Origin of the sequence: Aquirufa lenticrescens (assembly GCF_019916085.1) — a bacterium.
Classification (GTDB): domain Bacteria; phylum Bacteroidota; class Bacteroidia; order Cytophagales; family Spirosomataceae; genus Aquirufa; species Aquirufa lenticrescens.
On sequence record NZ_CP049834.1, the window covers coordinates 1733186 to 1790856 of the forward strand.

The window sequence follows — 57671 nt, forward strand, 5'->3', positions numbered from 1 at the left end:
CTTGCTACTGCAAATACCATCGCCGGTATTCAAGCAGGTGCTCGTCAAGTCGAAGTAACGATAAATGGAATTGGAGAACGCGCCGGAAATACCTCTTTGGAAGAAATTGCGATGATTCTAAACGTGCACAAAGATTTAGGATTTACAACAGGCATCAAGCCAAAATATCTTTACCCTACCAGCACATTAGTTTCTAACTTAATGGGCATGCACGTACAGCCAAACAAGGCCATCGTAGGTGCAAACGCTTTCGCTCACTCATCCGGTATTCACCAAGATGGTTTCTTGAAGCACGCTCAAAACTATGAGATTATGAATCCGGAAGACGTGGGAGTTTCCTCGTCTGCGATTTTATTGACCTCTCGTTCAGGCCGTGCCGCCTTACGCCATCGCTTGACTTTACTAGGATTCGATTTCGAAAAACCAGAATTAGATAAGATCTACACACGCTTCTTGTTGATGGCGGATGAGAGAAAGATGATTCATGATGAGGATCTACGTGAATTAGTAGGTTGATTATTTGTTATTTAAAACAGAAATCGTGCTGCGCAATGATTTCTAGTTTTAAACACCAATATAATCACTACTAGATTCCTTCGGACTCTATCGCTAAAAAAGGGAACTACTGTTCCCTTTTTTTTATGCCACCTTTATGCTTTATTCTTTGTGCTTTCCTACGGACTCATTCCCTCCGGACTCATTTCCTCCCGCCGCTACGACCTCGCCATCACGATCTTCTCTTTCTCTAACACCTTTAATATACCTAAATTAATGGCCTGTTTTGTTGCCTGAAACTTAGCGAAGTCTTTGGTTTGGACGAAATATGTCACGGAAATATCAATGGAATAGGCTCCAAAACCTTCGAAAATAACCTTAGGTGCTTTTTTCTTACATAAAGGTTCTTCTTGGATGAATACTTCAATCGCTGCGATAGCTGCTTCGATTTGTGTTGGCTTAGTATTCAATTCGCATTGGATGGTATATTTTGCACGTCTATAATCGCGTTCGCTCATGTTTTCGAGCGATTGTGATGTTAATAGGCGATTAGGGACTAAAATTAAATTGCCATCTGCTCCTCGGATTCGGGTGCTTCTAAATCCAATTTTTTCTATATCTCCGCTGATGGATCCTATTTGGATATTATCACCTACGACAAATGGGAGGTCAAGGAAAATGGTGAAAGAGGCAAATAAGTTTTCCAATGTTTCGCGAGCAGCTAAAGCTAAGGCTAAACCTCCAATTCCTAGTCCAGTAATTAGGGCTACCACATCCACTTCGAAAACGCGACCTAGGAAAACAAATCCAGCGGCCGTGATAATAAAGACCATTGACAAATCGTTCAGGAAGGGAATGAATTGTTGTTTCGATTTTTGATCTGCGCCATTCCACTTTTCTTGAGCAACTAAAATAATGACTTTCATTAGGCGCACAATAACCCAAGTGATGGTGAAAATTACGGCTGATTCAAAGGCTTTTTCAATGAGGTAGAGTAAGCCGAAATTCTCCATTGGTTGAATATTCCAGGCAGATGGGACGTGGAGGTTTTGGACCGCAAAATACAAGAAGATCCAAAAGATCAGTAATTCAAATGGTTTGCGAATGAGTTGCACGCAATCTTGAATCGAAATAGATTCATCTGGCAGAAATCGGTATACAATCTTTGAAAAGGAATTAGAGAAAAAACGTCTTAAGATAAAACTGATTAAAATAATCCCTCCGAAAAGGAGTAAATCCCATGCTGAATTATCTAAATAGATTCCGTTTTTTAATTCCTCCATCGTTCACTTTATTAATTTTGAGTTCAAATATAGCTAATAACTTAGTCGAATGTGAAATAAAATTACGACCTTTACACACTAGTATTCCCAAAAGGGAGGATTTTAATTTTATGAATTTTATTTCTTTGAATCAGCCTACAGCCCTTCCGAAAACACTTCGTTCTCTATTAATCGTATTGTTTTTGTCGGTTAGCCCCGCACTTTGGGCGCAGACGATCTTGAATTCGCCTTATTCCTATTTAGGTATGGGTGAAATTCAAACAGGAGACAATGTGACCCAAATGATGATGGGTGGAATCGGCGTTTCTAATTCAAATGGAATCTATACGAATGTGGTTAATCCAGCCTTATTAGCGAGAAATCGTTGGACTAATTTAGAAGTAGGTATTAATACAGAATACAAAACTTTGCAGGATTATCGTCAACAGCAAAAGGTTTTTGGAGGTAATTACCAATCTTTGAATTTGACTTTACCTGTGACTAGTCGTTGGACTATGTCTGTTGGTATTCGCCCGCATTCGGCTGTAGAATATGAAACCAGATCTTATCGTCGCCTTAATTTACTAGGAGTGGATAGTTTGATTTATAGTTATAAAGGTAGTGGAGGTGTTAGCAAAGTATCTATTTCAAACGGTGTACGCCTGTTTAAAGAGTTTTATGTAGGACTACAAATGGATTATTTATTTGGTCAAGTAAACCGTAATGTGGCAACCCAAAACATGTCTGATGGCCAATATTATAAAGTTCAATTAGAGGATCTAACTTCTTACTCTGACGTTCAATTTAAGGCGGGATTTGCCTATCGTCTGAAATTGAAGAATGATATGTTTATCAACGCAGGGGCCACGTTGGATCTAAATTCAACTCTGAATGCAAATCAGGTGAAGCGATTTGCGACCATGGATCTTTCGGGTCTTACAGTGATCAATGCAGACACACTTGAAAAGTCTTCGAAATTTGTTCAGCAGATACCAGTGGCGAAACGTTTTGGCTTAAGCATCGAAAAAGCAGCTAAATGGATGGCTGGGATCGATTATAGCTATACTGATTGGAGTAAGGTAAATAATAATTTAGGCCGCACAGCTGCGTTACCAGCTTCGCACAAGGTGTCTGTGGGTGGTGAATATACACCAGATATTGAATCTGTTTCTAGTTATATCAAACGTACAACCTACAGATTAGGAGCTTCCTATGAAAAAACGGCCTATGACTTTTTGGGGAATGGAAAGTATGCAGTAGATAAGAACCTAAGTTTTGGTGTTGCTTTACCGCTTCGCAATCTTTCCTTCTTGAATATCGCCTACCAAGTGGGGCGCCGTGGTTTGATCACTGATAACGGGATGGAAGAACAATACCACCGATTGACTTTAGGTTTGACCTTCAGTGATTTATGGTTCCAAAAGCAGAAAATCAACTAATTTTCTCCAATGCGCAATTCGAGCTTCCTCTTTTTGCTCTTCATAATTAGCACTATTTTTTCTTGTCGCGAAAAAGCGGACGATTCGAAAGCAGTTTATTTAGGCCCTAAGTCAGAATTGTTTGGTATTGATATGGTGTATTCTGATTCGGCCAGAAAAGTAGTTCGAATGGTTACGGAGGAACAATTGACTTTGGCTTCGGAAGATCGGGTTTACCCGAAAGAGATGAAGCTTTGGTTCTATGATAAAACAGGAAAAATCACCTCGGAAGTGCGTGGTGATTCAGCTCATTTCTATCGCCAAAAAAACACCTACAAACTCATCGGCCACGTGGTTATCCACAACATAGAAAAGGAAGAAACTTTAAAGACAGATGAATTCAATTGGTTGCCTGTCGAAAAACGAATCTTCACAGACAAGGCGATTCAATTAAGAACACGCACAGAATTAGTGAATGGGGTAGGGCTTGATGCTGCACAAGATTTCTCTTCTTATTCCTTACGCAAAGTCCGAAATTCAGTCGTAGCAGTAGAAGGGATGCCTACAAACTAGCGGCAGTTTTGCAAGGCTAACTTTACGCTGTCAGCAGGATAAATTTGTTTTTTACCTCCCCATTTTTCGCGCATGTAGGTCACGAGCTCTGCGATATCTAATGCTTGTAGTTTCGGATTAGCCGGCATAAAACCATTTCCCTTTTTGCCATTCTTTAATAAGCAGGCCAAAGCCTCAGGACTCAATTTCGTTTGTTGAATAGACGGATACAAATCACGCAATCCTGATCCATCTGCTTGGTGGCAATTCTCGCAATTCGCCTTGTAAAGTGCCATCCCCTCAACGGAATACTGTTGTTGGGTGATTTCTTCTTTGCTTTGGCAAGAGAAAACAAATGGGGTGATTAGAAGAAGTAAGTATTTCATATTTTTTTAAGATTATAGAGAGGAGAGTATAGAGCAGAGATAAAAAATACTCTCTACTCTATACTCTCTAATCTATTTTAAAAGAGCAGTAAAATCCTCAAGGGATTTTACTGCTCTTTTAAAAGCACTTCCATATCCTCCAACAAATGATTAACCTCCGTTTCCACGGTCCCATCATAAATACCTCGGACGTGTCTGTTTTTATCAACTAATATAAAAGCACCGCTGTGGACAAATCCACCAGCCTCGTTTGGGTCTTCTTGCGCAGATACCATGTAGCTTTTTTGGCCTAATTTATAAATTGCAGCCTTATCTCCCGTCAACAAATTCCATTTAGGGGCTTGCACTTTTAATCGCGTCGCATAATCTTTGAGAACGGAGGTGTTATCAAAATCCGGATCTATGCTGTGTGAAATGATTCGTACCTCGTCACGTTCTTTATAACGCTCATAAATGCGCAACATTTGCGTTTTCATTTTAGGGCAAATGGTGGGGCAAGTGGTGAAGAAAAAATCGGCCACATATACTTTGCCTTCCACGTCTTTCTCTGTAACAAAAACAGAATCTTGGTTTAAAAACTGAAAAGCAGGTATTTGGTGATATACCGTGTCGCCTTTTGCATTTACCTTTTTAGGGCCCATAAAAGGCAATTTTTTCTCTTGTGAACAGGAGAAAACCACAACAGCTAAAGCAATACTAAGGACGATATTTTTGTGCCGCATCTAGAGTCGAATCTGTTAATTTTTGAAGTTCAGTTAATTGCGTGTATTGGTTCTTCAGGTAAATCACCTTGGTATTTACATCCATTTTTCCCAAACTATCAATCGAGAACTGGTGCATCCAATCCATCATCGATTGGTCTGCCTTGTCTAATGAACGAATCAGCGTGCGCACATGCGTGGAGTCTGCGCCTGTTGAAAGGCTGTCTAATTTTGATTTCAGGGAAACGATTTGTTCCGTTTTGGGCATTAATACATCGTGTAATCCGAGGACTTTCGCTTGTAATTCTTCGCTAAGTTTTTCTTCTGCCTGAGAGCATCCTACAAAAAGTAGGCTGAGTGCGATCCATTTTTTCATTCGTGGGATTGGATTAAATTCCGAACATTATCGAGTAAATCTTTATAACCTTGTTGTCCACCGATCATTTTGGCGATTTCTTCTACGCGTTCGTCTTCTTTTAACTCACGAAGGTTAGAAACAGTTTTCGATCCCGCGTGATCTTTGTAGACAAACCAGTGTTTGGATCCTGCCGCTGCGATTTGCGGAAGGTGAGTAATGGCGATGATTTGGTGTCCTTGACTCATTTGGCTGAGCATTTGGCCCATTTTGATGGCGATTTCTCCGGAAACACCCGTGTCAATCTCATCTAAAATTAAAGTAGGTAAGGCTCTTTTCTTCGCTAATAAATGCTTAATCGATAGCATCAAGCGACTCATCTCACCGCCAGAAGCGATTTGCTTGAACGGTTTAGGGGCTAAACCTTTGTTGGCAGAGAAAAGTAGCTGAATTTTATCTGAGCCATTGGCAGCTAAATCTTTGGCCGTCATCTCCCAAGCTAAATTCGCATTCGGAATACCTAAGGACTGCAAAGAAATGACAAGAGCCGTGGATATCGCATCTAAAACGGCAGAGCGAGACGAAGATAAGTCCGCAGCTGCAGAAGTGGCAAGTTTAAAATCGGCTTCTACTCGTTCCCGAGCTTCGACTAACAAGGTATCCATCGATGAATATTGAGAAAGTCTTACATCAAGCGATTCGACCAGCGACATTAATTCTGAAACGTTAGACGCTTGGTATTTTTGCAATAAGCGATTCAATAAGTCTAATCGCTTTTGTTTTTGTTCTAATTCTAAAGGATCGTAAACGAAATCTTCCGCCTCACCTTCGACTTCTGCACCTAAGTCTTTTAATTCAATCCAAATCGATTCGATGCGTGTTTTCCAGTCTGAAAAATTTTCACCCCATTTACTTAATGCAGTGGCTTGTTGCAGGGCGATGCGACTTTGGTGTAATGCAGAAACCTCGGAAACACTTAGCGCTTGCGCTAAAATGGCCAATTTCTCCTGAATTTGTTCGGCGTTTTGCAGTTTTTGTACCGCTGTATCTAAAGCTTCGTACTCGCCCTCTTTTAACTGGGCTTTGCTTAATTCATCAAATTGAAATTGAATGAAATCTAGTTCCTGGGTTCCTTTAGTGGATTCTTGTTCTAATATACGTAGCGCGGAAACACTAGATGACCAGGCGGAAAATGCTGAAATATACTTTTTTCTTAAGGCTTCGTTCTGCGCATAAGCATCCACCATATCCAGCGTAAAATCGGGATGAGACATCCACCACGTATCTTGTTGGGAGTGAATATCCACTAATTCGTTTCCGATTCGTTTTAATGTTTCGAGGGTAACTGGGGTGTCATTCACGAAACTGCGCGATTTTCCTTGTGGGTTGATTTCTCTGCGAATGAGGCAGGGCTCTTCGAAATCGATTTCCTCTTCTTCGAAAACCGATTGTAAATTCGGAAAATTCACGAGTGAAAATTGGCCCTCAATGATGCATTTTTTGGAGGTATCAAAGAGGCTTTTGCTGTCTGCTCTTTGGCCTAATAGTAAGGAGATTGCCCCTAATAAGATGGATTTCCCAGCACCTGTTTCCCCGGTAATCACCGTCAATCCACCTGTCAAATGCAGGTCGAGCTGTTCGATCAACGAGTAGTTTTGGATATGAAGGTGCTTCAACATAGGAAAGGCATCAAAGTTCGAATTTACGCAAAAAAAATTGTTCGCATTTTTATTTCGTCTATCAATCAGGATTTTGATAATTTTTATCAATATTTTGTACCTTTGGAAAAATTTTTCGCCTACGTTATTATAACCCCTACGAAATGAGTGTTTTAGTAAATAAGAATTCAAAAATTATTGTTCAAGGTTTCACCGGAACTGAAGGATCTTTCCACGCGGAGCAAATGATCGCTTACGGAACCCAAGTGGTAGGTGGTGTTACACCCGGAAAAGGTGGCGCTAAGCACTTAGATCGCCCTATTTTTAATACAGTAGCAGATGCAGTTGCTTCTACAGGAGCTGATACATCAATCATTTTCGTTCCACCAGCATTTGCTGCGGATGCGATTATGGAAGCTGCGGATGCAGGAATTAAAGTCATTATTTGTATCACGGAGGGTATCCCTACGAAAGATATGATCGTGGCGAAAGAATATATCTCGAACTTCGAGACTCGTTTGATCGGACCTAACTGCCCAGGCGTTATGACTGCTGACGAATGTAAAGTAGGTATCATGCCAGGCTTTATCTTCCAAAAAGGTCGTGTAGGTATCGTTTCTAAATCAGGAACGTTAACGTACGAAGCAGTAGATCAGTTAACAAAAGCAGGTTTAGGCCAAACAACGGCGATCGGTATCGGTGGTGACCCTATCATCGGGACAACAACGAAAGAAGCGGTTGAATTATTAATGAACGACCCAGAAACAGAAGGTATCGTGATGATCGGTGAGATCGGTGGCGGTATGGAAGCGGAAGCGGCTCGTTGGATTAAAGCAGATGGTAACCGCAAGCCAGTGGTTGGTTTCATTGCTGGCCAAACAGCTCCGAAAGGACGTCGTATGGGTCACGCAGGTGCAATCATTGGTGGTGCTGATGACACAGCAGAAGCGAAGATGAAGATCATGCAAGAGTGTGGAATCCACGTGGTTTACTCTCCAGCGGATATTGGCGAGACGATGATCAAAGCATTAGCTGCGAAATAATTTGAATTAATTTCAAGGAATGATTCCTTTCTTTTTAAAATCTGCTCATTTGATTCCTTCGCGGAAAACGATGAGCAGATTTTTTTTATGGGCTTTATTACTCTTAGCGGGAACCAGTCAGGCCGCTTGGAAAAAGGTCTATTCTTTTGATCGAGATTGGTTAGTATACCAGGAAGCTTGGAAAAGTTTCTTGCCTTATGTCTCCTCGAAGCATTACAATTACCATTCGAAGTCCTTGGAATTACATCCGGAGGATTTCCCCAAAGCCTATCTGGCCATTCACCCGAAAGAAAATTACCATCTTTTCTTGCAAGGCACCTTGTTCAAGGCGGTTAAGAAGGGGGAAACCTTTCGAATGCCTTTGGATAGCTTGAAGAGCAAGGTTATTTTAACGGTTTACGCTGAAAATCTGGAAGGGTTGCCAGGTGATTTTGTTATCGAACGCGACGAATTAGTAACTACAAAGGCCCAAGCGGATTTTTTCTCCTTAGAAACGCGTTCAGGCTCGGTGTATTCTAATTTTTTCTTACTGAGTATTGTGTCGTTGATTTTCTGTTTAGGAGTCTTGTTTGCTGCTTATCCTCGCGTTTTCGCCTCTTTTTTCCGCTATTCGGATTGGATCAGGTGGGAGGTAAAAGATGAGGTTTGGATGAGACGCCCTTTTGCCTTGCCTAATCTCTTAGTTTTATTTACGCTTAGTTTGCTGATAAGTTGTTTGGCATTTTTAACCGGGATGAAAACGGGTGTAAAAGAGGAGTTCTTTAGTAATCCGGAGAATTTTGTCAAAATTTGGCCAAGCCTGTTTTTCATATTCTCCAAATTAGGTCTTTCCTTCCTCCTCTTCATTTCACGCTTCTTTGTGTACTACCTTTTTACGGATCTTTTCAAGTTAAAAGGTTTAGCGAATGTCCATTATTTTAAATCGCTTCAGACGAACTTGCAATTTTTCGTGATCTTGTTTGCGGTACTTTGTTTGTATTCGGTTTACCTAGGTCCAGCCACCACGATTGATTTCAGTGTTTTTAGTTATATCGTTGACGCTTATTTCATTATTCGTTTTTTCTATTTTTTCCAATCTTTCCGTCGGAGTTTTTCCTACAATCAACTGTTCTTATTTACCTACCTCGTTTTGATAGAAGGACAGATTATCTTGTTTGGTATCAGGGAATTAATTTTTCCAGGTTAACATTTAGTGCAGTATAATCTTCTGTGAAAAAATGTCGTATATTTGCACTCTGAATTTTAAGGCTGGTGTTTTTCCGGTCCAAATTGATTGATTATGAGTAAAACTGCAACCGAAGAAACGAGTCGTTTAAAGAAAGTAAAGAGTATTTTAGTGACACAATCTGCGCCTGCAGATGCTAAATCACCCTACTTTGAGATCGAAAAAAAGTACAATGTGAAGGTTGATTTTAGACCTTTCATCGAAGTACAAGGTATTGCTTTTAAGGATTTTAGAAAGCAAAAGATCGAAATCCTTCAACACACAGCTATTATTTTCACGAGTCGTCACGCGATTGACCACTTCTTCCGTATGTGTAAGGAGGCGAAAATCGAGGTGCCTACGGATATGAAATACTTCTGTATCACAGAGCAAACGGCGAATTACCTACAAAAATATATCGTTATCCGTAAACGTAAAGTATTTACCGGAACGAAGACAGCCTTAGATCTATTGGAAATCATTAAGAAACATAAGACCGAGAAATTCTTGTTCCCTTGTTCAAATAAGCGCCAAAAAGACCTTCCAGACTACATGGGTACAAATGACTTCCAATTAACGGAAGCGGTGATGTATGAAACTGTATCAGCAGACTTATCTGATTTAGAAGAAGTTTTCTACGATGTGATCGCTTTCTTTAGCCCATCAGGAATCACTTCCCTTTTCCATAACTTCCCAGACTTCAAGCAAAACAATACTCGTTTAGCTGCTTTTGGTCCTACTACAGCACAAGCTGTAGTCGATGCGGGGTTGATTGTTGACATTCAGGCGCCTATGCCTAATGCGCCTTCGATGACCGGTGCCCTCGAGCATTACATCAAGCAAGTAAATAAATAATAAAAAAGCCTCTTTCGTTGAGGCTTTTTTATTATTTTTAGCCTACCTATTTTTCATCCAACGAATGACGCGTAAAACAAGCCTAGTTAATTGGTGCTTTTCCCTACCTGTAGGGATATTTTTGCTTTTCATAGCAACCGCCTCATTTGCTCAGCAAAGTCCACAATTCAGCATTTTTTCGGCGAATTCGAATATTGTGAATCCAGCATTTTCCGGTTGGAAGACGAATAATTACGTCGCTCTTCAAATCAGAGATCAATGGTCCGGTTATACTACTTCGAACGATGGGTCAGGAAGATTAGGAACCACGTGGCTTTCAGGTTCATTTGGTATTAGCCCAAAAGGAGGTTTAGGTGTTCAGTTTTATTCAGACAAAACACCATCTGGAGTTTCTCAACAATTGATTCAATTTCAAGGATCCTATCATTTAACGAAGGGCAATGGACTTTGGTCCTTTGGTCTATCGCTTGGATTACAAACCAAAGCCTTTGATGGTCGTGCCTTCCGAGTGCGAGATCCGAATGACCCCGTGGCTAATTTAGTTTCTGGATCCGCCGTTAGCCAAACCCATCCTGATTTTGGTCTGGGTGCCGTTTATTCTACCGATACTTGGCAGCTTGGACTCACAGCAGATCACTTAACGGCCCCTCGTTTTGATTTTGATGGAGGCACAGCATCTATGCCATTGGACCGTGTTTTTGCCTTACATGGTAGCGCGGAAATTCCTCTGAGTGATTACTTTGATTTATTGCCTTATGCACTCGTTCGCTATTATTCAGGCCAAATAGTGCCCGAAGGAGGCGCCAGAGTTTACTACAATAAACTAATTTATGCTGGAGCGGCCTATCGAAATGGGGATGCTGCGATCGGTTTAGTGGGTGTGTCGATTCTTCAAAATAAGTTAGATATCGGTTATTCTATGGATATTACTACTTCTAACACATTGAATAAGAAGCCCTTGTCTCACGAAGTATTTTTAAGGTTTAGAATACCCGAAAGAACCATTCGGCAGAAGCCTGCACCTATTCGAACACCTAGGTTTAGGATTTTATAGTAGGGCCAAGGAAAATTATGTTGAAACCTATCCAATTGTTAGAATATTCCTTTAAATTTGAGGAATTTGTTAATTCTGTGAGGGGATTATTTTTGATTAAAGGCAATTTTTAATGTGCCATAACGTTTAGAAAAACAGAAATTTAAAAAGGTATATGAATTTTCATAATCTGAATAAGAAAGTAGTCTGGCTTTTGTCCCTGGTTGTCCTAACCAGCGTGTTAGCCAGCTGCGGTTCTAAAAGCAATACAGGTGGAAAGACGTTGAGTTCTTCTAAAAGTACGTCTAAGTCATCTAAATCGAAGGGTTTAAAAGGTTTGTTCTTCAAACCTGCTACAGAAGATCCCGGTGTATTTAATGGAGAAATCGTTGCAGTAAACCGCAAAGGGTGGTCTCAGCCTACACCATTTGGTATGGTCCTAGTGCCTTCAGGAAGTTATTTGATGGGTCAAGGGGATGAAGATCCATCTCGTTCTGCTATCAATTTTCCGCGTCGTGTGACTGTTTCAGCCTTTTTTATGGATGATACAGAAATCACGAATTATGAATACCGTCAATTTGTGGAATCTCTGTTGCGTGATTCATTATCCGTTTTAGGAGAGACTAAAATCATGTCGGATTACTACCCTGATACAACGCGTTGGGCTGAAGATTTGAAAATGCCAGGTTATCAGACGCGTGATTTTACCTATGGTGATCCAATGACGGAGAACTATTTTTCTAGCCCTGCTTTTGATATGTACCCAGTGGTGGGCGTTAATTGGTCTGCTGCGAAGTATTTCTGTGATTGGCGTTCTAAATTGATGAATAGCTACCGTAGAACACAAGGTTTAGCTAATCTTCCTCGTTTCACCTTACCTACGGAATCAGAGTGGGAGTGGGCGGCTCGCGGTGGACGTGCTTCAGCGAAATACCCTTGGGGTAATCCGTATTTATCGAATGCAAAAGGCTGTTTGTTAGCGAATTTCAAACCTCACCGCGGAAATTATGATGCGGATGGATACGAATATACGGCTCCAGCGAATGCCTACAGTCCCAATGATTATGGCTTGTACAATATGGCCGGTAATGTAGCGGAGTGGTGCGAAGATGCATTTGAAGAAAATGCTTCTGCTGTGACTTGGGATTTGAACTCCATAAACCGGGATGCGAATAATCCACGTAAAGTGGTTCGAGGTGGTTCTTGGAAGGACATTGGTTACTATTTAGAAACGGGTACACGTACCTTTGAATTTGAGAAAAACAAAAGATCCTATGTAGGGTTCAGATGTGTGATGCGTTACTTAGGCCGTCCAGCATCTAGATAATTTAAACCGAAATCTATTATTAAGAATTAACAAAATGGAAAAGTCGATTAATGTAATTGCCAGTTTTGGTGCCGCTATCGTAATTGTAGGAGCGCTATTTAAGATTTTACACTGGTCCGGTGCGAATGAGATGTTAATGGTGGGGATGTTTACGGAGGCCGCTATCTTTATTTTGTTTGGCGTTCTTTATTTGAAATCGAAAGAGGAAAAACACTATGACTGGGAAAAGGTGTATCCAGAATTAATGGGAGAAGCTCCACGTCCTGCTGCGGCGCGTCACACGGGTGATGTTCCAGGCTTAGATGCAGAGGCGGTGGCTCATTTGACGAAAAGCTTGAAGTCATTAACGGATACAGCGAACAGCTTGTCTGAGATTTCTAAGGCAACTGGTGCGACTCAAGATTTTGTTAAATCATTGAACTCTTCTGCAGAATCATTAGGTGGCTTGAACAAGTCAGTTTCTGAGGCTTCTCAATCGTTAGCTACTATTTCAGCTTCTTCATCTGAAGCAGCTAAATACACGCAAAATTATGCGAAGGCTGGAGAATCTTTGGAAAAATTAAACGCCGTATACGAAGCGGAAATCCAAGAAGCGAGCAAGCACATGAAAGCAATCAACGGATTCTACGGTAATGTGAATGCGAGCGTTGAGCATATTGCAGCGACTCAAAAAGATGCAGAATTATTCAAGGCAGAATTAGCGAAATTAAACGCGAACATTCAATCCTTGAACCAAGTATATGGTAGTATGTTAACAGCTATGAAAGGCTAATTATGGCAAGTTTAAAAGAGACCCCCCGGCAGAAAATGATCGGGATGATGTATTTGGTATTAACTGCCTTGCTCGCTTTGCAAGTTAGTGATGCCTTATTACAGAAATTTGCCCTTTTGAATAGTAGTTTGGAAATGGCAAATCAATCATCCCTGAACAAAAGTAAAGGTATGGTGCAAGGAATTGAGGAGCGAATTAAAGATCTCCCTAATCCTGCGGCCTATGCGGATGTATTGAAAAAAGCAAATGAAGTGCGTCGTATTACTGATGCTCTAGTAGGTCATATTGAGAATATCAAAGGCAAAGTATTAGAAGCAGCGGGTGGTATTGATCCAGAAACTGGTAATATCAAGAATCCGAAAGAGGAGGAAAAGATTTATGAAATCATGGTGGGAGGAACAAAACAAGGAGAGGCGTATAAGCTTGTTCCGATGTTTGACAAATACCTGAAGGATTTAACGCTTGCAGCTGATCCAGGGACTAAATTCCCCTCCTTAGCTTTATCTGCTAAAGAAGATCCGATCGCCAGCAAAGATGCAAATCAAGCGAATAAGGATTTTGCAGAATTGAATTTTGAGCACACGCCAGTGGCCGCGGCTTTAGCAACCCTATCTCAAAAACAGTCAGAAATTCGTCGTTACGAATCAGAGGTGTTGAATCAATTAGCGGGAAAAGTAGGAGCGAAAGAGATTAAGTTCGACAAGGTTTTTGCCCAAGTATCAGCGAATGCTAATACTGTCGTTGCGGGTATGGAATACCAAGCAGAAGTATTTATTGCAGCTACTTCTAGTGGTTTTACTCCACGCATGAGCTATAATGGTTCACCTTTACAAGTGGTGGATGGACGTGGACAAATCAAATTCAAAACTTCAGGTGGTGGATACGATGCGAATGGTTTAGCGAAAAAGACCTACACGGCGTCAGTTTCATATATGAGCCCTGCGGGTCCTAAGACGGAATCGATTACGAAAGAATATTTTGTCTTGAAACCTACGTATAATATCGAAACGGGAACGTTGCCAGCGCTATATTTAGGCTGTGCTAACCGTTTGAGCGTGGCGAGTGCTGGTTTAGGTGCGCTTTGGAACCCAAGCTTTACAGCGGAAGGTGGAGAGGCGATTGCTGGTTCTAATAAGGGGAAAGTGACGATTGTTCCTACTGCAGCCACTGTAACATTGAACGTAAACAATGCAGGGACTTTATTAGGTAAGGAGACATTTAGAGTTCGTCGTGTACCAAGACCTGAAATTAAGATCGTTGGTTCCTCTGGTGCAGAATTGAATGATAAAAGTGGTGAGAATTCTGCAAGTTTACGTTTTGTGAATGCTAAAGCGATTGCAGATGAGTCATTTGCTGCCACGAATCCGGAGGATGCAAATTACCGTGTCTCTGAAATCGAGGTAGCCTTAGCACGTGGAACGAAACGTGTAGCATCGATTACTTTGCCAGGTGGAGGATCGATTTCTTCGTTAGCTGGTCAAGCGCAAGCAGGAGATCGCTACCGTATTGAAGTGAAAGGGGTACAACGTAAGAATTTCAAAGGAACGGTAGAGACGATACCTTTTTCATTCGTCAAAGTGATTCCATTGAATTAACCGTATTGATTTATGAAGTTGAAATATAGTTTATGGGTAGTGATTTGTCTGGTGTCTTTCGGTGCTTGGGCACAGGAAACGTCGGTTAATCCTAATCCCAATTCGGCACATCCGATTGATGAAGCTGATATTCAATACCGTGCGCAAATTTGGCGTAGAATGGATTTGAATGAGAAGATTAACCAACCTTTCTTTGCAGAGAATAACCAAATCTCTAAGTTCCTTATAGACGGAGTGAAGGCGGGACTATTGACTCCTTATTCGAATGATTCACTCAATACGAAATTAAGTCTTGAGCAGTTTTTGGACCGCTTGAAATTGAAAGGTAAATTAGAGAACGGCGGATTAACGGCCGAGGAAATTGCGGCTGGTTTCGGAGGTGACACTAAGCCTGCTGCGGTACCTGCCTCAGGTGGTGGAGCAGATGATGGCTGGGGTGGTACAAAAAAAACAGAAACCTCTAAGGCGGAAAAGCCAGTGGTAGATGATTTTGATAAAGGCCCAGTAGTGGCTGGAGTTGAATACTACATCCCGAAGCAATTATCAATTTTAGAAATCAAAGAAGATGCGATTATTGATCGCAAGCGTTCCCGTTTGTATTTTGATATTCAGGCGATTACGTTGAAAATTCCGGCATCACAATCTGATGCTGGTTTAGAAGATATTGTGGCTTCTTTCCGCTTTAAAGATGTGTATAAGTACTTTAAGAGTAACCCCAATTGTATTTGGTTTAATTCTACGAATGAAATGCAACATCGTAATATGGCAGATGCTTTTGATTTACGCTTTTTCAGCGCTCGCATTATCAAAAAAGGAAATGCGGCTAATAAAGATATTTTCGATCAATTTGGGGATGGAAAAGAAGCCTTGAAAAAATCACAAAAATTAGAGCAACAGCTACAAGATAAAGAGGCTGAAATGTGGGAGAATTAATGCCCATAATCTTATTTTAATACAATTTAAACCACCTTTTGGTGGTTTTTTTTGTGTAATAGATGTAACTTGCAATGTTAATAGAATCTAATCCATATTATGTCGTATCAACGCAAGACAAAAATTGTAGCCACAGTAGGTCCCACATCAGAATCAAGAGAAGCATTAATCCAATTAGCTCAGGCAGGCGTAAACGTTTTCCGCTTAAACTTTTCCCATGGAACCCATGAGGATCATTTAGAGCGTTTAAAGACGATTCGTTCTATCTCAGAAGAGATGGGTTTGAACTTAACAATCCTTCAGGATTTGCAAGGTCCTAAAATTCGTACACAACTAGTGGAGAATAATGGGGTTCCTTTAGTTGCGGGTCAACAATTGATCTTTGCGATGGACGAAAACTTATTAGGTACATCAGAAAAAGTAGGTACTACCTATACATCGATGTACTTAGATGTGAATCCAGGTGAGCGCATCTTGATGGATGATGGTAACCTGGAAGTGAAAGTACTTGCAGTAGATAAAGTGAAGAAAGAAGTGGTGACAGAGGTTATCTATGGTGGTATTTTGAAGTCTAAAAAAGGGATTAACCTTCCAGGTACGAAGGTTTCATTACCTTGTTTGACACCTAAGGATGAGGCTGATTTGTATTTTGGCCTTGATCACGGAGTAGATTGGGTTGCCTTATCTTTCGTTCGTAAGGCGAGCGATATTTGGGATATTAAAGAAAAGATTAAAGCATACGGTAAAAATACGCGTGTAATCGCGAAAATTGAAAAGCCAGAAGCTATTGATAATTTAGATGAGATTATCGCAGCAACAGACGCTATTATGGTGGCTCGTGGTGATCTAGGTGTGGAGATGGATGGTGCGGTAGTACCTTACTTACAAAAAGTGATGGTAGAGAAGTGTACGGCGGCAGGTAAGCCTGTTATCGTGGCTACACAGATGTTAGAGTCGATGATCACTAATCCTGTTCCTACGCGTGCAGAAACGTCTGACGTGGCGAACGCGGTATTGCAAGGTGCTTCGGCGACGATGTTAAGTGGTGAATCTGCTTCCGGTGCTTATCCAGTGAAAGCGGTGGAAACAATGGCACACATCCACGAAGTAGTCGAGCAACAACAAAATGAAATTGAAATCGTACAAGGTAACGAAGCGGCGATCTACTTTAAGAATCACTCGTTAAGTGCATCGACTTCTGAAAATGTAGCTTTGCAAGATCGTTTAATCGCTGGTGCATGTCGTTTAGCGCGTGACTCAAAAGCAAAAGCGATTTTATGTATCACGAATTCAGGTTATACAGCGTTCCGTTTATCAGCTCACCGTCCTAAGGCCGATTTATTCGTGTTTACATCGAATAAGGAATTAATGTCTACGATGGGCCTATTGTGGGGAGCGCGCGTGTTTTTCTACGATCCAGGTACAGGTAACGCAGAGAAAACAGTAGCTGCGATGGTCGATAAATTAAAGCAAGATAACTTGTTGTCTAAAGGAGATATCTTCGTGACTACCTTGTCTGTTCCAGCGAATCAAGACAAGAAAACAAATACAGTTCAATTAGGTGTAGTAGAGTAAATCCTATTATTAGGGGCTCGTTTAGATTATGAAAAACAAAAGTTCTTTGCTTTCATCACTTTTAAAAGGGCTATACACTTTCTGGGCAGGATTGGTTTTTGTACTGATCTTTTTATTATTATACCCATTGATCTTTGTCTTTTTGCAAAGACGATCTTGGAAAAGAGTTGCTCATCGGCTTGTCGGGCTGTGGGGGCAACTCTTTTTTCTTTTTGCGGGAATTCGCATCAAAGTGACGCATCACTTTAAGCCGGATCCGAAACAGACCTATGTGTTCTGTGCGAACCACTTTTCTTATGTAGACATTGCAGTGGTGGTCGTGATTATTCGCCATTATTTCTCTTTTGTGGGAAAGAATGCGATGAAGAAGATTCCGCTTTTTGGTTATCTCTATGCCCGTTTGAATATCCTAGTGGATCGAAGCGATAAGAATAGTAGAGCAAACTCTTTGAGTCGTTCGATTCGGGCTTTACAGTCAGGCAGAAGTATCATTATATTTCCGGAAGGTGGGATCATTTCGAAGAACTTTCCTTATATGGCAAATCCTTTGAAGGATGGTGCATTTATTATGGCCATTCAACAGCAGGTTCCTATTGTTCCCATGAGCTTTCATAATAATCATCAAATCATGGACGAAGATACCCTGATGATGCGTCCAGGAACCTTGCACGTGGAGATTCATCCGCCCTTTGACACGAAGGGTTTGACGATGGAAGATTTACCTGTTTTACGGGAAAAAGTGTTTGAATCCATACAAAATCCTATCTTAGCGTATTACGGTTTAAAATAAGCGAATATGCGTCTTTTTCTCCTGGGTTTTATCTTGACCTTGTTTTCTTGTGGAACGGCCTCAGAGGAGGAGAATACGGCTATGCCGCGACCTAAAGGGTTTCCTGCGATGGATATTCCGCCGCATCAGTACCAGGCTTTAGAAAAAGGGCATCCGTTCAGCTTTGAATTATCTAAGCAAGCCGTTGTGAAAAAAGATACGTTTGCTTTGGCTGAGCCCCACTGGATGTACATCTATTATCCACGCTGGGATGCATTTATCCAGTTGACTTATAAATCGGTGGAAGGAGATCGGAAACGTTTAGATAAGATGATCCGAGACTCCTATGTTTTAGCCTCTAAGCACCAAATGAAGGCGAACCGTATAGAAGATGCGATTTTGACCACACGCGACGGCCGCAAAGCGACTGTGATCGAATTAGAGGGTGAAGTGGCTACTCCTTTTCAGTTTTTTGCCACGGACAGTACGACGCATTTTCTACGCGGAGCGGTCTATTTAAACACGGCAACAAAAAATGATTCATTGGCCCCCGTTATTCGGTATCTAAAACAAGATGCGATTCACCTGATTCAGACTTTGCGATGGAAATAGGGGAGGAAAGAACATTTTTTGTGGATGCTTTGCTTCCACTTCCCATTCCTCGGTATTTTACATACCGGGTGCCTCGGGAATGGGCAGAATTTGTGCAAGCTGGATTGCGGGTGGTGGTACCTTTTGGGACGAAGAAAGTCCTTACGGGTGTGATCGTTACAGTTCATCATAACCCGCCGAAGCAATACCAAGCGAAGTATTTATTGGAGATTTTGGATGATGTTCCGCTAGTGACCTCTTCTCAAATCGCCCTTTTTCAATGGGTGGCAGATTATTATATGTGCTATCCTGGCGAGGTTTTTCAAGTTGCTTTACCGGCGGGTTTGAAGATTTCAAGCCAATCGAAGGTGCAAGCGAACCCGGAATTTTCATGTCCTGAAACGCTGACGGATAAAGAGTTAGCTATCTATGTCGAGATACGCGATAAAGGCGCATTGACCTATGATGAACTTGCCAAATTTGCCGAAGTCAAAAGCCCCTATCATCTCATTAAAGCCTTAGTGGGCAAGGATGCGGTGATTATTTTTGATGAACTAAAAGACCGATACACGCCTAAAGTGCAGCGAAAAGTCCGTTTAGCGACTCCATTTGAAGATAAATTAGTATTGACGGATCTGATCCAATCACTGGAGGAGAAACCAAAGCAGATGGCGATATTATTGCATTATTTGCAATATATCCCGGTCCTAAGAAGCCCGGAAACGAATCAAAAAGGTCTAGCAAAGAATAGTTTTAGTCAAGCCGGGTTATCAGAGAGTTCATTGCAGACCTTAGTCAAGAACCAGGTCTTTGAAATTTTCGATGTCGTGGTTTCACGCTTCGATGAAGCGGATGAAAACTTCGTGCCTTCGAGCTTTACCTTGAACGCCCCACAGGAAAAGGCCTACCAATCTATTTTGAATCAGTTTCAAGAGAAGGATGTCGTTCTACTTCACGGTATTACGGGCTCTGGAAAGACAGAAATTTACATTAAGCTGATTCAGGAGGCCTTGGCTAATGGAGATCAGGTTTTGTATTTGTTGCCGGAGATTGCTTTGACGACCCAGATTGTGGTTCGATTGAAACGGATTTTTGGGGAGCAGGTAGGGATTTATCATTCTAAATTCTCGGATAATGAGCGGGTGGAAGTATGGAAATCCATTGTGGAAGGGAAATATCCCTTCGTGGTGGGTGTGCGTTCCTCCGTGTTTCTACCCTTCAAGAATTTGGGATTGATCATTATCGACGAGGAACACGAAACTTCCTTTAAGCAGGCAGATCCAGCTCCTCGCTATCATGCACGGGATGTGGCGATTGTCTTAGCGCATCAGCAAAAGGCGAAAGTCTTACTCGGTTCTGCGACTCCCTCGATGGAGACCTATTACCAGGCCAAACAAGATAAGTATGGTCTCGTGGTCTTAAAAGAACGTTTTGGGGCAGCTCAGTTGCCCGCGATGCATTTGATCGATACGAAATATGCGAATCGGATGAAGCAGATGAAGGGCGGATTTTCGGTGGATTTGATTGAGGTGTTGGCGGAGAATTTGAAGCAAGGTAAGCAGAGTTTATTGTTCCAAAACCGCCGCGGCTATTCCCCCTACCTTCAATGTCAGGACTGCGATTGGATTGCGACGTGTCACCAATGTGACGTTTCGCTTACCTACCACGCCCGCGAGCAAGAATTACGGTGCCATTATTGTGGTCACCATGAATCACTATTACATCGTTGCGGCGCCTGTGGTTCGGCCCAGCTGAAAACGATGGGTTACGGTACCGAAAAACTAGAAGAAGAATTGCAATTACACCTTCCTGATGCGCGTGTAGCCCGGATGGATTTAGATACAACGCGTTCGAAGACCGCCTTCACGAGTTTAATCACAGAAATTCAGAAAGGTCAAGTAGACGTTTTAGTAGGCACTCAAATGGTCGCCAAAGGCCTCGATTTCGATGGACTATCTTTGGTAGCCATCTTTGATGCAGATAAGATTATTAACTTTCCGGATTTCAGAGCCCACGAACGAGGCTTTCAATTAATCACCCAAGTGGCGGGCCGTGCCGGTCGCCGCGAGGTGCAAGGACAAGTGTACATTCAAACGAATCAACCCACGCATCGCCTTTTTACCTACATTCAGGAGGGAAATTACGAGCAATTGTATGCGGATGAAATGATCGAGCGGGAGGGCTACCATTATCCTCCGTTTACCCGTTTGATTAAGTTAGTCATGCGCCATTACGAAGCACGCAATGTAGAAACGGCGGCGAAGGATTTAGGGCAATTGTTAAAGGCCAAATTTGGCAATGGGCGCGTCCTAGGACCTGAAAAGCCTTTGATCGAACGCATTCGGAATCAATATGCGATGGAAATTCTGATCAAGCTGGAGAAAGGTGTGGCATTGGCCGCCTTCAAAAAGCAGCTTCGGGAGGAATTAGATACCCTCAGCACGAAGCCAGTTTTCAAAGGCGTTCAAATTATTGTAGACGTAGATTGCAATTAGCGGACGTGTACCACTTCTTCATAAGGAACTCTAAAGCGGGGACCCCATACTCCTTCTTCCGTTCCCTTACCCACTGAGATGATCATATTAATTTCTGCTCCAGCAGGTAGATTTAAGTGTTTCTTTACACGCAGAGCATCAAATCCTTCCATAGGGCAAGATTCGAATCCTTCAGCTGCGATAGATAACATAAAGGTTTGCGCTGCTAAAGCACAGGATTTATGTACCATAACTCGTTGATCTGCCTTTCCGCCAAAACGCATCATCGGTTTTCTCAAGCCCATCCAGAAACAAATGTTCCAGCGAATGAAGGTAGAAATACCAAAGATATCATTGCGGTATAAAAGTGGAATAAGTTTGCCATAATATTCTAGGCCTCTTTTTTGCATTTTAGTCGGTTCGCCTTCGATAGAATCTTGCACTAATTTCAAATTCCAAGCTGCTCTTTGCTTCCAAAGATCCTGGCGAGTGACGAAAACCACTAAGTGCGCCGTATCTTTTGCCGCAGATTGTCCTAGGCAAAGCTGGTGGAATGCTCTCTTTTCTTCTTCACTTTTGATCCAATAAAACTCCCACAACTGCATATTGCTGCTATTAGGCGATAAAATGGAACGATGTAAGCTTCGTTCGATGACGGCATCATCCACTTTTACCGTGGGGTCATAGCGCCTATTGGAACGTCTTTTCTGAATTATCTCTTCGAATTGGGTTGAAAGCATCTCTCTTTTTTTATGTCAAATATAGCAGAAAATCCCTGCTTTTGCCTCTGATTTGATTACCTTTGTGGTTCGAAATAATTAACCCACATTTATATGCTTAATCTTGTTTTATTTGGGCCTCCAGGGGCAGGCAAAGGCACTCAGTCCGCAAAATTAATTGCGAAATACGGTTTAATCCATTTGTCTACAGGTGATTTATTGCGTGCAGAAATTACTGCAGGTACTACTTTAGGCTTGGAAGCGAAGAAATTGATGGATCAAGGAATCTTGGTTCCAGATGCAGTCGTAATCGGAATGATCGAGAATAAATTGAACGAGAATAAAGAGGCAGCGGGTTTTATTTTTGATGGTTTTCCTAGAACGGAGGCGCAAGCTCAAGCTTTGGACAACTTATTAGCTGGTCATCAATTAGCGATCAATCACATGATTGCGTTAGAGGTGAACGAAGAAGAATTAACGCAACGCTTATTAGAGCGCGGTAAGACTTCAGGCCGTCCAGATGATCAAAATGAAGAATTAATTCGTAAACGCGTGCAAGAATACGGCGAAAAAACAGCTCCAGTAGCTGGATATTACGCTGCACAAAACAAATTCTCAGGAATTAATGGTATTGGCGAAATTGAGGAGATTTTCTCTCAAATCATTGCTATTATCGAAGCATAATTAATAAAATAGAATGACATCTAACTTCATTGACTACGTCAAAATCAATCTGCGTTCCGGCCGAGGAGGAAGCGGTTCATCCCACTTTCGGAGGGAAAAACACGTGCCTAAAGGTGGTCCAGATGGCGGTGATGGCGGTCGTGGAGGTCACATATACTTGGTTGGAAGTACACAACTTTGGACATTGATTCACTTGAAATACCAGAAGCATATTATTGCTGATAGTGGAAATGGTGGAGAAGGTGGACGTCGTTCTGGTGCCGAGGGTGAGGATGTTTTCATTCAAGTACCTTTAGGAACGATTGTTAAAAATGCAGAAACGAATGAGTTTATTGCTGAAGTAACCGAAGAAGGTCAAAAGATTTTAGTACTTCCAGGTGGCCGTGGTGGTTTAGGGAATCATAATTTTAAGTCATCCACTAATCAATCGCCACGTCATGCGCAACCGGGAGAACCTGGTTTAGATGTTTGGGTGGTGATGGAATTAAAAGTATTAGCGGATGTAGGTTTAGTAGGTTTCCCCAATGCAGGAAAGTCAACCCTTTTGTCTGTTCTTTCAGCCGCTACTCCAGAAATTGCGGATTATCCATTTACCACATTAGTTCCTCAATTAGGGGTAGTCGAATACCGGGATGAAAAGTCCTTTGTGGTAGCCGATATTCCAGGAATTATCGAGGGTGCTTCCGAAGGTAAAGGTTTGGGGTTGAGATTCTTACGTCATATTGAACGTAACTCGATTCTATGTTTCTTGATTCCATCTGACGCTGAAAATTGGGGCGAAGAATACCAAATTTTAACGGGAGAATTAGAGAAATATAATCCAGAATTATTGGGAAAACGTCGCGTGATCGTGGTCTCTAAAATGGACCTTTCGATTCCAGAAATGGAAGAGGAGATGCGCGAAAGTTTGCCTAAAGATATCCCCGTTTTATTGATTTCATCGGTGACTCAAGAAGGAATTCAAGAATTGAAGGACTTGCTTTGGACGACCTTGTTAGACGAAAACAAAGATTTTGGAAAGATAAAGGAGGCACCCGCTCTTTTAGATCTGCCGGTGGTTAATCCAATGGCGGACGAAATGATGGAAGATCCTGAAGCTTTAGACTAAATCAGCTACTTGCTGCGCCATTAGGGCGATACCTTCTTGAAAAGTTCTAGGTGCATAACCTAGGACTTTTTTTGCTTTATCGAGCACAAAGCCTGTGCGAGCTGGTCTTTTTGCCGTCTGCTGGAAGGTAGATGAATCTGCTTTTTGCAATAAAGATTTATCCAAACCATAATAATCTGCTGTCATGACTGCCATTTCATAGGGAGTTAAGAAATCAGAGCCAGAGATATTGAAAATACCTTCCACTTCATCTTTTGAAAGTAACCAGCAGCCCATCGCTAAATCCTCTGCGAGGGTAGGCGTGCGGAACTGATCGGTTACGACTTGGATTGTTTTACCGTCTTCTAAGGACTTTTTCACCCAAAGGACGATATTCGAACGGCTCATATCCGGCACAATGCCATAGACTAACACCGTGCGCGCAATGCTCCAACGAATGGTTGAATCAAACAATAATTGTTCCGCTTTCAACTTACTTTCTCCGTAATAGGAGATGGGATTGGCGACACCCTCTTCCGTATAAGGTCCAGCTGCTCCATCAAAGATGAAGTCCGTCGATAGATGGCATAAATAACTGTTGTGCTTTTCGCAAGCTTTAATTAAAAAGGCCACCGCATCCACGTTTAACAAATCACAACCGACACGATCCGTTTCACAGGTATCCACATTCGTCATCGCAGCGGTGTGAATCAAAACTTCAGGTTTGAATTGATCGAAGACTGCATTAACCTCTTCCTGAACAGTAATATCTAAAGACGCATAAGTATAACCCTCTGTTACTGGCAAACGATTTGCTCCACGGGCGGTGGCTATTAAATCGACATTCGCTTGTGTGCGTAATAGTTCGACCAGTTTTTGGCCTAATAAACCATTAGAACCCGTGATTAATATGCGTTTTTTCATGAACCTAATTGCTGTCTGATTTTGCGTAATAATTGATGTGCGCCCAAATGAATGAGCTCCATCGCGACTTCTTTACCTAGGATTGCTGGATCTGAGCCTTCCGAAGAATGATAGATATTTTCTATGCCATCCAAGCTAAGAACGCCGGCATGCAAAGCTAATTGATTGTCTTTAACGACCGCGTGCCCATACACTGGAACGCTGCAACCGCCTTCTAAGTGCGCTAATAAATGGCGTTCTGCTAATAATGCAGCTTCCGTTGAGGCGTGGTTGCAAGCTTTGCGTACTAAAGCTTTCATGCTGGAGTCTAAAGAAACAGCACATTGAATGGCCACCGACCCTTGCCCTACCGCCGGTACAAATTGATCTAAACTTAAGTGTTGTGTGATATAGGATTCCATCTCCATTCGGTGGACGCCGGCAAAAGCCAATAGCATCGCATCGCAATCCCCGTTTTTTAATTTCTCCAAACGCGTCTGCAGATTGCCTCGCATTTCCACTGCGGTATGTTGTGGGTAGAAATGGCTTAAAAAGGCGCGTCTTCGCGTAGACGATGTGCCTATGCGCAAAGGTTCGCTAGAGGCTAAGGTTTTCGCTGGATCTAAGCTTAATACGACGTCTTGCGCTGCCTCCCGCTCCGTGAAAGCGATTAATTCTAGTTCTGTAGGTAAATGCGAAGGTAAATCCTTCGCGGAATGTTGTGCGATATCGATTTCGCCTGCACACAACATAGCTTCTAATTCCTCCGTGAAAACACCTTTTGATCCGATTTTAGACAACGAGCGATCCAAAATCTGATCCCCCTTTGTCGTAATTGCCACGATCTCATAGCCTAAACCCTGCGTGGCTAGCAAAACACCCACGTGGTGTGCCTGCCAAAGTGCCAAAGCCGAATTCCGAGTACCTATGCGAATCGTTTTCATATTAGGAGTTTTTCGCGTGGAAAACGCGTAATAAGTAAAGGGAGAGGTCGAGGTGTACCATTTTGGCTCGCGCATTGCGTTCCAAGTGGTAGTGTACCTCGGAGATTTTCTCCGTCATTGCCGCAATCTTATCCGTACTCAAGGTCTTGGAGAAATTATCAACAAAGGCCTTTTCTTTTTCTAATGACTTGATCAGGCTGCTCGCATCCGAAATTTGGTACAAACATTGTCTGAAAATATGGAGGCTATAACTTAAAATGCCTTTTTGATTTTCCTTCGCTAAACCGTCGAATTGGTCTGCTAATTGCACTAATTTGGACAGATTACGGGCATAAATGGCGCGCATCCACTCGGCAAACCAGGTAGTTGTACTCAGATTATCTGAGTTCGATTTCTCCAAAGCCTCAGAGATATTTCCCTCGCAATTTACGGCGATTTGATGCGCTTTTTCGGCATCTATTTCCGCTTTTTGGACTAAGTAATCAGCTAAATCTTCTACATCTACAGCGCCTACACTGACACGCTGAGTTCTAGAGATAATCGTCGTTAATAATTTGTCTGGTTCAGCGCAAACTAAGATGAATAAGGTCGAACTAGGCGGCTCCTCCAGGGTCTTCAACAAGGCATTTCCAGCTGAGGCATTTAGCGTCTCTGGATTCCAAAGCATCACCACCTTAAATGGCGCCTCAAACGGTTTTAAGCTAATTTTTTGTACTAATTTTCGGGTCTCTTCCACGGGAATATTTCCCTGGCGATTCCCTTCGGCTCCCATATAACCCAGCCATTCGGGCAAGGTTCTAAAGTAGGATTCTTGAATAAACTTCCGCCAGTCGGGTAAGAATGCATCCGATTCCGCATCCTTGATTTTTTTCGTGATGACGGTAGGGTACACATAGACTAAATCTGGGTGAACGCCACGCTGCAATTTTTGGCAACTAGGGCAAACACCACAAGAATCCGTATCTGTTCTATTCGTGCAGAATAAATAGGTAACAAAAGCATGCGCCATCGCGAGCTGAGCTCCTCCCGGAGGACCAACGAATAATTGTGCGTGAGCGATGTGTTGATTTTGCACCGCTTGCGACAATGTTTTCTTGGTTTTCTGAAGACCTGGAATGTCTTGAAATCGCATGAATAGGGCTTTTGTAAAAGAAAGAACTAATTTCGGAAAGATGTGTCCGCTTTCCAAATTTCTTCCATGCTTTGGCGTAGATTTTCGGGGATTTCCTGGTTTTTCAATTGCATCCAGGCGCAGGCGGAAGCAAAGGCTTTTTCAAAATCAAATAGCTTCAGCGATGGATACTCGCCATAACTAAAGGACGGTAGGTAACGCGGCGGAAATCCGATACTTGAAAGGTTGCAATGACTCCCAATGACGGTCCCGGTATTCAGATTCGTCCCTACACCGGTAGTGACAAAGTCGCCGATGATTTGGCCTAAAGACTTTAAACCAGTATTTCGAGGTTCTTTTAACGCATAATCGTACAAGGAAACAGTTTGAATATCATTACGTAGGTTAGAACCGTTCGTAAGTGCCCCTAAATTCGAAAAGGATCCTATGATCGAGTTGCCTAAATAACCTTCATGTGCCTTATTGCTAAAAGGGAAGAAAATACAGTGGTTAATTTCGCCGCCTACCTTGCAGCCTGGGCCGATTGTCGTGTTCGGGCGAATCTTTGCACCTATATTCGTTGTTGCGCCCGTTAGAAGCGCCGCTGGGCCCTGAATCAACGTCCCTATTTGTAGATTAACTTCCTCTCCTATATAAATAGGTCCTTTGCTGGCATCTAAAATGCTTCCCTGCACCTGTGCTGATGGATGAATGTAGATGTTTTCCGGAGCGATTAATGTGTTATTTCCTGGATCAGGATTGTTTCCCTTGATTTCAGCCCTTAAGAACTCGGCTTGGTAGGCCAGCAAATCTTCAGGATGCTGCAGGAAAGGGAGGTGTTGTTCTAGGTGATTTGTGCCTTGTCCTCTTTGGGCTAAAACACGACCTTCATAAACGTAGGAACTATCTGCCGGGAGCTGGTCTAAAAGTTGAAAAGTAGAAGGCAACGGTAGGATAGCGCTGAGTACCTGAATATCCGCCTGATTAGCGTTTGAAACACGTGTAGGCCATTTGCTTTCTAAGGTACTTGTACCTGCCCATAATTCAGCCACAGTACGGTGCTGAGTCAGGGGTTGTAGCGCGCTTTTTAACGCCAAATCCTCGAATAAATAGACCTTGAGCTGCATAGGACAAATCTAGGATAAAAAAAGCCTTCCCCCAAAAAATGGAAGAAGGCTTTTTGTATAGGCGGTCGGAAAATTACTTCGCGTAACGCTTGTTGAATTTGTCCACACGTCCTGTTGTATCTAACAATACGTTCTTACCTGTATAGAATGGGTGAGATTGAGATGAAACCTCTAATTTGTATACTGGGTAAGTTGCTCCTTCAAATTCTGTTGTCTCTGTAGTGGCAACACATGAACGAGTTAAAAACTTGTAATCAGCTGATAAATCGTGAAATACAACTTCTTTGTATTCTGGGTGGATATCTTTTTTCATGATAATGGATAATAGACGATTCCCTGCCGTCCTGTTTATATAATGTTTTCCAAAGGGGATATTTGGACCTTACAATAAGGGATGCAAAATTACAGAATGTATTTTATTTTCCAACTATTTACCTTAACAAAATTTTAGATAATTCCACGCGATTTTTCCGTCATAAAATTTTTAAAAATAATTTTATAGCACTTTTCTAAGAAGCGATACGGCTAATGAATTGAGTTGCGGGGGTTTGCATGTGGTATTTCAAATACGACTCTTTTTTATATTTTTTTTGGCCAAAAAATTGTTTGCACGGAGCCTGCTTTTTTTCTAATTTTACCAAGAGCACAATCAGCCAAAGATGCTTCAATTTTTGGTTTAGGAAAGCATAAAAACAAAACCGCCACACACTCAATTTGTTAACGCAAAAAGAGTCCAAAAGCTAAGAAAAAAATTCTCTTAACACAGGGAATCTATTGTCTACTTTTAGGGGTTTGGTTTTCGCATTTATATGGAATTAGAAGTTTTAAATTATAATAGATAGATACACATGTACGTAGTAAAAAGAGACGGTCGTCGCGAATCAGTAAAGTTTGACAAAATCACCGCCAGAATTGAAAAGCTGAGTTACAGCTTAGATCCATTTTTTGTTCAGCCTTTAGAGGTTGCTAGAAAAGTGATCACTGGTTTGTTTGATGGCGTTAAAACAACTGAACTTGATAATTTAGCGGCTGAAACAGCGGCCTCTTTGACGACAAAGCACCCTGATTATGCAGTTCTAGCAGCTCGTATCGCAGTTTCTAACTTGCATAAGAACACATTGAAGTCCTTCTCGGCTACGATGAAGCGTTTGTTTACGTACATCGATCCTAAGACAGGTCAGAACGCTGCACTTCTTTCTAAAGAGGTGTATGATATCATCAAAAACAATGCCGTTGAATTAGATGAGGCAATCATCTATGACCGTGACTTTGGTTATGATTATTTCGGATTCAAGACCCTAGAGAAATCGTATCTATTAAAGCTAGATGGTCAAATCGCGGAACGTCCTCAGCACATGTTAATGCGTGTAGCGGTAGGTATCCACAAGGAAGATATTGCAGCAGCGATTGAGACCTATAATTTATTGTCTGAGCGTTGGTTCACTCATGCGACTCCGACCCTATTTAATGCAGGTACTCCGAAGCCTCAATTATCGTCTTGTTTCTTGTTAACAATGCAGGATGATTCGATCGAAGGAATCTACGATACATTGAAGCAAACGGCTAAGATTTCACAGTCTGCTGGAGGTATCGGATTAAGCATCCATAACATCCGTGCTACAGGCTCTTATATCAAGGGAACGAATGGTACTTCGAATGGTATTATCCCAATGTTGCGCGTATTTAACGATACAGCTCGTTACGTGGATCAAGGGGGTGGAAAACGTAAAGGTAGCTTTGCGATTTACTTAGAACCATGGCACGCAGATGTGTTTGAATTCTTAGAATTGAAAAAGAACCACGGTAAAGAAGAAATGCGCGCGCGTGATTTATTCTATGCCCTTTGGATTCCAGATTTATTCATGAAGCGTGTAGAGAATAACGAAGAGTGGTCTCTATTCTGTCCTCACGAGTGTCCAGGTTTAGCGGATACACACGGAGCTGAATTCGAAGCCTTGTATGAGAAATACGAATTGGCTGGTAAAGCACGTACGGTTGTTAAAGCACAAGAATTGTGGTTCAAGGTGTTAGAATCTCAAACAGAGACGGGTACGCCTTATATGTTGTTTAAAGATCATGCGAACAACAAATCAAACCAAAAGAACTTAGGAACAATCAAGTCTTCGAACTTGTGTACGGAGATCATTGAGTATACAGCGAAAGATGAAGTAGCGGTTTGTAACTTAGCTTCATTAGCCTTGCCTAAATATGTGAATGCGGACGAAAACGGTGTTTTACGTTTCGATCACAAGAAATTATATGAGGTGACGAAGATTGCGACACGCAATTTGAACAAGATCATCGATGTAAACTATTACCCAGTAAAAGAGGCTGAAAACTCGAACTTACGCCACCGTCCTATCGGTTTAGGAGTTCAAGGTTTAGCTGATGTGTTTATTTTGTTACGTATGCCATTCGAGTCAGCAGAAGCGCAACAATTGAACAAAGATATCTTCGAAACAATTTATTTCGCAGCGATGGAAACATCGATGGAATTAGCGAAAGTAGAAGGTCCTTACTCTACTTGGGAAGGTTCACCTATTTCGAAAGGGGTATTCCAATTCGATATGTGGAATGTAACACCATCTTCAGGAAACTGGGATTGGGAAGATCTACGTACGAAAGTAGTAGAGAATGGTGTGCGTAACTCACTATTAGTTGCTCCAATGCCTACGGCTTCTACCAGTCAGATCCTTGGTAACAACGAATGTTTCGAGCCATACACATCTAATATCTACGCACGTCGTGTATTATCAGGTGAATTTGCGATCGTTAACAAGCACTTATTAAAAGATTTGATCAAATTAAACTTGTGGAATGATTCCATGAAGAATAAATTGATCATTGCGAATGGATCCGTTCAAAACATTCCGGAAATTCCTCAAAACTTGAAGGATTTATACAAAACGGTTTGGGAGATCAAGCAAAAGACCATCTTAGAAATGGCTGCTGATCGTGGAGCCTACATTTGCCAATCTCAAAGTTTAAATATCCACATCCAAGATGTGAACTTTGGTAAATTAACATCGATGCACTTCCACGCGTGGAAGCTAGGCTTGAAAACAGGTATGTATTACCTACGTACGAAAGCGGCAACGGATGCGATTAAGTTCACTGTGGAGAAACAAGCAGAGCCAGCGATTGAGCAAACGAATTTAGTAAACGAAACTGAATTAGTGTACTCAGAAGCAGCAGCGAAAGCGGCGGCAGCTAGTTTTGATAACAGTGTAGAACAAAATAAAGCGGATATGACTTGTTCTTTGGATAATCCAGAGGCATGTGAGGCTTGCGGATCTTGATCCCCAACCCTAAGCTGAAATAAAAAAGAATCACTTAACCGTTTGCGTTGAGTGATTTTTTTTTGCGAAACATTCGAATTAGTATGAAAAATGTATTTTTGAAATTATTCTGGCTAGATGCCATCCTAGAATTATTGTCCCCTATCTTATTTTCGAATTTCCCGGAGATTAGATATGTAACAAAGCCCTTACTGATGATCCTCTTAATGGGTCACATTGCGCAAGAAAACCCTAAACCAGCGCTTTTCATCACGGCGATTTTCGCTCTGTTAGGCGATGTGTTTTTGATGCTTCCAGGTGATAGTCCGCTCTTTTTTCAGCTTGGATTAGGGGCCTTTTTGATCATGCAGGTGAGCTACATTTGCCTTTTTGCTAAACAAGCTTCAGAGGAGGCTTGGATACCGGCATACGCACGATCACCTTTAGCAGGCGCACTTATTTATGTATTCTCATTTTTAGCTTTTTTAAACCCCTATTTAGCAGGAGGGATGAAGATTCCGGTGACCCTATACGCGTTTGCGCTTGGTTCGATGCTGTACTTTGCGATTCGCCTTAAGAATCAGACCATTGTTTTGGGGGCATTTTTCTTTGTGGTTTCGGATAGTGTTTTGGCTTTTGGAAAGTTTTATTATTCTTTTCCGGGGATATCTACCGTGGTAATGAGTACTTATATTGTGGCTCAATTGCTACTAATCAGCGCTTTGTGTAAATTGCAGCTTAAGAAATAAACCATGGCGACGCAAATCACTGAATCTCTTCTATCTACTTTAGGCAGCACCTTGCAAGGGTCGCTTCACACGGACACCGTGATGAAGACTTTATATGCGACGGATGCATCGGCCTATCGGGAGATGCCTTTAGGGGTGGTGATTCCAGAGACAAAAGATGATTTAGAGAAAATCATTCGATTTGCAGACCAAAATTCGATTCCCCTGATCCCTCGAACTGCGGGAACCTCTTTAGCCGGGCAGGTAGTAGGTAAAGCTTTGGTGGTGGATGTTTCCAAATTTTTCAATCGTATATTAGAAGTGAATGTGGCCGAATCCTATGTGTGGGTAGAGCCGGGTGTGGTGCGTGATGTATTGAATGTGGAGTTGAAGAAGCATGGTTTGTTCTTTGGTCCAGAAACATCGACTGCGAATCGGGCGATGATCGGTGGAATGGTAGGAAATAACTCCTGTGGTTCTAATTCAGTGGTATATGGTTCCACAAGGGATCATGTCTTAGAGGTTGAAGGATATTTATCGGATGGAACACCGGTTCACTTTACCGCAGAAGATCCCTTTGAGACGATTAAATCACTAGAAAAAGGTTCTCGTCTGCATGGAATTTATGACAAGACCCTAGCGTCCTTATCAGATCCGCAAAACCAGAAAAATATTATTGAAGAATTTCCAAAGCCGAGCATACATCGTCGAAATACAGGCTATGCTGTGGATATGCTGTTGAACACGAAAGCGTTTGAAAAAACGGAGGCGCCCTTTAATTTCTGTTCACTAATCAGTGGGTCTGAGGGTACTTTGTGCTTTGCTACTCGAATTAAATTGCATGTTGACCCATTGCCGCCCGCACACCTGGGGCTGGTTTGTGGACACTTTAATACCATAGACGAAGCTTTAAGAGCGAATTTAATTGCTTTAGAATTTAATCCATCTGCCTCCGAGTTGATGGATCATTATATTTTAGAATGTACGAAAGCGAATCCAGAACAGCGCCTGAATCGTTTCTTTGTGGAAGGTGATCCAGGAGCTATACTGGTTGTGGAATTACGTTCTGATTCAGCGGAAGATTTAGCCTCTCAAGCGCAGGCTTGCGAAGCTGCGATGCGTAAGGCTGGATTAGGTTACCATTTTCCGTTTGTAACTGGAGGCGATGTGAAGAAGGTTTGGGACTTGAGAAAAGCAGGTTTAGGCCTACTTTCTAATTTACCTGGAGACGAAAAAGCAGTTGCCGTAATCGAAGATACAGCGGTAGACGTGAATGATTTGCCAGCGTTCATCGCTGAATTCAACGAAATTTTACAAGCGAATAACCTGTATTGCGTGCATTATGCGCACGCAGGATCAGGTGAATTGCATTTGCGTCCGATTATTAATCTGAAGACCAAAGAAGGGCATCAGCAATTCCGCCATATTGCGGAAGAGATTGCTCGTTTAGTTAAGAAATTTAAAGGTTCTCTATCGGGGGAACACGGAGATGGCCGTTTAAGAGGAGAGTTTATCCCTTGGATGGTGGGAGAGGAGAATTACCAATTAATGCGGGAATTGAAGTCTTGGTGGGATCCTAAGGGGATATTTAATCCTAATAAGATTGTGGATACGCCTCCAATGGACACGTTCCTACGCTATGAGGCGGGTCAACAAACACCTGAATTTAAAACGGCATTCCGTTTCAAGGATCAAGATGTATTGCAACATGCGGAGCAGTGCAACGGATCCGGTGATTGCCGTAAAACGCCTATTTCAGGGGGGACGATGTGTCCATCCTTTATGGCGACCAGAAATGAAAAAGAAACGACTCGTGCTCGCGCGAACATACTTCGCGAGTTTTTAACACGCTCAGAACAGCCTAATCGCTTCGCTCATGAGGAGATTAAAGAGGTAATGGATCTTTGTTTGGCTTGTAAGGGTTGTAAGGCTGAGTGTCCATCGAATGTGGATGTGGCGAAATTGAAGATGGAGTTCTTGTACCAGTACCAAAAAGAAAAGGGTCTTCCTTTGCGTTCTTGGTTAGTGGGCAACTTTGCGAAGCTATCTAACATAGCTTCTTATGTGCCTTCCCTGTACAATGTGGTGATGGGTACGCCAGCGATTCGACGTATTTCAAACGCCCTCGTAGGTTTCCACCCGGATCGCACGATGCCTCTCATGGCAAAACAGACTTTATGGTCTTGGTTAAAGGGACGCACTAGCCCGGTTCAATCGAAATCGGTTTACCTGTTCGTTGATGAGTTTACGAATTTTAATGATGCTGAAATAGGTCGCACGGCTGTTTTATTGCTGGAGCGTTTGGGCTATGAGGTGAAGACAATACCACACCCGATTTCTGGAAGAGCGTATTTGTCCAAAGGAATGCTGGATGAGGCACGCGTATTAGCGATGCAAAACGTACGTCTTTGGTCATCTTTAATCTCTGAAAATACGCCATTGGTGGGTATTGAACCTTCTGCCATCTTAACCTTCCGCGATGAATATCCGGATTTAGTATCGGATGAATGGGTAGTGAAGGCGCAGGATTTAGCGAAAAACACCTTGTTGTTGGAAGAATTTATCGCTCGGGAAGCAGATGCAAAACGCATCACATCTGCAGCATTTAGCTCCGAGAAGAAGCTACTGAAATTACATGGTCATTGCCAACAGAAGGCGATCTCCTCTCTAGTAGCGGCGAAAAAGGCCCTTTCTTTACCGGAGAACTTTGAAGTGCAATTAATCCCTTCTGGATGTTGTGGAATGGCGGGTTCTTTTGGCTATGAAAAAGAGCATTATGATCTGTCGATGCAAATAGGGGAATTAGTCTTGTTCCCTACGGTGCGTGCTCAGCCGGAAGAGGTGGATATTGTGGCTTCAGGAACGAGTTGTCGTCATCAAATCCATGATGGAACCAAGCGACATGCTAAGCATGCCGCTGAGATCCTTTTTGCTGCTTTAAAGTAAGATTAGAATTTCCAGCGTACGAAAGCTTCCATGGCTTCGTATTCGGCTAGGCCTAGGGCGTTGTAGATAGAAGCCGTTGCGCGGTTTCTTTCTTCAGCGCGTTGCCAAAACTCCCTTGAATCGTCTCCCTGGAATACGACCCCATCTTTTTGAGACTGGTGCTTGAAAATACCCATTCTCTTTTTGAATACTTGGTCTGGAGACATCGGTACGGCCATTTCGATTTGGTCAATATCCCATTCTGCCCAGGCTCCCTTGTAAAGCCATACCCAGCAGTTCTTCATGAATTCTCGGTGCTTCAATCGCGTCACGGCCTCCATGATGGCGTCTAAACAAACTTTGTGTGTCCCGTGTGGATCGGCTAAATCCCCAGCCGCATAAATCTGGTGCGGTTGAATCTCTTCGATGAGGTCCATCACGATTTGAATGTCTTTTTCGCCAATGGGTTTCTTGCGAATGGTTCCCGTTTCGTAAAAGGGTAATTCTAAGAAATGGGCGTTCTCTTTTTTGATGCCTACGAAGCGGCAAGTATTCTTGGCTTCCCCTTTGCGGATTAAACCTTTGATCTCTCGAACCGCTTGAATATCAATTTCGGAGTCAGGTTTATTTTTAAGGAACTTAATGGCTTCTTTGTAAATGCGGTTTGCCTTCGCGTTAGGGCTTTCGAACTTTTCGTTGAAGTCTACGACAAATTCGGCGAAACGAAGGGCTTCATCGTCTGCTACCGCAATATTACCCGTTGTTTGGTAAGCAACGTGCACATCGTGTCCTTGGTCGTGTAGACGTTGGAAAGTTCCCCCCATTGAGATGATATCGTCATCTGGGTGTGGGCTGAAGATTAATACTTTCTTCTTGGCTGGGAAAGCTCGTTCTGGACGATGCGTATCGTCAGCGTTTGGTTTACCACCTGGCCAGCCCGTGATAGTATGTTGTAGGTAGTTGAAAACCTCGATATTGATCTCGTAGGCCTGTCCATATAGGGATAATAGATCAGAAAGGCCGTTTTCGTTATAGTCTTTAGAGGTAAGTTTTAATACCGGTTTATGTAATGTCAAGGAAAGATGAGTTACCGCTTTCTTTATCATATTGCGGTCCCAATTCACTGTGTCAACTATCCAAGGGGTTTTAATGCGCGTTAACATCGATGCTGCCGTTTCATCTAAAATGAAAGTGGCATTGGGATGTAATTGCAGGTAAGAGGCTGGAATGTCTGAGGTCACGGTTCCTTCCACGGCTTTAGCGACACTATTCGCTTTGTGTTCTCCCCAAGCAAGTAATACGATCTTCTTCGACTTCATAATACTGTCGATGCCGAGCGTGATGGCTTTTTTAGGGACTTTTTGCAATCCTCCAAAATCAGGGGACGCATCAATCTTCGTCGCAATATCCAACGTCATCAAACGCGTTTTGGAGTTGATTGTTGATCCTGGTTCGTTGAATCCAATATGCCCATTACGTCCAATCCCCAATAGGTAATAATCGAATCCGCCCAAGCGTTCAATCTTTGCTTCATAATCTCGGCAAAACTCGGGAATTTTGTCTAAAGCTAATGTTCCATCTGGTAAATGGTAATTTGTTACCGGTATATCAATATGGTCAAAGAGTTGTTCTTTCATAAATCGAACATAACTCTGGATGGAATCAGGTTCCATGGGATGGTATTCATCGAGGTTAAACGTGATGACATCTTTGAAACTTAAGCCCTCTTCTCGGTGAATTCGAATCAGTTCTTGGTAGACTTTTTTAGGCGAAGATCCAGTCGCAAGTCCTAGAATAGTGGGCTTGCTGGCTTGGTTGTTTTTGCGAATAAGTTCCGCAATTTCTGTCGCAACAGACTTAGATGCAGCATCGGAGTCTGAAAAAATGTGAGTTGGAATGCGTTCAAAGCTGATTTCTTGTTCCATAGTCTTATTTTTTTGCGTTTTTAGCCGCTACAATCAAAAGGTCGAGTGAAAGAGCATCAAAGATGCGTAGAATGGTTTTGATGGCAGGATTTCCTTTGCCTAATTCGATACTGTGAATCGTTTTAATGGCAACGCCACTTTTTTGACTGAGTTCTTCTTGTTTTAATCCGATGGCATTTCTTTTTTCTCTTACGATTTGCCCGAATACTACTAAATCCATTGTTGCTAGGTTTTTGACAAATGTAAAGAAAATTATAATATAAAATACAAATCGGAATTATGTTACTTATGATGCATAAATTATCATCATTTCCCGTTTATCATATTTTAACATACTCGAAAAAACAATTCCCGTATCTTTGGGTTTTTATAATGATGCGCAAACTATTATTCCTTATTTTCCTGCTTTTATCTGGGTTATTACATGCCCAAAAATCAACCGTTAGTGGCTATGTAAAAGAGGCAGCTAGCGGGGAAGGTCTCATTGGAGCAAGTGTCTATGTAAAAGAATTAAAGACAGGTAATGTGACCAATACCTATGGTTTCTACAGTTTAACGCTCCCTTTAGGCAAGTATACGCTTGTTTTTTCCTCTTCAGGTTTTAAAAAGAAAGAGCAAGAGATTCTAGTATCAGCCAAAGCACAAGAAATTTCAGTTGAATTATCAACAGACTCACAAGAACTAGCTGAGGTCATCGTAAAAGCACGAGCAAACGATGAGAATGTCAGAGGTATTGAGATGTCTGTCAATAAAGTGGATATCAAAACGATTCGTAAAATTCCTGCCTTATTAGGAGAGGTTGATTTAGTCCGCGCCATTCAATTACTACCAGGAGTTTCTACGGTAGGTGAGGGCGCTTCTGGGTTTAACGTTCGTGGAGGTGGTGTCGATCAAAATTTAGTTCTTTTAGATGATGCCCCAGTTTATAATTCATCTCATTTATTCGGTTTCTTCTCTGTCTTTAATCCAGATGCGGTTAAAGATGTTAAATTATTTAAAGGGGGTATTCCTTCCATGTATGGTGGACGTGCTTCATCGATTTTGGATGTGAAAATGAAGGAAGGGAATGCGAAGAAGCTGGAGGTCAATGGCGGTATTGGTGTGATTTTCTCTCGCTTATCCATTGAAGCTCCTATTGTGAAAGATAAAGCTTCATTTATCGTGGCGGCCCGACGTTCGTATATTGACGTGCTAGCTAAGCCTTTTTTAACAGGGAATAACGCTAATTCTAAATTTAGTTTTTATGATTTGACGGCCAAAGTCAATTACACCATCAATACCAAAAACACCGTCTTTATGTCGGGGTATTTTGGTCGGGATGTGTTCGGTACAGGTTTTGGGTTTGACTGGGGAAATACGACCTTAACCACGCGGTGGAATCACGTTTTCTCGAATAAATTGTTTTTGAATGCGACGGCTTTTTACAGTAATTACGATTACATGTTGGATTCTGATATTGAAAACAAACGACCCAATGACGCTTTCAAATGGACTTCGAACATTGAAAATTTAAGTATTAAGCCTGATTTTACCTATTATTGGAGACCAGATAATACCATCACTTTTGGAGGTCAACTACTATCCTATGACTTCACTCCCGGTAAAGCGAATGCGACTTCAAATGGGGAGAAAAGGGAATTTGGTCAAGCGAATAAACGAGGGGTGGAGGCATCCGCCTATGTGGGTCACGATTGGAAACTTAGTTCGCGTTTGACCATTCAATATGGTATTCGTTATTCGCACTATGATTACAAGAGTTTGAATGGAGAATATTATGATCGAATTCCGGTGGCAGCTAGCACGGAAAATCCGTCAGGCTATGTGTTGAAAATTAACCAAACAGATCCTGATGCGATTGTGGCATCCTATGGTAATTGGGAACCCCGTTTTGCTTTGAATGTGACGGGTAACGAATCCTCTTCCCTGAAATTAAGCTATAATCGCTTGGCTCAGTATATCCATTTAATGTCGAACACAGCTGCGTCTACTCCTTTAGATGTGTGGACGTCTTCTACAAATAATATCAAACCACAAATAGTGGATCAATTGGCTTTGGGTCTATTTAAGAATTTTGGGGCAGATGGTAATAATTATGAATCGTCAATTGAAGTCTATTATAAGGATATGCAAAATCAAATCGATTATGCGGATCGAGCGAATCTTTTCCTGAATCCTTATTTTGAAAAGGATTTGCTTTTTGGAAAAGGACGTGCGTATGGAATCGAGTTTTTCCTAAAGAAGAATGTAGGGAAATTAACGGGTTGGGCGAGTTATACCTTAGCGAGGACAGAACGTAAAATTGAAGGTTTAAATAAGAATGAATGGTATGCTAATCGCTATGATCGTACGCATACTTTGAATTTAGTAGGTCAATATGCCTTGTCAGAAAAATGGTCATTCGGGGCTAATTTCGCGTATATTACAGGTGTGCCGTATACCGTTCCTGCGCAGAAGTATGTTTTTGATGGTATCGCCTATCCACAGACGATACCTGGAACGCGTGGTAATATCCGAGTGCCAGATTACCATCGTTTAGATATTTCGGCTACGAAGAAAAACAAGAAAGCCTTGTTTGGTAAAGGTAGTTCGGAATGGGTATTCTCGGTGTATAATCTCTATAATCGAAAAAATCCATTCTCTATCTATACGCGACCGAACGAAGATAATTCGGTTCAAACTGAGGCCGTCCAATTATCTATCATCGGTTCATTCGTTCCAGCCGTCACCTATAATTTCTCGTTTTAAGATGAAGCCGATCTACTTATTTCTCCTTTTTGTAGCGTTAACGTCTTGTGAAGAGGTTGTAACCTTGCCAAGTCCAGCTTCTGATCATTACTTGGTGGTGGAAGCAAATCTGACGAATCAGAATAAGGCGCAACAGATTATACTTTCGCGCTCTCAGGACTATTTTGATCAGAGTAGTGCTCCTAAAATAGCAGGAGCTCAGGTTACGGTGTCAGATACCTTAGGGAATCAATTTAGTTTTGTGGAGAAAGTGGCTCAAAGCGGGATCTATGTGTGGGAACCTACGGCTCAACAACCTACGATAGGAAAGGCAGGAACTACCTTTACTTTGAATGTGAAATGGCAAAATGAAATGCTTACCGCTAAAGCTAAAATGAACCGAGTGCCACCCATCGATTCTATTTTGTACCAATATGACGAAGCAACCGGCCGTCAAGGAGCGAATGATAGTCCTAAGAATGGGTATGATGCGCAGTTTTATGCACGCGATATACGTGGGTCAGGCGATTGCTACCGGGTGAAGACGTATCGCAATGGCGTGTTGTTTAATGACCCCATCAATTTAACCTTGGTCTACGATGCCGGGTTCCAAAAAGGGGCAATGACCGATGGCCTGATGTTTATTTTACCTATTCGTCGTTCGATTTCTCCATCCCTTTACGTGGAAAATGATAAGATTCGAGTGGAGATTTGGTCGATTTCGGAAGATCAGTTTAACTTTTATTCTCAAGCGCGTCTAGAACTGAATAATGCCGGTTTGTTTTCAAGGCCAGCCGCAAACATTCCAACCAATGTTAAGAACACAAATCCTGCTTCTAAACTACAGGGTACAGGATGGTTTGGGGTTTCAGCCGTGAGTTCACTTGAAACGGTGGTAGATCCGAAAAAGGCGAGAACTGGATTGAAGTAATTACTCGAAATTGAAAATTAAGCTAATCGTATGTGAATTCAATTGGCTTAATTTAGAATAACTATTGACCGTTCCAGGAGGCACAAAAAGGTTGTTTAAACCGTGTGAAATACGAATCTCAGGAGAGAATTTAAAGAACCGGTAAAAGCGTTCAAAACCGATTCCGTATTCTAAGGATAATTCAGAGGTATTCGCCGTTACAGCCGTATTCTTTTTCTTGACGTTCGCCTCTAATCCTAATTTTAAGCCTGAGATCAAATACATACGGTGGTTTTGGCGACGTACAGAACGGAACTTCAATAACATAGGGATCTCTAACCAAGTGGACTCTCTCGAGATCAGATCTTCATTCGCGAATTGAATTTGGCGATCGTACAAGGCGATGTTTAAACCCGATTTGACTTCTACGTGTTTGCTAAGGGCGTAATTAACGATTCCACCTATTTGAAATCCAAAGGTGCGAGGCGAAGTAAGCGAAAGTGGTTCACCAGTCACATCGTTTACTAAAACGCTTGGAAATCCATTCGCGTAGTAATTGCTAGACGTTAAGCCAAACATAAAACCAAAGTGCAGCGGTTTCTCGTCGTAAAACTCATCGTGCAGCTGAATGTATTTCTTTCCTTGTCCTAAGGCGTTAAAGCCAAGCAAGAATGCGATAGCAAAACCAATTAAGTGACCTTTTTTCACGCGTTTTTAGCTTTTTTATGTCCTAAATAAATGGAGCAAATGCCTCCCGTCATCGGGATCCATTGGGTATGTATAAATCCACATTCCTCGTAAATTTTCAAGAAATCTTTGCCGTCAGGAAAAGCTTGGACAGATTCAGGAAGGTAGGTGTAGGCGGCTGGGTCTTTGGAAATTAATTTTCCTAAAACTGGCAGACAAAATTTCGAATAGAAAGTGTATAATTGCTTCATAGGGAAGCTTTTCGGATTCGAGAACTCTAATATCAAGCAATGGCCACCCGGCTTTAACACGCGGTGCATTTCTTTCAAACCTTTATCCAATGTTTCGTAGTTTCTCACCCCAAAACTAACGGTGATTGCATCGAAACTATTGTCCGAAAAGGGTATTTTTTCTGAATCCCCTTTTTGTAAGGTAATGATGTTATCTAAGCCTAATTTCTTGATTTTCTCTACCCCAAAGGCTAACATACCCTCCGAGATATCGATTCCTACAATCTTTTCTGGCTTGATTTTTAAGGCCTCTATGGCGAAATCCCCCGTCCCTGTAGCGATATCTAATACGGACTTGATACCCTTGTTTTGCAATAATTTGATGGCTTTTTTACGCCAAATAATATCAATCCCACCACTCAATAAATGATTCAGAAAATCATATTTGTGGGAGATGGAATTGAACATGTCAGCGACTTGTTCTTTTTTTCCTTTGGACTGATTCTTATAAGGGACTACCATAATTTTTGCGAATTGATTACGAACTAAACCAGTTCAGTAAGTCAATGTTTCATAAAATTACCAAAAAAAATCGTTTAAATCGCGCTCATGTGGAAAACACTCACCATGATCCACATGATGGCGAAGCTGATGACGAGTGAAATGTTCACTAAGGAGGCGGCAAGCGGGGTATTTAAATTCAATTCGTCCGAATAGGTGATGACTGTCATACCAACGGGCAGAATGAGGCAAAGAAGTAATAGGTTACGAAAACCTAGGTCAAAGGGCAGCAAATAAAAACAAATTCCACCTACTAAAAAACCCATTACATAGCGTAAACTTAACACCTGAAAAACCCGGAAATACGATTTTTTAGAAAGGCGTACGCTGAAATAAATGCCCATTAATAACAACACGATTGGTTTATTACCTGAGGCGATGGTAGCAATAAGATCCAGCGCAAAGACGGGAAATTTCAACTGTAGCACGTTGACTAAAACACCTAGAACCATGGCTTGCAGTGGAGGTAGGGAAATAATCCGTTTGAAAATATGAGAGGCAATGTTGTCTTTTTTAGGTCCTCGACTGAAATAATTGCCCATCCCGTAATTCACAAAGAAGTTGACCACGGAATTACCTAGGTCGAACATAATCGCATAGGTCAATCCCTGTATCCCAAAAATTCCTTCAATCAGTGGATAAGCAAATATCCCTAAGTTAAATCCCGCACTCCCAATGGTCATTACGCCTCGATTCTCCGCTTCTGTATTTTTGAATAAATGAAACGCTGTAAAGGACAAGAACATCCCAAAAAACATCGCAATCAATGGAAGGTAGATCAAGTCCCAGGTTATGTTCACCCGAATCATGGTCGAAAATACCAAGGCTGGGAAAGTAGTATGCATTAGAAATTTGGACAAAGACTTCCCATCATGTTCCTGAATAAACCCGGCACTTTTCAATGCGTAACCGATTGCAATAATGCAAAGTGCAGAACCAAATACGATATTAGGATCGGTCATCTATTCAGGCTTTGGAAGTGTAATGCGAAAAGTGGACCCTTTATTGATTTCTGTCGATTTCAAGACCAATTTTCCTTGGTGGTAATTTTCGATAATCCGTTTCGCTAACGTTAATCCTAAACCCCAGCCACGTTTCTTAGTAGAGAATCCGGGCGAGAATATTTTGGACGTATTGCTAGGCAAAATCCCTTTTCCCGTATCTGAGATATCAATTAGTATGACATTATTTTTGCCTTCTTTTAACTCAATTCGCAATTGTCCGTGGCCCCCCATCGCATCCACGCCATTCTTGCAGATATTCTCAATGACCCATTCAAATAGGTATTTATTCAAATTAGCCGTTTGATTAGCGGCCAAAGAGGAATGTATTTCGATGGTGACTTTGGACGAAATACGAATTTTTAGATAGCTGATAAAGCTTTGAATAACTGCTTCGATGTCCTCTAATTTTAAGACAGGCGTGGACCCAATATTCGAGAAACGGGTCGTAATCGTTTCCAATCGTTGAATATCTTTCGATAATTCGACCACAATATCTGGATTAATGTGAGGCTCATTTCGTAACAATTCTACCCAAGCCGTCAAAGAAGAAAGGGGTGTCCCTAATTGATGCGCCGTTTCTTTGGCTAATCCCACCCAAACTCGATTCTGCTCAGCCCTTCGCGAATACGAAAGAAAAATGTAGCCTAAAAAGCCGATAATGAGAACCACTAATAGTTGCGATAAGGGATAGTAGCGCAATAATTTCAACAGCTGAGAATTCCCATAATAGATGTATTCTTTCTGGAAACCCATATCCATTTCGATGGGTTTATTTTTTTCAGCAATAATCTCAAGTAGCTTTTGCTGTAAAATTTCTTGCTTTTTCTCCGTACTAAGTGTTTCCGGTAAGGGTATATTGATGGAGTTTAGGTGCCCGGAACCATCTTTCCAAATCACGGGAATCGTATTATTCTCATTAATCTTCTTAATTCGCTCGAAAAAGAAATTGATATCTGCGTTATTATCACTCGTTAACGCATAGCGAATGGTTTCCGCATACAATTCAATTTGTTGTTTTTCACGTTCTTCCAGTTTATTGACAAGACCGTCAGTAAAGTACAAGGAGAAGCCCGCCATCACCACGCTAACTGCAAAAAAAGCTACTTTCAACCAAGTATCTCGGTTGTAAAAGGCTAATGGGATGGAGAAGTATTTAAAGATCATAATAATTATTACCCTCAAAAGGGTACGTTCATCACAAATTACCTACCGTTTATCCAATTTCCCAAATAAATTTTATAAGGTACTATGCAATACAAAGTACCTTGTCTATATTTGCATTGTCAAATAAAACAAAGAACCCATGGATATTGAAAATGCCAAGGTACAAATGAGGAAAGGGATTTTAGAATTCTGTATTCTCAAAATTATCTCAAAAGGGGAGGTCTATGCCTCTACTATGTTATCAGAATTAACCTCCGCTAAAATTATGGTCGTGGAAGGGACTTTGTATCCTTTATTAACTCGCCTGAAAAATGCCGGATTTTTAGACTACCGCTGGGTAGAATCAGCGTCAGGGCCGCCTAGAAAATATTATTTATTAACAGACAAAGGACAGGAGTTCTTAACAGAAATGTCCTCGACTTGGGATGAATTACAAGCATCCGTTAACCAAATTTCAAACGCTTCTCCGCAGGCTTAACCTTACCCCAAATGAAAAAGACTTTATCAATTAATATCGCTGGATTTGTCTTCCACATCGAAGAGGACGCTTTTGCTACCTTAGATGCTTATTTAAAATCCATCCATGCATATTTCGCCTCTTTCGAAGGATCGAAAGAAATTATCGCCGATATCGAATCGAGCATTGCGGAGAAATTTTGGAACATTAGAGAAACTGAAAAAACAGAAGCTATTTCACAAGCTCATGTGGATGCCTTAATCGCTTCTTTAGGAACCATTGCTGATTTCAAGCAAGTGGAAGAAGAGGAAGATAAGAAAGAAGGCTATACTGCTCCTAAAACAGAGGGTGCGCCTAAAATTTTCCGTCGCGACATCACTCGTAAGAAATTAGGTGGAGTAGCGGCAGGGATTGCTCGTTATTTTGAGGTAGATCCTATCTGGGTTCGCTTGGTATTATTAGCCTTATTAAGTGCGAGTTTCCCTTTATTCCATTTAGGAAACATTGTTTTCTGGGCCTATATTATTATTTGGGCAGCTATTCCAGGTGAAATGAATCCAGATGATGATAAATCCTACCGCAAGTTTTACCGTGATCCGGAGAAAAAAGTGATTGGTGGTGTGATGGCCGGTATTGCCGCTTATACGGGTTGGGATGTAGGATTATTGCGCGTTTTAGCGGTTTTGTCAGTGGGTCTATTTGGCTCTGGCGTTGTTGCTTATATTGTGATTTTAGCGATTACGCCGGAAGCTAAAACAATGAAGGATAAGATGGAGATGACGGGCGAGCCTATCACGTTGGAAAACATTGAGAACAATATTAAGAAGAGCATTCAGCCAGATGAAACGGAAGAGAAAGCATTGACGAAAGTATTGCTATTCCCTTTTCGCATTTTTGCTACGGTATTCTCTGCTTTGAAAGGACCTTTAAATGTCATTCGCTGGTTTATTCAAATATTACTAGGGGTTATCTTATTGATCTTAGGGATTGCGTTTATTATCGCAATAGGTGCTTTATGTACGGTAGGATTTACTGGAATTGACCAAGGTCAACTGGTGCATATGGGTCCGTTGCCGTTGTATTTAATTGCGAAAGACTTACCGTTCTGGACAGTGCCGGCTTTGGTTTTGGCCTTCTTACCCATGTTTGTTTCAATTGTCATCGCAGGTGTTTCTTTGTTAGCCAATCGTAAATTTTATAATAAGACGTATAAAATTGTTTCTACCACGATGATTATTGTGGGTTGGATAGGTTTATTTGCTGCGGTTCCATTTGTGGGGCGTAACTTCCAACGTTCAGCGTCTTACAATCAGGTAAAGGAAATCGCGGTTTCCGATTCGACGACCTATGTGTTAGATATCGACAAAAAAGACAACGAGACGATTTGGCAAATGATGTTGGGGGAAAAAGTTGAAGAGTATGCTTTGCATTTTGATGATGAAGATGAGGATAACCACGATTATAATGAGGAGCGATTTAATCGTACGAATATCGAGATTGAAGGCTATGATGGTAAAACGATTCAGGTAATTACGTACGCAAAATCGCAAGGTTTGACGCGTAAAGAGGCGGAGACGAATGCCAAAATGATTCAGTACAATTACCTTCAAAAGGGTAAAGATCTTCGTTTTGATACCCACTTTGGCTTACAGAATTCTAAATTCCGTGCACAACGCCTTAAGGTGAAGATTATGATTCCGTATGGTAAATCGTTTAGCATGACACGTGATTTTGCTTATTACATGGACAATGTACTAGAGTCTGGTTATTTCCACGAAGAAGGTCAGGATTTGTTTATCGGATCGCTTTGGACATTCTCTGCAGACAAGGGTTTGATTTGTCTTAACAGAACACCTCACAATGAGGATGAATCGAGTAATGAGGACTTTTCAGATGAAAAGGTAGGTTTTACGATCACGAAGGACCTAGAAAATTTCAGCTCTATTTCAGGATTGAACACTGAGTCTTCTCAGATAAAAATCACCAGAGGTGATCTTCCTAAGATTACTTACCGCGGGAATCAAACTTTAGAGAGTTCAGCTCACGTAGAGAACTACGTGTTATTATTGGATAAAATTCAGCCAGGGATTCAGGTAGAGATTGTGGTACCTGAATTAAAAAAGGTGGAGTTAGGTGGCAATGCCAGCACGGAAATCGAAGGTTTCACTTCACCTAAGTTAGATGTGATTTTACGCGGATTTCACTCGTTAACCTTGAAGGGTGGTGGAGATCAATTGAATGCGGGAGTTTTTGATTCAGCAGAATTAAATGCGGCAGATTTCGTCGTAGAAAAAGCCTTTGTTTCTATCGATAAATATGCCAAAATAGAAGCAAATGTATCTAAAATGGTGCAAGGAAAGAAATATGAAAGTTCGAAATTTTCGAACAAAATGAGCAGTGGAGTAAGTTACAAATGGAATGTAGTAAAATAGGATGCAACCTTTTTTTAAACGTTAGCATCTAACAACAAATTAAAAATTCTATGAAAAAAATCTTGTCTTTATTCGCCGCCTTAGTAGTTGTTTTTAGTTCATTCGCAGATCCTGTAGTGGTGACTAAAAAATTCAAAGTAGCTAATTTCAAATCCATCGAGTTAGGGAGTGCTTTCGAGGTACACGTTCACAAAGGAAATGTCTATGCCGTTTCTGTCACTGGACGGGAAAAAGATATTGAGGATTTAGAGGTTACCACATCCGCTGGTAAATTGGAAATTGGATATGGGACTAATTGGACTTGGAGTTGGAACAACAGCCGTTCAAAAGTAGTCGTTAACATCACCTTGCCTCGCCTTGATAGTGGTGAGTTTACCGGTGCTTGTAAAGTGGATTTGCAAGGATTTACAAATGAGGAGGAAATGCGCTTATTGTTTTCAGGAGCTGCAAAAGGGTTAGCAGAAGGCCTTAGAACAGATAAATTGAAGATTGAATTAAGTGGTGCATCTGATTGCAGAATCACTGGACAATCAGATTACTTGAAGATAGAAGCCTCTGGTGCGAGTCACTTAAAAGCTTTGGAATTCTTATCTCGCCATGTGGATGTAGAAGCTTCAGGCGCTAGTAGTGCTCAGGTACATGTTCAAAAATCTTTGCAAGTGGATGCTTCTGGCGCTTCCCATGTGAAATACAAGGGGAGTCCAATAATCAACAAAGACCTTTCCGGTGCAGCTTCGCTACACCAGGTTAATTAAAAAGTTTTTCACCTGCCTCGATGCGAATAGGGAGGGTGTTTTCCGCGGGAGGAATGGGACAAGCGAATTCTTCGTTGTATGCACAATAGGGATTATAAGCTAGATTAAAGTCCACCCGCAATCGATTGTTTTTTACATTTGTTAGGGGTAAATCTAAAAAACGTCCGCCTCCATAGGTTTCTGTGGGGGCGGTTTTGTCTTTAAACGGTAGGAAGAAATTTCCGTCCTCGTGTTGATATAATACGAGTGAAACGGTAAACCCACCTATCTCTCCTTTAATATTTCCAAATAAAATTAACTTCTCTGTTGTCCCATCTGTCATTTTTAATTCTACGGTTTTCGCTTTTTCGGCTTTTTCTAAGACGAAGTCTACGATGTAATCCTTGTTGAATTTGAAGTATTTGAGGCCTTTGAAGGAGGCTTTATCTTTGATGGGGGATTCCTCTCCACTTTTAAAGGCTTCATCTTTATTGCGACGAATTTTCAGCACATCTGCACCGGTTTCTTCGACCGGTTTCGCCGTAGGAATACTAAAATAAGCGAGGATGGCGATGATAGGAATCAGAAAGAGGAACCATTTATTGAATTTCATAGGAATGGGTGTAATTTTGGGTACGTAAAATTAGCAAATAAATCAGATGTTTACAGGTATTGTGGAGGCGATGGGATCGCTGGTAAGGACAGAAGCAAAAGGGACGAATGTGGAATTTTGGTTCACGTGTCCGTTCACACAGGAATTGAACGTGGATCAATCGCTTGCGCATAATGGGGTCTGTCTGACTGTCGTGGAAATTCAAGGGGAGCAATACCGTGTAACGGCGATTGATGAGACCTTGCAGAAGACGAATTTAGGGGATTTGAAGCTAGGCCAAAAAGTAAACCTAGAACGTTGCATGGCCGCCAATGCGCGTTTTGATGGGCATATTGTACAAGGCCACGTGGATTTAACGGGTGTTTGTACGGAAATAACGGATCAGAATGGAAGCTGGGAATACCGCTTTAGCTATTCGAAAAGTAGCGGTCACGTCACGGTTGAAAAAGGTTCGATTTGTGTGAATGGTACTAGTCTTACGGTGGTAGATTCACAGGATGATTCTTTTACCGTTTGCATCATTCCATATACCTACGAACACACCGTTTTTCATCAACTTAGCGTAGGTGATCGAGTGAACTTAGAATTCGATATTCTAGGAAAGTATATTAAGAAATTAATGCATCGATAGCCTTATTGACTTTATCAAAGCCAAAACGCTTCCAGGCGATTTCTTTTTGGCCTTGAATTTCTGCCAAACCTAAATTACCAATACTTCCTAAGTGGGAGTGATTAATCTCGCGTGTGCTGCCATCAAAAGCGCCTTCCTCGATTTTCTTACCTACGATTTGGTAAGCTTCTCTGAACGGAACCCCTTGCACGACTAATTTATTCACCTCTTCTACCGAGAACAATAAATCGTATTTCGAATCCACTAACAGGTCTTTCTTCACTTTCATATGGCTGACCATATAGTGCGTGATCTCTAATCCGTCCAATATCTCTTCAATCGCCGGCATCAACAATTCTTTCGTTAATTGGAATTCGCGGTGGTATCCTGATGGTAAGTTGCTCGTTAATAATTGCAGTTGATTCGGTAATGCCTTTAACTTGTTGGCTTTACCACGCAATAATTCAGCTACGTCTGGATTCTTTTTATGTGGCATGATGGAACTTCCGGTCGTTAAGGAGCTAGGGAGTTCGATGAAACCGAAGTTTTGGGAATTGTACAAGCACACATCCATCGCTAATTTGCTTAACGTCGTAGCTATCTGTGCGATGGCAGTTAAGACAAATAATTCGGTCTTTCCACGCGATAATTGCGCGTTCACGACGTTCACGTGCGGCGATTCGAAGCCTAATAATTCCGTGGTGTATTTTCTGTCCAAAGGAAACGACGATCCATATCCCGCGCCTGAACCTAGCGGGTTCTTATTAGCTAAGCGGAAGGCCGCTTCTAATAACTCAATATCTTCTACTAGGCTTTCAGCGTACGCTCCGAACCATAGTCCGAAAGACGAAGGCATCGCAATCTGTAAGTGCGTGTAGCCAGGTAATAAATCGTTTTTATGGGCTTCGCTTTTGGCGATCAATAAGTCAAATAACCGCTCCACCGCATCTGCAATGTGTTGGATTTCAGCCCGCATGAATAACTTCAAATCCACTAAAACCTGGTCGTTTCTAGAACGTCCGGCGTGAATTTTCTTTCCTTGATCGCCTAATTTCTGCGTTAATAAGTATTCGATTTGGGAATGCACATCTTCCATTCCGTCTTCGATAGTGAAATCGCCGGCTTCGATTTGGGTATAAATTGCCTTCAATTCAGCGCACAAAGGGCCTAATTCGTCCGCGCCCAGCAAACCTACTTTCTCTAACATCGTGATGTGAGCTAGGGAACCCAGCACATCATAGCGCGCTAATTGCAAGTCGTACACGGGGTCGTTCCCAATCGTGAATTTCTCGATTTTAGCGTCTGTCGTCTGATTTTCTTTTTGCCAAAGTTTTGCCACAATCTTAAATGCTTAGGGTGATAAGGAGATTTTGATAGGTTTGGATGCCTTGCTTTAGTTCATCCAAGAGAATATATTCGTCTGCCGTATGTGATCTGCCGGAGTGCCCGGGACCGATTTTGACTGATGGTATCGTTAATAGAGCTTGATCGGAAAGGGTAGGAGAACCGAACAAAGAGATCCCTAAAGCTTTTGCCGCTTGCACTAGCGGATGTGTTTCCTCCATTCTGCTGGAGTTTAATCGCATCGATCTGGGTGTTAATTCAGCCTGAACAATGGTTTTTAATTCTACTAAAACTTCCTCTAGTGAATAACATTCGTTCACCCGGCAATCAATCACGTAATCACAGGTATCAGGAACTACATTATGTTGCTTGCCGGCGTTGATAACCGTTACCGTCGTTTTTACCGGTCCTAATAAATCCGAAACCTTCTCGAAAGAATGGTTTTGAATATGTTGTATATCTTCCAAAGCCAAGTAAATGGCATTCACTCCCTCATTTCTCGCCGCGTGTCCTGCAATCCCTTTTACTTTCGCATCTACGACCATCAGGCCTTTTTCTGCGATCGCCATGGCGCAATCCGTGGGTTCGCCCACGATCGCAAAATCGATACGAGGTAAATCGCCTGATTTTAAAAGAGCTTCAATTCCACCCGTTCCCGATATTTCTTCCTCCGCGGTAGCCGCTAATAAAAGGTTGAAGCTCAGGTTTTTAACAGAGTAAAATGAAACGAAAGTCGCGATCAAGCAAACCAAACTCGCGCCTGCATCATTGGAACCTAAGCCGATCAGTTTTCCCTCTTGCTCCGTCGCTAGGAAGGGATCAAAGGTCCATGACGCATTTGCTTTCACCGTATCGTGGTGGGAATTCAATAGAATCGTAGGCTTAGACGCATCAAAATGCAAATTTGTAGCCCACACATTATTGCCTAAACGATTTGACGGAATGCCTTGAGCCGTGAAAAAGTCCACCAAAATCTGCGCTGTCCCTTGCTCTTCCTTACTCATGGATGGGCAGGCTATTAGCTGTGCTAATAGGTCTTTTGCGGCTATAAATTGACTTTCTTGGTACATATTAGGCACTAATTTTTGTTCCGATGTCCGTTTTCTGCAGGTTATCTGCATGGCATAATCTGACCACAGAAACACCGGCAGAGATGGCCTTCAAGGCATTCTCTAATTTCGGGATCATCCCCGCAGAGACGATTCCTTTTTCTTTTAAGTCTATAAATGAGGCTGGATTGATGGAGCTGATAACCGAATCATCGTCAGTAGGGTCCATTAAAACGCCTTTCTTTTCAAAACAATACGTTAGAGTAACGTCGTATGTTGAGCTGAGGGCTATGGCCAAAGCCTGTGCCATCGTATCCGCATTCGTATTCAATAGTTGACCTGCAGCATCTGCCGTAATCGGTGCAAAGATGGGAGAGAATCCTGCCTCAATTAACCCTGACAAGGAAGCAGCATTCACCGAAACAATATCGCCTACAAAACCATAATCAATAGGTGTTATAGCTCTTTTCTTTGATAGCACGATTCTGCCATCGGGTCCTGTTAATCCCAAGGCATTACAGGAAAGACCTTGTAATTCAGCCACAATCGATTTATTAATCCAACCCGCATAGACCATCGTCACAATACGAAGGCTTTCCTCGTCTGTTACACGTCTACCCTCAATCATTTGACTCTCAATGCCCATCGATGCCGCCATTTGAGTGGCAATCTTGCCACCTCCATGAACAAGCAATTTAGGGCCAGTTAATGACGCAAAGTCCTGCAAAAAGCTAGCTAGGGCAGATGGATTGTCGATTACATTTCCGCCTATTTTAACTACTTGAAGGGTGGGTTTCGCAGACATTAGAATAAATAGGGACTTTCGGTTCTCATGAGTGTCAATATCATCTCTTTCAAAACAGCTTGTGCCGCCCAAACCCGGTTACCCGCTTGTTGAATCACAATCGAATTAGGGGAATCAATGACTTCGTCTGCGACCACTAAATTCCGTCTAACGGGAAGACAATGCATAAATTTCGCGTTGTTTGTTAGGCTCATTTTCGCGGCATCCACCATCCAAGCTGGATCCGAAGAAAGTATTTTTCCGTAGTCCTGGTAGGATGACCAGTTTTTAGCATAAATAAAATCAGCACCCTCATAAGCTTCTTTAGGATCGTAGCAAATCTTCGCATTTCCAGCGAATTCAGGCGCTAATTCATAGCCTTTTGGGTGAGCAATCGTGAAATCCACGTCCGCACGATTCATCCACTCCGCGAAGGAATTAGGCACACATTGAGGTAACGCTTTCACGTGTGGAGCCCATGTCAACACCACTTTAGGGCGTTCAACCTTCTTATACTCGTTAATAGTAATTAAATCCGTTAAGGATTGCAAAGGATGGCGTGTCGCCGACTCCAAGCTAATCAATGGACGACCTGTATACTTCAAGAACTGGTTCAATACCTGTTCGCTATAATCTAACTCTCTATCCACTAAACCAGGAAAACTACGCACCCCTACTATATCGCAATAAGAACCTACGACAGCCGCGGCCTCTGAAATGTGTTCCGCTTTGTCGCCATTCATGATGACGCCTTCGTTCATTTCTAGTTGCCACGAATCGGCTCCCACATTCATGATCATTACCTCCATTCCGAGGTTCTGAGCTGCTTTTTGGGTGGAAAGGCGCGTGCGAAGACTGGAATTGAAGAATAATAAACCGAGCGTACGGTTTTTCCCAATATGCTTATCCGCATAGGGGGTCTTCTTCATCAACAAAGCCTCATTGACTAAGTTTTGAATATTGTAAGCGTCTTTAACCGAAGTGAAATTTTGCATGCTTTTAGCTGTCTAACATTGGCAATTCAGTAAAATTACTGAAAAAGATCAGTATCGAAGGCGTTCCCAGGTGAAAACTTGCATGGGGTTTTCGAGTGCCAGTGTTTTCTCTCCTGTTTTTTGGAAGCAGTTTTTCTCCAAAACCCGTTGCGAACCCACATTATCCACTGGCGTTTCTGCTCGTATCATCCTTAAATCAGCATCTTGAAAAGCCCACTCGCTTAATGCTTGCACCGCTTCTGTGGCAATTCCTTTTCCTCTGAATTTTTGATCCAGCGCATACCCTATTTCTGTTGTGCCATCATTGTCTGGTAATCCCGCAAAACCGATTCCCCCCACAGAGCAGGACGAGGCCTTCAGGATTATTTCCCAATTTGTGTACCAAAAGTAGTCGATAGGGAATTTGGCGGTTTGAGGAATCCAATAATCGCGTAATGCCTGACTTGTTTCCTGTTCATAGAACAATTCCATATTCCAAGGGTTATGCTGTAGATCTAGCATTTTTTCCAGATCTTTGCGCCCCGATTGCGACCACTCCTGCAAATGCCGGTTGGATAATGGGATTAAGCTGAGCCTAGGTGTATGGAGTTGAAACATCATATTGGACTACAAATTACCCTTTTTGGTCGCAAAAAAGAAGGCCTTTAAATAGAATGTACAAATTTTGCATTCGTTAAATACGATTTTAAACAACAAACAATGAAACAAATTATTACGCTATTCGCACTGATGAGTTTATCATTCTCCGCTATTTCCCAGATACCTGGTGGAATGATGGGTGGTTTTGGTGCAGCGCCTAAGAAAGAAACAGTGATTCCGGGTACTGCGCAAGCAGCGTCTAAAGGAAGCGCAAAAATCATCGGATTCTTATTGGATTCGACGGATTCAAAGCCAGTGGAATTCGCCACTTTGGCCTTAATCAATACAAAGACTAATAAACCAGTAGACGGTACTGTGGCAGATGGCGTAGGTAAATTTACCTTGAACAAAGTCGCAGTGGGATCGTATAAAATTGTTGTCTCATTTATCGGTTATGAAAGTAAAACGGTTTTTGTTACCATTTCAGAAAAAAATGACGACCGCGATTTAGGTGTCATCAAACTACAACAAAGCTCTAAAATGCTTTCTGAAGTAACGGTGGAAGGTCAACGGGCATTAATCGAAGAACGTGTAGATCGCACGGTTTATAATGCAGAAAAAGATGCCTCTAACCGTGGTGGAGATGCGACAGATGTATTGAAAAAAGTACCGATGTTATCAGTCGATTTAGATGGTAATCCTTCCCTTCGTGGTTCTGCCAGCGTAAAGGTGTTGATTAACAATAAGCCATCTACCATTATGGCCTCTAATATTGCAGATGCCTTACGTCAAATTCCAGCCGATATGATCAAGACGGTGGAAGTAATTACGTCTCCATCTGCTAAGTATGATGCGGAAGGATCAGCTGGTATCATTAATATTGTCACTAAGAAAAACACCTTACAAGGTTTAACCTTGTCATTTGATTCTTCAGCGGGTGTTCGTGGTTCTAATTTATCATTGAACGGAAACTTCAGAAACAAGAATTGGGGCTTATCCTTAGGCGGTTTTGGCCGTTCTGAATACAATGTGAATGGGAAGTTTGAAAGTACGCAGATCACCACTAACAATGGCATGCAAACTACAAACGTTCAGACAGCAGAATCCCGTCGTGAGGGTTTATTTGGTAATTACCAGTTAGGTTTTGATTGGGATATTAACAAGTTTAATTCGATTACTTCTAGTGTTCGTTTCGGTGTTCGCAATGGTAATAACTGGCAAGATGGATTGCAACAAATCAGAAACGGAGTAGTTTCATCGCTTCGTAATACGAATTCTCTAGATGAATCGGCAAACGTGGATGTGAATATTGATTACACGCATACGTTCGAAAAAGCACAACGTGAGTTCTCGATCTTATCGATGTACAGCCGCAATAACCGTGCAAACGACTTCTACAATTTGATTCTAAATCCGAAGTCTACGATGAGCGAAATTATGAGCTCGATTAAGAATGAAAACACATCTTATAATGAGGAGGCTACATTCCAAATGGATTACCAAACTCCACTAGGCAAGAATCAGTTACTTGAATTTGGAGGAAAAGGAATTCTTCGTAATGTGACATCAGATTACAAATCATTTACAGGCACTTCAGGAGGCATTTATACGCAGGTGAATTCGGCTATTTTGCCATCCAACGTGTTTGATTACAATCAGAACATCTACAGCACCTATGGTTCTTATACGTTAACCACTAAGAATAAGTGGAGTATTAAGACAGGTGCGAGGTACGAATACACGGATATTACAGCTAGTTTCTTGAAAAAAGAAGGTCAAAATACGGTGATTCCAGCTTATGGCGTGTTAGTTCCTAGTTTCAATATGTCTAAAACGTTCAAGTCAGGTACTTGGAGATTCAGCTATAACCGCCGTATTCAACGTCCAGGAATTCAAAATTTGAATCCAAACGTAAATGCAACGAACCCATTAAATATCTCAACGGGTAACCCGAACTTAGCACCAGAATACACGAATAACTACGAGGTTTCGTTTAGCAAATTTGTGAAACAAACATACGTTTCTACTTCTTTCTTTGTTCGTAATACGACAGGTGCGATTAATCAAATTAGAGAGGTGTTTGGAGATACGGTTAAAACTACCTCTAGAAATATTGGTAATGAAGATGCCTATGGTATGAACGTGAACTTGAATGTGAACCTTTCTAACAAGTTGATGATTGGTGGAGGCGGTGATCTTTCTTACTTGGTATTAGCGAACAATGTGGCTGATCCGTTGTTGAACGCGAAGAATGAAGGCTTGCAAACAAACTTCCGTGTTTTCGGTAATTACAACATCGGAAATGGTTGGGGAGCTCAAATTTTCTCTTTTTACCGAGTTAATCAAGTTCAATTACAAGGTTCTCAAGGTGGATTTGGAATTTATAGTTTGAGCTTTAAGAAGGACTTTAAGAATAAAAAGGGAAGTATTGGATTCGGTGCAGAAAATTTCTTTACTCCTGAGGGTTTTGTTATTCGCAGTGAAACGAAGACTCCTACCATTAATCAGGTGAGTGAAAATACATTACGCAACATGAACTTTAAGATCAACTTCTCTTACCGTATCGGTAAGATGAGCTTTGGTCCTACGAAGAAAAAGAAATCAGTGAATAATGACGATACGAAAGGCGAAGGCGATGCAGCTCCAGCAGCTCCACAACAACCAATGGGTATGCCAGGCATGCGTATGGGAGGCGGTGGCGGAGGCTTCGGCGGGCCACGTTAATCGGAAGATAAATTGGAAGAAGGGGAATCAGCAATGGTTCCCTTTTTTTATTTATTGGGTTCACATGTGGTGGCGATGAATAGCTATTTATTGCGTTCTATCGTGTAGCTAATCAGATCGCCCAGCGAGTTGCGATATTCAGACGCAGGAAAGGTGGCTAAGATGGTGCGAGCTTCCTCAGCGATTTCATTCATCTTCTGATTAGCGTAGGCCAGGCCTCCCGTTGATTTTACAAATTCGATGACCTCGCGTACTTTATTGGAATCTTCTGACTCTTTCTTGATTAGTTGAATGATGCGTTTTTTAGTAGAGTTATCCGTGTTCTGAAGGGCATAAATCAGGGGCAAGGTCATCTTTTTCTCTTTGATGTCGATTCCCAAAGGTTTCCCAATTTCTGCATCCCCGTAATCAAACAAGTCATCCTTAATTTGGAAAGCGATACCCACTTTTTCCCCGAATAAACGTGCCTTCTCTACCATTTCCCCATCCGCGCCAGCGGATTGAAATCCGACCGCACAGCAAGCGGCGATTAGCGTCGCCGTTTTCTTCGTAATTATATCAAAATAGACATCTTCTGTGATGTCTAGTTTTCGCGCTTTCTCAATTTGTAATAATTCTCCCTCTGACATTTCACGGACGGCCGTCGAAACTGATTTTAATAGATCGAAATCTTCGTGTTCAACGGAAAGCAATAGACCTTTGGAAAGTAAATAGTCCCCTACTAAAACGGCAATCTTATTCTTCCAGATTGCATTGATGGAAAAGAATCCGCGTCTATAATTTGAATCATCTACGACGTCGTCGTGAACCAAGGTTGCAGTGTGCAATAATTCAATCAACGCAGCTCCCCGGAATGTTTTCTCCGTGATCTCTCCCATACAGCCTGCCGTTAAAAAAACGAACATGGGGCGCATCTGTTTTCCCTTTCTTTGGACAATATAATGCATGATGGTGTCGAGCAACATCACTTTTGTCTTCATGAAAGCTTTGAACTTCCCTTCGAATGCCTTCATCGAATCGTCGATGGGAGCTTGAATGGAAGAAATGGAGTAGGACATGCGGATTGTTTGAATCAGTAAATTGCGTAAATTTAATCAGAATTGTGGATATAAAGGTATTATGAGTCAGATTTTAGTCTTAGCAGGTGGTTCTGTAAAAGGCGCGTTTCAAGCGGGCGTTATCAAGGCGCTTTTTGAGAAAGGTTATCAGCCGGATGCTATTTATGGTGTTTCAGCTGGAAGTTTAAATGCGGCTTATTTAGTGAACCAGTTTGGTCAGCAAGCAAATACTGGCCTTCCTATTTCCTATCCTCAGGCAGCTCAGGATTTATGGGATTTTTGGGAGCGACGCATTACGCGTCCTGAATGCTTATCTAAACCATTTAACATTTTTCAGCTTGGCTGGACGGCATTAACGAAGCGGTTTAAGGGCCTAGTAGATACGAGTCCTTTACGGGATCTTTTAACTGAAGTATTGCAGGATAGGAATTTACAGGCTAGTCCAGTGGGCTTAAAAGTAGGGGCAGTGAATATTATGGAGGGGGCTATGCATTATGTGGACCCGAGTTTTGAGAATTTCACTGATTACCTTATGGCATCCTCGGCTGTGCCCATTTTGATGCCTGTGGTGAAGATTGAGGGC

Annotated in this window: 52 protein-coding genes (2 of these 52 running past the window's edge); 28 read left to right on the forward strand and 24 right to left on the reverse strand. The window is 41.9% G+C overall.

Features of this window, described 5'->3' with window-relative positions; translation table 11 throughout:
• Window positions 1-516, forward strand: the 3' end of a protein-coding gene (locus G9X62_RS07775) for a 2-isopropylmalate synthase (RefSeq protein WP_223130164.1). Its footprint begins 624 nt before the window's first position; the window shows 516 of its 1140 coding nt (coding positions 625-1140); its start codon lies beyond the left edge, outside the window; the stop codon is at window positions 514-516.
• 197 nt (window positions 517-713) lie between these two features.
• Here G9X62_RS07775 and G9X62_RS07780 read toward each other — a convergent pair whose 3' ends face one another.
• Window positions 714-1778: a mechanosensitive ion channel family protein gene (locus G9X62_RS07780; protein WP_223130165.1), complete on the reverse strand. Its 1065-nt coding sequence runs from the start codon at window positions 1776-1778 to the stop codon at window positions 714-716.
• 110 nt (window positions 1779-1888) lie between these two features.
• Here G9X62_RS07780 and G9X62_RS07785 point away from each other — a divergent pair, with 110 nt between their 5' ends.
• A complete protein-coding gene (locus G9X62_RS07785; protein ID WP_223130166.1) occupies window positions 1889-3196 on the forward strand; it encodes a hypothetical protein in 1308 nt (435 codons plus the stop codon).
• Between the two features lie 9 nt (window positions 3197-3205).
• Window positions 3206-3748, forward strand: coding sequence for an LPS export ABC transporter periplasmic protein LptC (gene lptC / locus G9X62_RS07790; protein WP_223130167.1), 543 nt, complete (start codon window positions 3206-3208; stop codon window positions 3746-3748).
• Here the strand turns inward: lptC and G9X62_RS07795 are convergent.
• The 4 genes from G9X62_RS07795 to recN all read right to left on the reverse strand — a co-directional run bounded on the left by G9X62_RS07795 (window position 3745) and on the right by recN (window position 6848).
• Window positions 3745-4113, reverse strand: a complete 369-nt coding sequence (locus G9X62_RS07795) for a c-type cytochrome (protein ID WP_223130168.1) — start codon at window positions 4111-4113, stop codon at window positions 3745-3747. The two genes, lptC and G9X62_RS07795, sit on opposite strands and share 4 nt — an antisense overlap.
• Before the next feature lie 107 nt (window positions 4114-4220).
• Entirely contained in the window at window positions 4221-4835 is a 615-nt protein-coding gene (locus G9X62_RS07800) for an SCO family protein (protein ID WP_223130169.1), read from the reverse strand.
• The gene (locus tag G9X62_RS07805) at window positions 4810-5190 is read right to left on the reverse strand and encodes a hypothetical protein (RefSeq protein WP_223130170.1); all 381 of its coding nucleotides are present in this window, start codon (window positions 5188-5190) and stop codon (window positions 4810-4812) included. The genes G9X62_RS07800 and G9X62_RS07805 overlap by 26 nt, the downstream gene beginning before the upstream one ends.
• On the reverse strand, window positions 5187-6848 hold the full coding sequence (gene recN / locus G9X62_RS07810; RefSeq protein WP_223130171.1) for a DNA repair protein RecN: 1662 nt from the start codon (window positions 6846-6848) through the stop codon (window positions 5187-5189). The genes G9X62_RS07805 and recN overlap by 4 nt, the downstream gene beginning before the upstream one ends.
• Before the next feature lie 143 nt (window positions 6849-6991).
• On the opposite strand from recN, the gene sucD reads away from it, so the two are divergent.
• The 12 genes from sucD (at window position 6992) to priA (ending at window position 21019) form a co-directional block, all read left to right on the forward strand.
• A complete protein-coding gene (sucD, locus tag G9X62_RS07815; RefSeq protein WP_223130172.1) occupies window positions 6992-7870 on the forward strand; it encodes a succinate--CoA ligase subunit alpha in 879 nt (292 codons plus the stop codon).
• A gap of 70 nt (window positions 7871-7940) precedes the next feature.
• Window positions 7941-9056: a hypothetical protein gene (locus tag G9X62_RS07820; RefSeq protein ID WP_223130173.1), complete on the forward strand. Its 1116-nt coding sequence runs from the start codon at window positions 7941-7943 to the stop codon at window positions 9054-9056.
• Window positions 9057-9149: 93 nt separating this feature from the next.
• On the forward strand, window positions 9150-9929 hold the full coding sequence (locus G9X62_RS07825; RefSeq protein ID WP_223130174.1) for a uroporphyrinogen-III synthase: 780 nt from the start codon (window positions 9150-9152) through the stop codon (window positions 9927-9929).
• A gap of 64 nt (window positions 9930-9993) precedes the next feature.
• Window positions 9994-10983 (forward strand): PorP/SprF family type IX secretion system membrane protein, encoded by a 990-nt coding sequence (locus G9X62_RS07830; protein WP_261345505.1) that lies wholly within the window; start codon window positions 9994-9996, stop codon window positions 10981-10983.
• Between the two features lie 154 nt (window positions 10984-11137).
• A complete protein-coding gene (gene porK / locus G9X62_RS07835; protein WP_223130176.1) occupies window positions 11138-12289 on the forward strand; it encodes a T9SS ring complex lipoprotein PorK/GldK in 1152 nt (383 codons plus the stop codon).
• Window positions 12290-12323: 34 nt separating this feature from the next.
• Entirely contained in the window at window positions 12324-13061 is a 738-nt protein-coding gene (porL, locus tag G9X62_RS07840; protein ID WP_223130177.1) for a type IX secretion system motor protein PorL/GldL, read from the forward strand.
• 2 nt (window positions 13062-13063) lie between these two features.
• The gene (gene porM, locus G9X62_RS07845; RefSeq protein ID WP_223130178.1) at window positions 13064-14656 is read left to right on the forward strand and encodes a type IX secretion system motor protein PorM/GldM; all 1593 of its coding nucleotides are present in this window, start codon (window positions 13064-13066) and stop codon (window positions 14654-14656) included.
• 12 nt (window positions 14657-14668) lie between these two features.
• The gene (locus G9X62_RS07850) at window positions 14669-15589 is read left to right on the forward strand and encodes a gliding motility protein GldN (protein ID WP_223130179.1); all 921 of its coding nucleotides are present in this window, start codon (window positions 14669-14671) and stop codon (window positions 15587-15589) included.
• Window positions 15590-15688: 99 nt separating this feature from the next.
• A complete protein-coding gene (gene pyk, locus G9X62_RS07855) occupies window positions 15689-17164 on the forward strand; it encodes a pyruvate kinase (RefSeq protein ID WP_223130180.1) in 1476 nt (491 codons plus the stop codon).
• A gap of 28 nt (window positions 17165-17192) precedes the next feature.
• Entirely contained in the window at window positions 17193-17954 is a 762-nt protein-coding gene (locus G9X62_RS07860; protein WP_223130181.1) for a lysophospholipid acyltransferase family protein, read from the forward strand.
• A 6-nt stretch (window positions 17955-17960) separates the two neighbouring features.
• Window positions 17961-18545 carry a gliding motility lipoprotein GldD gene (gene gldD / locus G9X62_RS07865; protein WP_223130182.1) on the forward strand — a complete coding sequence of 195 codons (585 nt, stop codon included), beginning with the start codon at window positions 17961-17963 and terminating at the stop codon, window positions 18543-18545.
• Window positions 18536-21019 carry a replication restart helicase PriA gene (gene priA, locus G9X62_RS07870; RefSeq protein ID WP_223130183.1) on the forward strand — a complete coding sequence of 828 codons (2484 nt, stop codon included), beginning with the start codon at window positions 18536-18538 and terminating at the stop codon, window positions 21017-21019. Before gldD ends, priA begins: the two co-directional genes overlap by 10 nt.
• On the opposite strand, the gene G9X62_RS07875 is transcribed toward priA, so the two are convergent.
• Complete coding sequence (locus G9X62_RS07875) at window positions 21016-21738, reverse strand: nitroreductase family protein (RefSeq protein WP_223130184.1); 723 nt, start codon at window positions 21736-21738, stop codon at window positions 21016-21018. The genes priA and G9X62_RS07875 overlap by 4 nt on opposite strands.
• Before the next feature lie 93 nt (window positions 21739-21831).
• On the opposite strand from G9X62_RS07875, the gene G9X62_RS07880 reads away from it, so the two are divergent.
• Together G9X62_RS07880 and obgE are read left to right on the forward strand one after the other, a co-directional pair.
• Window positions 21832-22401, forward strand: a complete 570-nt coding sequence (locus G9X62_RS07880) for an adenylate kinase (protein WP_223130185.1) — start codon at window positions 21832-21834, stop codon at window positions 22399-22401.
• A 13-nt stretch (window positions 22402-22414) separates the two neighbouring features.
• On the forward strand, window positions 22415-23509 hold the full coding sequence (gene obgE, locus G9X62_RS07885; protein ID WP_223130186.1) for a GTPase ObgE: 1095 nt from the start codon (window positions 22415-22417) through the stop codon (window positions 23507-23509).
• On the opposite strand, the gene G9X62_RS07890 is transcribed toward obgE, so the two are convergent.
• The 5 genes from G9X62_RS07890 to G9X62_RS07910 all read right to left on the reverse strand — a co-directional run bounded on the left by G9X62_RS07890 (window position 23501) and on the right by G9X62_RS07910 (window position 27886).
• Complete coding sequence (locus G9X62_RS07890) at window positions 23501-24412, reverse strand: SDR family oxidoreductase (protein ID WP_223130187.1); 912 nt, start codon at window positions 24410-24412, stop codon at window positions 23501-23503. The two genes, obgE and G9X62_RS07890, sit on opposite strands and share 9 nt — an antisense overlap.
• On the reverse strand, window positions 24409-25335 hold the full coding sequence (hemC, locus tag G9X62_RS07895; protein ID WP_223130188.1) for a hydroxymethylbilane synthase: 927 nt from the start codon (window positions 25333-25335) through the stop codon (window positions 24409-24411). Before hemC ends, G9X62_RS07890 begins: the two co-directional genes overlap by 4 nt.
• Before the next feature lies 1 nt (window position 25336).
• On the reverse strand, window positions 25337-26467 hold the full coding sequence (holB, locus tag G9X62_RS07900; RefSeq protein ID WP_223130189.1) for a DNA polymerase III subunit delta': 1131 nt from the start codon (window positions 26465-26467) through the stop codon (window positions 25337-25339).
• Window positions 26468-26493: 26 nt separating this feature from the next.
• On the reverse strand, window positions 26494-27573 hold the full coding sequence (locus G9X62_RS07905; protein ID WP_223130190.1) for a hypothetical protein: 1080 nt from the start codon (window positions 27571-27573) through the stop codon (window positions 26494-26496).
• A gap of 73 nt (window positions 27574-27646) precedes the next feature.
• Window positions 27647-27886 (reverse strand): type B 50S ribosomal protein L31, encoded by a 240-nt coding sequence (locus G9X62_RS07910; RefSeq protein WP_130896059.1) that lies wholly within the window; start codon window positions 27884-27886, stop codon window positions 27647-27649.
• 535 nt (window positions 27887-28421) lie between these two features.
• Here G9X62_RS07910 and G9X62_RS07915 point away from each other — a divergent pair.
• The 3 genes from G9X62_RS07915 to G9X62_RS07925 all read left to right on the forward strand — a co-directional run bounded on the left by G9X62_RS07915 (window position 28422) and on the right by G9X62_RS07925 (window position 34525).
• Window positions 28422-30872: a ribonucleoside-diphosphate reductase subunit alpha gene (locus tag G9X62_RS07915; protein ID WP_223130191.1), complete on the forward strand. Its 2451-nt coding sequence runs from the start codon at window positions 28422-28424 to the stop codon at window positions 30870-30872.
• An 83-nt stretch (window positions 30873-30955) separates the two neighbouring features.
• A complete protein-coding gene (locus G9X62_RS07920) occupies window positions 30956-31600 on the forward strand; it encodes a lysoplasmalogenase (RefSeq protein WP_223130192.1) in 645 nt (214 codons plus the stop codon).
• Window positions 31601-31603: 3 nt separating this feature from the next.
• On the forward strand, window positions 31604-34525 hold the full coding sequence (locus tag G9X62_RS07925) for an FAD-binding and (Fe-S)-binding domain-containing protein (protein ID WP_223130193.1): 2922 nt from the start codon (window positions 31604-31606) through the stop codon (window positions 34523-34525).
• A gap of 2 nt (window positions 34526-34527) precedes the next feature.
• Here the strand turns inward: G9X62_RS07925 and nagB are convergent, their stop codons facing one another.
• On the reverse strand, window positions 34528-36429 hold the full coding sequence (nagB, locus tag G9X62_RS07930) for a glucosamine-6-phosphate deaminase (RefSeq protein WP_223130194.1): 1902 nt from the start codon (window positions 36427-36429) through the stop codon (window positions 34528-34530).
• Between the two features lie 4 nt (window positions 36430-36433).
• Entirely contained in the window at window positions 36434-36649 is a 216-nt protein-coding gene (locus tag G9X62_RS07935; RefSeq protein ID WP_223130195.1) for a helix-turn-helix domain-containing protein, read from the reverse strand.
• Between the two features lie 155 nt (window positions 36650-36804).
• Here G9X62_RS07935 and G9X62_RS07940 point away from each other — a divergent pair, with 155 nt between their 5' ends.
• Complete coding sequence (locus G9X62_RS07940; protein ID WP_315857605.1) at window positions 36805-39174, forward strand: TonB-dependent receptor; 2370 nt, start codon at window positions 36805-36807, stop codon at window positions 39172-39174.
• Between the two features lies 1 nt (window position 39175).
• Window positions 39176-40084, forward strand: coding sequence for a DUF4249 domain-containing protein (locus G9X62_RS07945; RefSeq protein ID WP_223130197.1), 909 nt, complete (start codon window positions 39176-39178; stop codon window positions 40082-40084).
• Here the strand turns inward: G9X62_RS07945 and porT are convergent, their stop codons facing one another.
• The 4 genes from porT to G9X62_RS07965 form a co-directional block, all read right to left on the reverse strand.
• Window positions 40085-40771: a type IX secretion/gliding motility protein PorT/SprT gene (porT, locus tag G9X62_RS07950; RefSeq protein ID WP_223130198.1), complete on the reverse strand. Its 687-nt coding sequence runs from the start codon at window positions 40769-40771 to the stop codon at window positions 40085-40087.
• Window positions 40768-41505 carry a bifunctional demethylmenaquinone methyltransferase/2-methoxy-6-polyprenyl-1,4-benzoquinol methylase UbiE gene (ubiE, locus tag G9X62_RS07955; RefSeq protein WP_223131834.1) on the reverse strand — a complete coding sequence of 246 codons (738 nt, stop codon included), beginning with the start codon at window positions 41503-41505 and terminating at the stop codon, window positions 40768-40770. The genes porT and ubiE overlap by 4 nt, the downstream gene beginning before the upstream one ends.
• 71 nt (window positions 41506-41576) lie before the next feature.
• A complete protein-coding gene (locus G9X62_RS07960) occupies window positions 41577-42503 on the reverse strand; it encodes an AEC family transporter (RefSeq protein ID WP_223130199.1) in 927 nt (308 codons plus the stop codon).
• Window positions 42504-43709 (reverse strand): sensor histidine kinase, encoded by a 1206-nt coding sequence (locus tag G9X62_RS07965; protein ID WP_223130200.1) that lies wholly within the window; start codon window positions 43707-43709, stop codon window positions 42504-42506.
• Between the two features lie 139 nt (window positions 43710-43848).
• Here G9X62_RS07965 and G9X62_RS07970 point away from each other — a divergent pair, with 139 nt between their 5' ends.
• From G9X62_RS07970 to G9X62_RS07980, 3 genes are read left to right on the forward strand one after another with little or no spacing between them, the layout of a single operon-like run.
• Window positions 43849-44187, forward strand: a complete 339-nt coding sequence (locus G9X62_RS07970) for a PadR family transcriptional regulator (RefSeq protein WP_223130201.1) — start codon at window positions 43849-43851, stop codon at window positions 44185-44187.
• Between the two features lie 11 nt (window positions 44188-44198).
• Window positions 44199-46598, forward strand: coding sequence for a PspC domain-containing protein (locus G9X62_RS07975; RefSeq protein WP_223130202.1), 2400 nt, complete (start codon window positions 44199-44201; stop codon window positions 46596-46598).
• Between the two features lie 50 nt (window positions 46599-46648).
• The gene (locus G9X62_RS07980) at window positions 46649-47353 is read left to right on the forward strand and encodes a head GIN domain-containing protein (RefSeq protein WP_223130203.1); all 705 of its coding nucleotides are present in this window, start codon (window positions 46649-46651) and stop codon (window positions 47351-47353) included.
• On the opposite strand, the gene G9X62_RS07985 is transcribed toward G9X62_RS07980, so the two are convergent.
• On the reverse strand, window positions 47346-47945 hold the full coding sequence (locus tag G9X62_RS07985) for a DUF1684 domain-containing protein (protein WP_223130204.1): 600 nt from the start codon (window positions 47943-47945) through the stop codon (window positions 47346-47348). The genes G9X62_RS07980 and G9X62_RS07985 overlap by 8 nt on opposite strands.
• Before the next feature lie 46 nt (window positions 47946-47991).
• Here G9X62_RS07985 and G9X62_RS07990 point away from each other — a divergent pair, with 46 nt between their 5' ends.
• Entirely contained in the window at window positions 47992-48576 is a 585-nt protein-coding gene (locus tag G9X62_RS07990; RefSeq protein WP_223130205.1) for a riboflavin synthase, read from the forward strand.
• Here G9X62_RS07990 and argH read toward each other — a convergent pair.
• The 5 genes from argH to G9X62_RS08015 are packed head-to-tail and all read right to left on the reverse strand — an operon-like array spanning window position 48554 to window position 53327.
• Window positions 48554-49894: an argininosuccinate lyase gene (gene argH, locus G9X62_RS07995; RefSeq protein ID WP_223130206.1), complete on the reverse strand. Its 1341-nt coding sequence runs from the start codon at window positions 49892-49894 to the stop codon at window positions 48554-48556. The genes G9X62_RS07990 and argH overlap by 23 nt on opposite strands.
• 4 nt (window positions 49895-49898) lie before the next feature.
• Window positions 49899-50969 carry a M20 family metallo-hydrolase gene (locus G9X62_RS08000; RefSeq protein ID WP_223130207.1) on the reverse strand — a complete coding sequence of 357 codons (1071 nt, stop codon included), beginning with the start codon at window positions 50967-50969 and terminating at the stop codon, window positions 49899-49901.
• Window position 50970: 1 nt separating this feature from the next.
• Window positions 50971-51753, reverse strand: coding sequence for an acetylglutamate kinase (gene argB, locus G9X62_RS08005; protein WP_223130208.1), 783 nt, complete (start codon window positions 51751-51753; stop codon window positions 50971-50973).
• Window positions 51753-52727, reverse strand: a complete 975-nt coding sequence (locus G9X62_RS08010) for an N-acetylornithine carbamoyltransferase (protein ID WP_223130209.1) — start codon at window positions 52725-52727, stop codon at window positions 51753-51755. Before G9X62_RS08010 ends, argB begins: the two co-directional genes overlap by 1 nt.
• Before the next feature lie 48 nt (window positions 52728-52775).
• On the reverse strand, window positions 52776-53327 hold the full coding sequence (locus G9X62_RS08015; protein ID WP_223130210.1) for a GNAT family N-acetyltransferase: 552 nt from the start codon (window positions 53325-53327) through the stop codon (window positions 52776-52778).
• Window positions 53328-53426: 99 nt separating this feature from the next.
• On the opposite strand from G9X62_RS08015, the gene G9X62_RS08020 reads away from it, so the two are divergent.
• Window positions 53427-56030: a TonB-dependent receptor domain-containing protein gene (locus tag G9X62_RS08020; protein ID WP_223130211.1), complete on the forward strand. Its 2604-nt coding sequence runs from the start codon at window positions 53427-53429 to the stop codon at window positions 56028-56030.
• Window positions 56031-56113: 83 nt separating this feature from the next.
• Here the strand turns inward: G9X62_RS08020 and G9X62_RS08025 are convergent, their stop codons facing one another.
• Window positions 56114-57088 (reverse strand): polyprenyl synthetase family protein, encoded by a 975-nt coding sequence (locus G9X62_RS08025; RefSeq protein WP_223130212.1) that lies wholly within the window; start codon window positions 57086-57088, stop codon window positions 56114-56116.
• A 61-nt stretch (window positions 57089-57149) separates the two neighbouring features.
• Here G9X62_RS08025 and G9X62_RS08030 point away from each other — a divergent pair, with 61 nt between their 5' ends.
• On the forward strand, window positions 57150-57671 hold the 5' portion of the coding sequence (locus G9X62_RS08030) for a patatin-like phospholipase family protein (RefSeq protein ID WP_223130213.1). 339 nt of this gene lie beyond the right edge of the window; only the first 522 of its 861 coding nucleotides appear in the window; its start codon is at window positions 57150-57152; its stop codon lies beyond the right edge, outside the window.

Excerpts from the sequence above, each read along its gene's own strand:
- hemC (WP_223130188.1), bottom strand. The coding sequence starts at position 25,335 with ATGAAAACGATTCGCATAGGTACTCGGAATTCGGCTTTGGCACTTTGG.
- lptC (WP_223130167.1), top strand. The coding sequence starts at position 3,206 with ATGCGCAATTCGAGCTTCCTCTTTTTGCTCTTCATAATTAGCACTATT.
- G9X62_RS08025 (WP_223130212.1), bottom strand. The coding sequence starts at position 57,088 with ATGTCCTACTCCATTTCTTCCATTCAAGCTCCCATCGACGATTCGATG.
- G9X62_RS07875 (WP_223130184.1), bottom strand. The coding sequence starts at position 21,738 with ATGCTTTCAACCCAATTCGAAGAGATAATTCAGAAAAGACGTTCCAAT.
- G9X62_RS07915 (WP_223130191.1), top strand. The coding sequence starts at position 28,422 with ATGTACGTAGTAAAAAGAGACGGTCGTCGCGAATCAGTAAAGTTTGAC.
- priA (WP_223130183.1), top strand. The coding sequence starts at position 18,536 with ATGGAAATAGGGGAGGAAAGAACATTTTTTGTGGATGCTTTGCTTCCA.
- G9X62_RS07975 (WP_223130202.1), top strand. The coding sequence starts at position 44,199 with ATGAAAAAGACTTTATCAATTAATATCGCTGGATTTGTCTTCCACATC.
- gldD (WP_223130182.1), top strand. The coding sequence starts at position 17,961 with ATGCGTCTTTTTCTCCTGGGTTTTATCTTGACCTTGTTTTCTTGTGGA.
- G9X62_RS07820 (WP_223130173.1), top strand. The coding sequence starts at position 7,941 with ATGAGCAGATTTTTTTTATGGGCTTTATTACTCTTAGCGGGAACCAGT.
- G9X62_RS07965 (WP_223130200.1), bottom strand. The coding sequence starts at position 43,709 with ATGATCTTTAAATACTTCTCCATCCCATTAGCCTTTTACAACCGAGAT.
- G9X62_RS07910 (WP_130896059.1), bottom strand. The coding sequence starts at position 27,886 with ATGAAAAAAGATATCCACCCAGAATACAAAGAAGTTGTATTTCACGAT.
- G9X62_RS07990 (WP_223130205.1), top strand. The coding sequence starts at position 47,992 with ATGTTTACAGGTATTGTGGAGGCGATGGGATCGCTGGTAAGGACAGAA.
- G9X62_RS07960 (WP_223130199.1), bottom strand. The coding sequence starts at position 42,503 with ATGACCGATCCTAATATCGTATTTGGTTCTGCACTTTGCATTATTGCA.
- G9X62_RS08000 (WP_223130207.1), bottom strand. The coding sequence starts at position 50,969 with ATGTACCAAGAAAGTCAATTTATAGCCGCAAAAGACCTATTAGCACAG.
- porM (WP_223130178.1), top strand. The coding sequence starts at position 13,064 with ATGGCAAGTTTAAAAGAGACCCCCCGGCAGAAAATGATCGGGATGATG.
- G9X62_RS07945 (WP_223130197.1), top strand. The coding sequence starts at position 39,176 with ATGAAGCCGATCTACTTATTTCTCCTTTTTGTAGCGTTAACGTCTTGT.
- obgE (WP_223130186.1), top strand. The coding sequence starts at position 22,415 with ATGACATCTAACTTCATTGACTACGTCAAAATCAATCTGCGTTCCGGC.
- argB (WP_223130208.1), bottom strand. The coding sequence starts at position 51,753 with ATGTCTGCGAAACCCACCCTTCAAGTAGTTAAAATAGGCGGAAATGTA.
- G9X62_RS07890 (WP_223130187.1), bottom strand. The coding sequence starts at position 24,412 with ATGAAAAAACGCATATTAATCACGGGTTCTAATGGTTTATTAGGCCAA.
- G9X62_RS07805 (WP_223130170.1), bottom strand. The coding sequence starts at position 5,190 with ATGAAAAAATGGATCGCACTCAGCCTACTTTTTGTAGGATGCTCTCAG.
- G9X62_RS07830 (WP_261345505.1), top strand. The coding sequence starts at position 9,994 with ATGACGCGTAAAACAAGCCTAGTTAATTGGTGCTTTTCCCTACCTGTA.
- G9X62_RS07985 (WP_223130204.1), bottom strand. The coding sequence starts at position 47,945 with ATGAAATTCAATAAATGGTTCCTCTTTCTGATTCCTATCATCGCCATC.
- G9X62_RS07980 (WP_223130203.1), top strand. The coding sequence starts at position 46,649 with ATGAAAAAAATCTTGTCTTTATTCGCCGCCTTAGTAGTTGTTTTTAGT.
- G9X62_RS07850 (WP_223130179.1), top strand. The coding sequence starts at position 14,669 with ATGAAGTTGAAATATAGTTTATGGGTAGTGATTTGTCTGGTGTCTTTC.
- G9X62_RS07785 (WP_223130166.1), top strand. The coding sequence starts at position 1,889 with ATGAATTTTATTTCTTTGAATCAGCCTACAGCCCTTCCGAAAACACTT.
- pyk (WP_223130180.1), top strand. The coding sequence starts at position 15,689 with ATGTCGTATCAACGCAAGACAAAAATTGTAGCCACAGTAGGTCCCACA.
- G9X62_RS07825 (WP_223130174.1), top strand. The coding sequence starts at position 9,150 with ATGAGTAAAACTGCAACCGAAGAAACGAGTCGTTTAAAGAAAGTAAAG.
- G9X62_RS07800 (WP_223130169.1), bottom strand. The coding sequence starts at position 4,835 with ATGCGGCACAAAAATATCGTCCTTAGTATTGCTTTAGCTGTTGTGGTT.
- porK (WP_223130176.1), top strand. The coding sequence starts at position 11,138 with ATGAATTTTCATAATCTGAATAAGAAAGTAGTCTGGCTTTTGTCCCTG.
- G9X62_RS08020 (WP_223130211.1), top strand. The coding sequence starts at position 53,427 with ATGAAACAAATTATTACGCTATTCGCACTGATGAGTTTATCATTCTCC.
- porL (WP_223130177.1), top strand. The coding sequence starts at position 12,324 with ATGGAAAAGTCGATTAATGTAATTGCCAGTTTTGGTGCCGCTATCGTA.
- G9X62_RS07970 (WP_223130201.1), top strand. The coding sequence starts at position 43,849 with ATGGATATTGAAAATGCCAAGGTACAAATGAGGAAAGGGATTTTAGAA.
- G9X62_RS07920 (WP_223130192.1), top strand. The coding sequence starts at position 30,956 with ATGAAAAATGTATTTTTGAAATTATTCTGGCTAGATGCCATCCTAGAA.
- G9X62_RS08010 (WP_223130209.1), bottom strand. The coding sequence starts at position 52,727 with ATGCAAAATTTCACTTCGGTTAAAGACGCTTACAATATTCAAAACTTA.
- recN (WP_223130171.1), bottom strand. The coding sequence starts at position 6,848 with ATGTTGAAGCACCTTCATATCCAAAACTACTCGTTGATCGAACAGCTC.
- nagB (WP_223130194.1), bottom strand. The coding sequence starts at position 36,429 with ATGGAACAAGAAATCAGCTTTGAACGCATTCCAACTCACATTTTTTCA.
- G9X62_RS08015 (WP_223130210.1), bottom strand. The coding sequence starts at position 53,327 with ATGATGTTTCAACTCCATACACCTAGGCTCAGCTTAATCCCATTATCC.
- G9X62_RS07940 (WP_315857605.1), top strand. The coding sequence starts at position 36,805 with ATGCGCAAACTATTATTCCTTATTTTCCTGCTTTTATCTGGGTTATTA.
- sucD (WP_223130172.1), top strand. The coding sequence starts at position 6,992 with ATGAGTGTTTTAGTAAATAAGAATTCAAAAATTATTGTTCAAGGTTTC.
- G9X62_RS07935 (WP_223130195.1), bottom strand. The coding sequence starts at position 36,649 with ATGGATTTAGTAGTATTCGGGCAAATCGTAAGAGAAAAAAGAAATGCC.
- G9X62_RS07860 (WP_223130181.1), top strand. The coding sequence starts at position 17,193 with ATGAAAAACAAAAGTTCTTTGCTTTCATCACTTTTAAAAGGGCTATAC.
- holB (WP_223130189.1), bottom strand. The coding sequence starts at position 26,467 with ATGCGATTTCAAGACATTCCAGGTCTTCAGAAAACCAAGAAAACATTG.
- G9X62_RS07780 (WP_223130165.1), bottom strand. The coding sequence starts at position 1,778 with ATGGAGGAATTAAAAAACGGAATCTATTTAGATAATTCAGCATGGGAT.
- G9X62_RS07795 (WP_223130168.1), bottom strand. The coding sequence starts at position 4,113 with ATGAAATACTTACTTCTTCTAATCACCCCATTTGTTTTCTCTTGCCAA.
- G9X62_RS07905 (WP_223130190.1), bottom strand. The coding sequence starts at position 27,573 with ATGCAGCTCAAGGTCTATTTATTCGAGGATTTGGCGTTAAAAAGCGCG.
- G9X62_RS07925 (WP_223130193.1), top strand. The coding sequence starts at position 31,604 with ATGGCGACGCAAATCACTGAATCTCTTCTATCTACTTTAGGCAGCACC.
- G9X62_RS07880 (WP_223130185.1), top strand. The coding sequence starts at position 21,832 with ATGCTTAATCTTGTTTTATTTGGGCCTCCAGGGGCAGGCAAAGGCACT.